A 55325-nucleotide genomic window follows, 5' to 3' on the forward strand; every position below is an offset into this window, starting at 1 on the left:
TCTGGCGGGAACGACGAAGGCGCTGCTCTTTTTTGGTCAACATGGTGCAGCTCCTTATTTCTTCTTGGTTTCTTTGATCGTGATCTTCTCATCCGCATAACGGATGCCCTTGCCCTTGTAGGGCTCAGGAGGACGAACCGCGCGAACTTCGGCGGCGATCTGGCCGACGCGCTGGCGATCAGCGCCCTTGATCACTATCTCGGTCGGCGTAGGTGTTGCCACCTGGATGCCAGCCGGCATATCCATCACCACCGGGTGCGAATAACCAACCGTCAGGTTCAGCTTGGCACCTTGCGCCTGGGCCTTGTAACCCACGCCGATCAGGCTCAACTTTTTCTCGAAGCCTTTGGTGACACCGGTAACCATGTTGTTGACCAGCTGACGCATGGTTCCGCTCATGGCATTGGCTTCACGCGAATCATTGGCCGGCACAAAAGTCAGCTGGCCCGCATCGTTCTTGATGGTTACCAGGGCATTTTGGGTCAGTGCCAGAGCGCCAAGGGTACCCTTGACATTGATCTGGTCGTCTTTCATCGCCACGTCTACACCCTGAGGCACGACGACTGGCATTTTTCCTACACGAGACATTTCAGTTACTCCTCAATGCCGCCGTTAAGCCACATAGCAAAGCACTTCACCACCGATGCCGGTAGCGCGCGCTTTACGATCAGTCATGACACCCTGAGGGGTGGTGACAATGGCGACGCCCAAGCCGTTCATGACTTGGGGAATGGCGCCGTGGCCTTTGTAGACGCGAAGGCCGGGGCGGCTGACGCGCTCAATGCGCTCAATCACCGGGCGTCCTGCGTAATACTTCAGGGCGATTTCCAACTGGGGCTTGCCATCATCGGTCTTGACGGAGAAGCCATCGATGTAGCCCTCGTCCTTCAACACCTGCGCGATAGCGACTTTGACTTTTGAAGACGGCACCAGCACAACAGCTTTTTCAACCATTTGTGCATTACGGATGCGCGTCAGCATATCGGCAATAGGATCACTCATGCTCATTTGTAGTTCTCCTATGCTTACCAGCTTGCCTTGGTGATACCAGGGATATCACCAGCAAAAGCCAACTCACGAATCTTGGCACGAGCCAAACCGAATTGACGGAATGTGCCACGCGGACGACCCGTGATCGCACAGCGGTTGCGCTGGCGTGTGGGGTTCGCATTGCGGGGCAACTTTTGCAGCTCCAGACGGGCCAGGGCGCGCTCTTCATCGGAGCGCTTGGCGTCGTTGGACGTTGCCTTGAGTTCAGCGTGTTTCTTGGCGAACTTGGCCACGAGTTTGTCGCGCTTCAGTTCACGTTGCAATAAAGCCTGTTTTGCCATGTCCGCCTCAGTTCTTGAACGGAAAACGGAAGCCAGCGAGGAGAGCCTTGCACTCTTCGTCGGTCTTAGCCGTAGTGGTGATGCTGATATTGAGACCGCGCAAGGCGTCAACCTTGTCGTACTCAATCTCAGGGAAAATAATCTGCTCTTTCACGCCGATGTTGTAGTTACCACGGCCGTCGAAAGCCCGACCGGAAATACCACGAAAGTCGCGAACACGGGGCAGCGCCACCGTCACAAAACGATCAAGGAATTCGTACATCTGGACGCCACGCAGCGTGACCATGCAGCCAATTGGCAGATCTTCGCGGATTTTGAACCCGGCAATAGCCTTCTTGGCCTTGGTCACCACCGGTTTTTGACCGGCGATCTTGGTCATGTCGCTGACAGCATGCTCCATGACCTTCTTGTCGGCCACAGCCTCACTCACACCCATGTTGAGCGTGATCTTGGTGATGCGCGGGACCTGCATTGGCGATTTGTAGCCAAATTTCTCCATCAGGGCCGGCGCGATTTTTTCGCGGAACTGAGCCTGCAGGCGAGCCTGAGCAGGAGCAGCGTGTACAGGTGCGGTCTTTGCCATGTTTATGCAGCCTTGATTTCGTCGCCGCTGGACTTGAAGACGCGCACTTTTTTGCCGTCCGCCAACAACTTGATACCCACCCGATCCGCCTTACCCGTTGCGGCATTGAAAATGGCCACATTGGATTGGTGAATCGGCATGCTTTTTTCAACGATGCCACCCGTGGTGCCCTTGAGCGGATTGGGCTTGGTGTGTTTTTTCACCAGGTTGATCCCATCCACCAGCACGTAGCTATCGTCCTTGCGCAGCGAAATCTTGCCGCGCTTACCCTTGTCACGACCTGCGATCACAATGATCTCGTCGCCTTTGCGAATCTTGTTCATGGCGCGTCCTTACAGAACTTCAGGAGCCAGGGACACGATCTTCATGAACTTCTCAGTGCGCAGCTCGCGCGTCACTGGTCCGAAGATGCGGGTGCCGATAGGCTCCAGCTTGGCGTTAAGCAACACAGCTGCGTTGCCATCGAATTTGACGAGCGAGCCATCGCCGCGGCGGATGCCCTTGGCAGTACGAACCACCACAGCACTGTAAACCTCGCCTTTTTTGACGCGGCCACGCGGAGCGGCTTCTTTGATACTGACCTTGATGACATCACCGACGCTGGCATAGCGGCGCTTGGACCCGCCCAGCACCTTGATGCACATCACAGATTTGGCACCCGTGTTGTCAGCAACATCGAGTTTGGATTGCGTTTGAATCATTTAAATTAGTCCCAACTTGCACCAGCGCGTTTCTCTGGGGTTTCCCACCAGAAAGACTTGCCAGTCAGTCTTGGGCCCGTCGTCCACATCGCAAACCACTTGCAATGCTTCCGTTAGGCAGAATTCTCAGCTTTTTAAAGCGAAGCCCACGATTATTAACAAATTTGCGCTCTCTGTCAACACTTGCTGCAGCAAATTATTCGTCGTGCGCACCGGTCGCCGGGGATGATGATCGAAAACGGGGTTTTGCCCTTTGGCGGCGGGCGCAGACAGCTATCAAATTAAGAGCGCCCAGATGCCGGCCACGCCGCCCCTGCAGGAAGACATATTCAGGCCGGCAGAACCAGGTACTGATCGGCAAGGACCAGGAATTCGGCCAGTCGGGGGTTCACCCCGGTTTCCTGCTCCAGCAGTTCGGCCACTTCCCCTGCCAGGGCCTTGGCAAGTGCGGCGTCCAGGAACAGGAGGCGGGAGCGGCGCGCCAGCACATCTTCGACCGTCCTGGCGTACTCATAGCGTGCGGCAAACCGCACCATCGCCTCCGTCAACCCTCCGCCAAGAATCCGGTCCGCCCCCGGCAAGGCCAAAACGTCCCGCGCTTCACTGCCGTAAAGATGCACGCCCGGCGGGCCACTGATCCTGTGGCCCGCCTCTTGAGCGCCCACCAGACGGAGGTTCGCCGTCACGCCACCGGACCGTTTTGCAAGCAAGCCGGCTGCAAAACAGTTGTCCAGCACATCTTCGGCCATGGCGCGGTAAGTGGTCCATTTGCCACCGGTCACGGTCACCAGGCCACTTTTACTCACCAGCACGGTGTGTTCACGCGATAGGGCCTGGGTACTGTCGCCATCCTCTTCGGGTGGTTTGACCAGTGGCCGCAACCCAACCCAGATGCTTTTGATATCAGCTGGCTGCGGCGCCTTGCTCAGGTACCTGGCCGACTCGCCAAGGATGAAATCCACCTCCTCGCGGAAGGCCAGCGGTTCGCGCGCGAGATCGTTGCGCGGGGTATCGGTCGTCCCCAGAATCGTTTTACCCAGCCACGGCACGGCAAACAACACCCGCCCATCAGCGGTTTTGGGAACCAGCAAAGCGTGGTCCGTCGGCAGAAATGACCGGTCAACCACGATGTGGACGCCCTGGCTGGGCGCAACCATGGGTTTTACCTCGCGGCCTATGGCCTGGCCATCAAGCAGGCGCAGCTGATCGACCCACACACCGGCTGCATTCACAATGCATTTGGCATTAAGCGTAAGTGCCTGCCCACTTTCCTGGTCGGCAACATGCAAGCCCACCAGTTTTTCACCCTCATGAACAAGGCCAGTGGCAGCACAGTAATTGACCAGCAAGGCACCGGCCCGCGCGGCGCTGCGGGCCAGCGCGAGAGCCAGCCGGGCATCATCAAACTGACCGTCCCAGTATTTGACACCACCCTTGAGTCCGGCCTGTCGGGCGGTGGGCTGGAGCCGGAGAGTCTCTTCCCGGTTGAGAAATTCAGTGGCGCCCAGCCCGGCCTTGCCGGCCAGCGCGTCGTACATCTTGAGACCGACGCCGTAAAAAGGAGCCTCCCAAAACTTGTAGGAGGGCATGACAAAAGGCAACGGCTGCGCCAGATGCGGCGCATTGGCCAGCAGGCGCGTGCGCTCCTGCAAGGCTTCGCGAACCAGGGAAATATTGCCCTGCGCCAGATAACGAACCCCACCATGGACCAACTTGGTCGCCCGCGAAGACGTCCCCTTCGCAAAGTCATGCGATTCAACGAGAACAACGGAAAATCCGCGCACCGCGGCATCCAGCGCAACGCCAAGCCCGGTTGCCCCGCCGCCGATGATCGCGATGTCATATATATGGGGTGCCTGGAGGCGGTCTATCAGGTCTGCACGTTGCGTCCGCAACAGCGGGGATTCAAAAGTCATGGGCTCCATTGTCCGTCTCCGCAGAACCCCATACGGGCAGGCTCCGCTTTCGCCTTCCTGGCTTTTCTCTCGGCAAAGGCGTGCGGACCACCATGGTCCGCACGCGCTTTTCGTCCTTCAATGGTCAAGCAACATGCGGGCCGCCACCCCGCATGACTCCACGGATTAACGAACCTTGCCGTCCTTCCATGCCTGCAACAGCTTGTCGTAGTTGATGGTTTCACCCTTGGGCTTTTCGTTGGCCAGCTTTTTCCATGGCGCACCGGTGTCGCTCAGGTATTTGGCCGGATCACCCTTGGGATTGAGTTTGGGTGCACATTTCTCCATGCCCGCACGCTCCAGCCGTCCCATGACCTGGTCCATCTCCTCGGCCAGCGTGTCCATCGCGCCCTGCGGCGTTTTTTCCCCGGTCACGGCCTGAGCCACATTTTTCCACCAGAGCTGGGCCAGCTTCGGATAGTCAGGCACATTGGTACCGGTCGGTGTCCAGGCAACACGCGCCGGGCTGCGGTAGAACTCCACCAGACCGCCCAGTTTGGGCGCCATGTCGGTCATGGCTTTGGAGCGGATGTCCGATTCGCGGATAGGCGTCAGGCCGACGATGGTCTTCTTCAGCGACGTGGTTTTGGCCGTCACGAACTGCGCATAGAGCCAGGCAGCGGCAGTGCGGTTTTCATCATGCGCCGTGAAGAAAGTCCAGGATCCGACGTCCTGGTAGCCGTTTTGCATGCCTTGCTTCCAGTACGGGCCATTCGGGCCGGGGGCCATGCGCCATTTGGGCGTGCCGTCCGCGTTCACCACGGGGAGGCCCTTTTTCGTCATGTCGGCTGTGAAAGCCGTGTACCAGAAGATCTGCTGGGCGATTTGGCCCTGTGCGGGCACCGGGCCGGCTTCGCCAAAGGTCATGCCGGTGGCTTCCTTGGGCGCGTACTTCTTCATCCAGTCCACATACTTGGTCAGCGCGTACACGGCAGCGGGCGAGTTGGTAGCACCGCCGCGGGAGACAGAGGCGCCCACAGGTGTGCACTTGTCAGCCCCTACGCGAATGCCCCATTCGTCAACCGGTTGGCCGTTGGGAATGCCCTTGTCGGCGGTACCCGCCATCGACAGCCAGGCGTCGGTGAAGCGCCAGCCGAGCGACGGGTCTTTCTTGCCGTAATCCATATGGCCGTAAATCGGCTTGCCATCGATGGTCTTGACGTCTTCGCTGAAGAAGGCCGCGATATCCTCGTAGGCGCTCCAGTTCAAAGGCACGCCCAGTTCGTAGCCGTATTTGGCCTTGAACTTGTCCTGCAGGTCCTTGCGTGCAAATAGGTCGGCGCGGAACCAGTACAGATTGGCGAATTGCTGGTCGGGCAACTGGTACAGCTTGCCGTCCGGTGCGGTGGTGAAACTGGTGCCGATGAAATCTTTCAGGTCCAGCCCCGGGTTGGTCCATTCCTTGCCCTTCCCGGCCATATAGTCGGTCAGATTCATGACCTTGCCATAACGGTAGTGAGTACCGATCAGGTCCGAGTCCGAAATCCAGCCGTCGTAGATGGACTTGCCGGACTGCATGGAGGTCTGCAGCTTCTCGACCACGTCGCCTTCCTGGATCAGGTCATGCTTGACCTTGATGCCCGTGATCTCCTCGAAGGCCTTGGCCAGGGTCTTGGATTCATATTCGTGGGTGGTGATGGTTTCCGACACCACGGAAATTTCCTTCACGCCTTTGGCCTGCAGTTTTTTCGCCGCCTCGATGAACCATTTCATCTCTGCCATCTGCTGGTCTTTGGTCAGCGTCGATGGCTGGAATTCGCTGTCTATCCATTTCTTCGCCTCGGCATCGCCGGCGCTGGCGTTCTGCATGACCATCAGGGCCGCTGCAAGAGCCAGTGCTGTGTAGCGCATCTTCATGACTTGTCTCCTCAATTGATTACCTCCCCCAGTGTTTCCACGACTCGCCCGGCTCCGGGGAAGCAATGAGCCGAATCCGTACTACCTCCGCTAACCTTTGCGCATGACAAGCGCAAGCCATCCCATGGAAATGAAAAAACTGATCCAGATCGACGGATCAACCTGCAGGCCCAGGGCAGCACCCAGTTTGCCGCTGAGACCCACAAAAATCAGGTTGATATAGGCAGCGCCCAGCAGGCCGATAAACAACCTGTCGCCGCGTGTTGTTTCGAGCGGCAAAAAGCCGCGACGCATCGCTGTCGGAGACTTGATCTCCCAGACCGTCATGCCAATCAGCATCAACACAATGCAGCTGAAAAATACCGCCACCGGCAGCGTCCACGCCATCCACTCAAACATGCTTGTTTCTCCTTGTGTTCGGCTTCATACCCTGCCCATCGCAAAACCTTTGGCGATGTAATGCCGCACGAACCAGATCACGATCGCGCCAGGGACGATGGTCAGTACACCCGCCGCCGCCAGCGTCGCCCAGTCCATACCGGAAGCTGAAACAGTGCGCGTCATCGTGGCCACGATAGGCTTGGCGTTGACGCTGGTCAGCGTACGGGCCAGCAGCAGCTCGACCCAGCTGAACATGAAGCAGAAGAAAGCCGCCACGCCGACCCCGGCCTTGATCAGGGGCAGGAAGATACGAACGAAAAAGCGCGGGAAGGAATAACCGTCGATGTACGCCGTCTCGTCAATCTCGCGCGGAATGCCACTCATGAACCCCTCCAGGATCCAGACCGCCAGCGGCACATTGAACAGCAAGTGCGCCAGGGCCACGGCGATATGGGTATCCATCAGCCCCACCGTGGTGTACAGCTGGAAGAACGGCAGCAAAAACACGGCCGGCGGCGTCATGCGGTTGGTTAGCAGCCAGAAAAACACATGTTTGTCGCCGATGAAGCTGTAGCGCGAGAACGCATACGCCGCAGGCAGGGCCACCGTGATCGAAATCACCGTGTTGATGGCCACATAAATCAGGGAGTTGATGTAGCCCGAATACCAGGACGGGTCGGTGAAGATGGTCCGGTAGTTGGCCCAGGTGAACTCCTGCGGGAAAAACGAGAAACTCGACAGGATTTCGCCATTGGTCTTGAAGCTCATGTTGACCATCCAGTAGATGGGCAACAGCGCAAAAACAATGTAGGCAATGAGGAACAGCGACCTGGCCTGGAAACGGGGCTTATTCACCGGTGTTCTCCTTGGTCGCCGTGCCGACCCGCTGCATCCAGTTGTAGAGGATGAAACACAGCAACAGGATGATCAGGAAATAAATCAGCGAGAAGGCAGCCGCCGGCCCCAGATCGAACTGGCCCACTGCTTTCTGCGTGAGGTATTGCGAGAGGAAAGTGGTCGCGTTGCCTGGCCCGCCGCCTGTCAACACAAAGGGCTCGGTATAGATCATGAAGCTGTCCATGAAGCGCAAGAGCACGGCAATCATCAGCACGCCGCGCATCTTGGGCAGCTGGATGTAGCGGAACACCGCAAATTTGCTCGCCCCGTCGATGCGCGCGGCCTGGTAGTAGGCGTCCGGAATGGAGCGCAGGCCGGCGTAGCAAAGCAGCGCCACCAGCGGTGTCCAGTGCCAGACGTCCATGATCAGAACGGTGATCCAGGCATGCAACGCATTTCCGGTGTAGCTGTAGTCGAATCCCATTTCCTGCAGCATTCGGCCAAGCAGGCCGATGTCGGCACGACCGTAGATCTGCCAGATGGTCCCGACCACATTCCACGGGATCAGCAATGACAGCGCCACCAGCACCAGCACGGCAGAAGCTTTCCAGCCCTGGGCCGGCATCGAGAGCGCCAGCATGATACCCAGCGGAATCTCAACAGCCAGCACGGCAAATGAAAACGTCAGTTGGCGCCAGAGCGCGGCATGGAGGTCCTCGTCGCGCATGACGGCGGCAAACCATTCGGTGCCGACAAACACGCGCCTCTCCGGCGAGATGATGTCCTGCACCGAATAATTGACCACCGTCATCAGGGGCAGGATGGCTGAAAAGGCCACACAGATGATGACCGGCAACACCAGCAGCCATGCTTTCTGGTTGACGGGTTTCGTGGTGGTACTCATGGCGTTCCCACGCTTTCCGGTCTGGAACGATTTCGCGCTGCGCTCATGCGATCAGCTCCTCATTTTTGTAGAAACAGGTATGGGCTCCGAGCAACTGCAGCCAGGCGGTGTCGCCGGCCTGCGGTGCCGTCACTCCGGAATGCAGGCGAACTTTCACAGCACCCTCACCAACAGTCGCCGTCAGCATCAAATGGGTGCCGATGTCCTGCACGCGCACAACGCTCGCGGGCACGGCGCCCGCAGCGCCGGCCGCCGCCAGGGTGACGTATTCAGGTCGTATGCCGAGCTTGTAATCGCCGGCAGGCAGCTCCCGCCCGGCGGGCATGGCCAGCGTGTGGCCCGCAATGTCGAGGGCATCGCCGGTAGCCCGGGCGGACAGGAAGTTCATGCCGGGTGAACCGATGAAATGACCCACAAACGTGTGTTGCGGCCGCTCGAACAATGCATCGGCCGACCCGATCTGCACCGCGCGGCCGCGGGTCATCACCACCACCTGCTGGGCGAAGGTCAGCGCCTCCACCTGGTCATGCGTGACATAAATCAGTGTGAGCTTGAGCTCGTGGTGAATCTGCTTGAGCTTGCGGCGCAGCTGCCACTTCAGGTGCGGGTCAATGACGGTCAGCGGTTCATCAAAAAGAACCGCTGAGACATCGGGCCGCACCAGGCCGCGGCCCAGTGAAATCTTCTGTTTCGCGTCAGCCGCGAGGCCGGCCGCGCGCTGGTTCAGCTGGCCACTCATCTCCAGCATCTCGGCGATCTGCCCGACACGTTTTTTGATCTGATCTTCCGGCATTTTCCGGTTGCGCAGCGGGAAGGCGAGGTTTTCGGCCACCGTCATCGTGTCGTAGATGACAGGGAACTGGAACACCTGCGCGATGTTGCGCTCCTGCGGCGTGGCATGCGTCATGTCCCGGCCATCAAATTTCACCGTGCCCTGCGACGGCGCCAGCAGGCCGGAGATCACATTGAGCATGGTGGTCTTGCCGCAGCCCGAGGGGCCCAGCAGCGCGTAAGCACCGCCGTCCTCGAAAGTCATTTGCAAGGGCAGCAGGGCATAGTCGGCATCCTCGCGCGGATTCGGTTTGTAGGAGTGAGCGAGCTCCAGGTCGATGCGGGCCATGTCAGTACCCTCCCTTGCGCGGAGGACCGACCAGCAATGCGCCACCGGCATCAAACACGTAAGCCTGCGAAGGATGGAGATATAGCGTGATCGCAGCACCAAGATCGAAGTAATGCACACCCGTGAGCTGGGCCACAAGCTCGCCAACACCCGTACTCACGTGCACAAAAGTGTCGGAGCCGGAAATCTCTGCCAGTTCGACCTTGCCGGCCAGCGTGATGTCGCCATCGCGCCGGGTTTCGCGCAAGGCGCTGGCACGCACGCCAACGGTCAATGCAGGCGACGCATTTGGAGTCAGCGCGATAGCCAGTTCGGGACCGCCCACCAGCTGTACACCCTGCCCGCTGGCCGTGGCAGCCAGCAGGTTCATGGGCGGGTCGCTGAAAGCGCGGGCGACACGCAGCGACTTCGGCGCATGAAACACCTCCGCCGTCGGGCCGTATTGGAGCAACTCCCCGCCATCCAGAACCGCCGTGTAGCCGCCCAGCAGCAAGGCCTCCCCCGGCTCGGTGGTCGCGTAAATCACCGTTGAATCCCCGACTGCAAACAGCTGCGTCAGCTCCTCTCGCAATTCTTCGCGCAACTTGTAGTCCAGGTTGACCAGCGGTTCGTCAAGCAGCATCAGGGGCGCGCCTTTCGCCAGTGCGCGCGCCAGCGCAACGCGTTGCTGCTGCCCACCCGACAATTCGGCCGGGTAGCGGTCCAGGAACATGTCGATGTGCAGGCGCTCGGCAATCTCGTGCACCCGCTGGGTTATGTTTTTTTCGCCGCGCAGCTTGAGCGGCGAGGCGATGTTGTCGGCCACCTTGAGCGAGGGGTAGTTGATGAACTGCTGGTAGACCATGGCCACATTGCGCTCGCGCACCGCCATGCCGGTGACATCGGCGCCGTCCACCCGGACATGGCCCGCGCTGGGCACGTCGAGACCGGCCATGATGCGCATGAGGCTGGTCTTGCCGGCCTGCGTGGCCCCCAGCAGCACAGTGACTTCGCCCGCGCGCGGAGCCAGGCTCATTTCATACAGCCAGGTTTCGGGGCCCACTTTTTTGCTGACCGCGTCAAGTGAAAGTTGCATCACAAACCTTTACGGGCGTCGGTGCGCAAATGAATCGGGGAAGGGCTGCTGTGCATGCAAGATTCGTGTACCTTAGTTCGTATCTTTTCTATTTTTCTTCCTTTTTGCGCGTTTTGAATAGATGCTTTCCCTGATTTGTTTCTTTTTGTTTCGATATACAGTCGAATGACTTACAAAGCCCAAGCACACGTGAACTCCAATCCCCGGCAACTCAAACTCCTCGACGTCGTCCGCGCCCGCGGGTCGGTCACTGTTGAACAACTCGCCGACACACTGGAGGTCACCTTGCAGACCGTGCGCCGCGACGTGCAACGCCTGGCCGAAGCCGGTCTGCTGACACGTTTTCACGGCGGCGTGCGTGTTCCCAGCTCGACCATTGAAAACCTGGCGCACCGCCAGCGCGAAAGCCTCAACGCCGATGGCAAGGCGCGTATTGCGCTGGCCGTCGCGGCAGAAGTGCCGGACAACTGCTCGCTGATCCTCAACATCGGCACCACCACCGAAGCCATTGCCCGGGCGTTGATGCATCACAAGGGTTTGCGCGTCATCACCAACAACCTCAACGTCGCGGCCATCCTGAGCGGTAACCCGGACTGCGAGGTCATCGTGGCCGGCGGCGTCGTGCGCGCGCGTGACCGCGGCATCGTCGGTGAAGCAGCCGTTGACTTCATCCGCCAGTTCCGGGTGGACATCGCGCTGATCGGCATTTCGGGCATTGAAGGCGATGGCTCGTTGCGCGACTTCGACTACCGCGAGGTCAAGGTGGCGCAAACCATCATTGAGCATGCGCGCGAAGTGTGGCTCGCCGCCGACAGCAGCAAGTTCAACCGGCCCGCCATGGTCGAACTCGCCACCTTGTCGCAAATCGACCGGCTGTTCACCGACCAGCCGCCGCCCGAGCCCTTTCCCGCACTGCTGGCAGAAGCCGGGGTAAGCTGCGACGTGGCCCACCCCTGAGCTTCACTCCCCAACCAGATTTCGACGCCCATGACTTACCTGCTCGCCCTGGACCAGGGCACCTCCAGCTCCCGCAGCATTGTGTTTGACGAAAACGGTCACATCGTGGCCCTGGCGCAGCAGGAGCTACCTCAGATTTATCCCAAGCCGGGCTGGGTCGAACATGACCCCATGGAGATCTGGCGCACCCAGCTGGCCACCGCGCGCGAAGCCCTGGCCAAGGCGAAGCTCAAGGCCGGCGACATTCGCGCGCTGGGCATCACCAACCAGCGCGAAACCACGGTTGTCTGGAACCGCAAGACGGGCCAGCCCATCCACCACGCCATCGTCTGGCAGGACAGGCGCGCCGAAGCCACCTGCGCGCAGCTACGCGAAGGCGGCAAGGCAGACCTGATCCAGGCCAAAACCGGGTTGCTGGTCGATGCCTATTTCTCCGGCACCAAACTCAAGTGGCTGCTCGACAACGTACCGCAAGCGCGCCAGCAGGCGGCACGTGGCGAGCTTGCTTTCGGCACCATCGACAGCTGGCTCATGTGGCAGCTCACCGGCGGCACCCTGCATGCCACCGACGTGACCAATGCCTCGCGCACCATGCTGTTCAACGTGCACACCAACAGCTGGGATGCCGACCTGCTGGCCCTGCTGGACATTCCCGAGAAACTGATGCCTCAAGTGCTACCGTCCAGCACGCATTACGGCGACGTACGGCCGGAGTTACTGGGCGCCGCCATACCGATAGGCGGCGTGGCGGGCGACCAGCAAAGCGCGCTGTTCGGCCAGGCCTGCTTCAAGGAGGGCATGGCCAAAAACACCTATGGCACAGGCTGCTTTTTGCTGATGCACACGGGCAACAAGTTCCAGACTTCACACAACGGCCTGCTCACCACCAGCGCCGCGCAAGTTACGCAGCGGACCGAATATGCCTTTGAAGGCAGCGTGTTTGTCGGCGGTGCCGTCGTGCAGTGGCTGCGCGATGGCCTGCATGCCATCCAGGGCAGCGGCGAAGTACAGGCGCTGGCACAAAGCGTTCCCGATTCGGGCGGCGTCATGATGGTGCCGGCCTTCACCGGCCTGGGCGCCCCCTACTGGAAACCCGATGCACGCGGCACCATCACCGGCCTGACGCGCGGCACCACGGTGGCCCACATTGCGCGGGCTGCGCTGGAAAGCATTGCCTACCAGAGCGCGGCCCTGCTGCAGGCCATGAGCCGCGACGCGGTGGCCGCCGGCGCGGCACCGGTGGCGGAACTCCGGGTGGACGGCGGCGCCTGCATCAACGACCTTTTGATGCAGTTCCAGGCCGACCTGCTGGGCATTCCCGTCGTGAGGCCGGCCGTCACTGAAACCACGGCACTCGGCGCAGCCTACCTGGCCGGCCTGTCCAGCGGCGTCTATGCCAGCACCAGCGAACTCTCGGACATGTGGCGCGCCGAACGCAGGTTTTTGCCCACCTTGAGCGCCGACCGCGCAGCCGGCTTGATGGCGCAATGGGAACACGCGGTGCGGCAGACCGTGGCGCTGTAAGCCAGCAGCAGCGGACGACCGTTTCCGCCCCCCCTGTCACAACCCCTACCGCCCGGCGAGCCTAAACTCGCTTCATGCCCTGCCCGCCCCAGCTCGCCAAGACCGCGTTTGAACTGACACGGCGGCAAGTGCTGCGCTACGGCGCTGCCGCAACGCTGGGCCTCGCAGGTTTCGCACCCACCAAACCGGCTCAGGCCTTCGTGGCACCGCCCCGCACCCGCTTGCGGCTCATCGGCGAGGCGCGGTTGCCTCACAGGCTCCAGTTTCAGGGCACCACCGTCGGCGGCTTGTCTGGCATCGACTATGACGAGGCCAGCGGCCTGTATTACCTGCTCAGCGACGATGGCTCGAACATCAACCCCGCGCGGTTTTACACGGCACGTCTTCCGTTCGAGACGGATCGGCTGGGTGAGCTCACCCTGACCGGCATGACCGCCCTGCGTCAGGCCGATGGCAGCACCTATCCGGCAGCGTTGCGCGGCATCCAGGTTCCCGACCCGGAGGCAATCCGTTGGCGCGGAGCCAGCCAGACATTGCTCTGGACCAGCGAAGGGCATGCCCTCACGGGAGCGGCTCCGGCGCTGCGTGAAAGCCGCGCTGACGGCACGCTGGTTCGCGAATTTGCGCTGCCGGCCATGTTTGACTTTCACCTTACCCAGGGGCCGCGCATCAATCTGGCGCTGGAAGGCCTGGCCTTGAGCCCGGACGGCAGCCGGGCCTGGATCGCCATGGAGGGCCCACTGCGCCAGGACGGCCAGCCACCAACCGTGCAGGCAGCCGGCGGGCCATGCCGTTTCACCCAGCTGGACCTGGCCAGCGGGCAGGTCGTGCGGCAAATAGCCTATGTGCCCGACGCCATTCCGCACGCACCGGTCGCGCCGGCCACCCATGCCAACAACGGCGTCAGCGAAATCCTGATGCTCGATGCCGACCGCATGCTGGTGCTGGAGCGGGCCTACATCGCGGGGCATGATGCCCTCACGGGCAATTCGCTGCGCCTTTACCTGATCGACACCCGCGAGGGGACGGACACGCTGAATATCCCGGCGCTGCAGCCTGGTGCCTACCAGCCTGCGGCCAAGCTGCTGCTGGCCGATTTTTCGACCTTCACCGGCCCCGGCCCCGGCTCCAGGCTGGCCCACCTCGACAATACCGAGGGCATGAGCTGGGGCCCGCGGCTTCCCAACGGCAACCGCAGCCTCCACTTCATTAGCGACGACAATTTCAATCCGCGGCAAATCACCCAATGGCTGGCTTTTGAATTTTTTGACTGAACATTCATGACTTCTCCCCTTCCCACAGACACAAGCGCCATTGCCTTCATCGGCGGCGGCAACATGGCCAGCGCCATCATTGGCGGCCTGCTCAAGCGCGGCCAGCCCGCCAGCCAGATCCAGGTGGTGGAGCCCTGGAAGGAACAGCGGGCCAGGCTCAGGAAACAGTTTGGCGTGCAGGTGAACGAAAACCCCGGTGAATCACTGGCCAGCGCGACATTGGTGGTCTGGGCCGTCAAGCCGCAAACCTTCAAGGACGCGGCCCTGCTCACCCGCTTTCATACCAAAACCGCCTTGCACCTGAGCGTCGCGGCCGGCATCCGCTCGGACAGCATCGCGCACTGGCTGGACACCCAGCGTGTGGTGCGCTCGATGCCAAACACGCCGGCGCTGATCGGAAAAGGCATCACAGCCCTGTTCGCGCGACCCGCCGTCAGCCCCGATGACCGCCTGGCCGTGGAGCGCGTGATCCAGACCACCGGCGACTTTGTCTGGCTGGACGATGAAAAACACCTCGATGCCGTGACCGCCCTTTCGGGGTCCGGCCCGGCCTATGTGTTCTATTTCATTGAAGCCATGGTGCAGGCCGGTGTGGACATGGGGCTCAGCCGCGATCAGGCCCACAAGCTGGCGGTGGGCACTTTTGTCGGCGCGGCAGAACTGGCACGCTCGTCGGACGAGCCGCCGGAAATCCTGCGCGCCCGGGTCACGTCAAAGGGCGGCACGACCTACGCCGCATTGACTTCCATGGAGCAGGACGACATCAAGCTGCAGTTCATGCGCGCCATGCACGCCGCCCGGCGGCGCGCCGCGGAACTCGGCGACGAGTTTGGTGCAGCCTGAGTTATTTGAGTCAAATCAGTCCCCAGCCCCTATTGCATGGGCGTCACCAGCTACTATTTTGATAGCTAATTGCCGGCAGACGTTTACGCACCAGCCAGCGCGTAAGACAGCGCAATGCCCGCGAACACGGCGAAACCCAGCCAGTGGTTCAGGCGGAAAGCCTTGAAGCAGTTGTCACGCCCGCGCTTGCGGATCAGCCAGCCATGCCACACGGCCTGCGCCAGCGCCACGCCAATAGCTACGAAATAAATAGCGGGCTGTGGAGTCGCCACAAGGGCCCAGGCCCAAATCGACAAGTAAACCAGGTAACTGGCCATGACGGCAGCCACGTCGAAACGGCCCAGCGTGATGGCCGAGGTTTTCATGCCGATCCTGAGGTCATCGTCGCGGTCCACCATGGCGTACTCGGTGTCGTAGGCAATCACCCAGAACAGATTGCCCAGCAGCAGCAGCCAGGCCAGCGACGGCACACGCGACTGCACGGCCGCAAAAGCCATGGGAATGCCAAAGCTGAAGGCCACGCCCAGCACCGCCTGCGGCATGGACACAAAGCGCTTGGCATACGGGTAGATCAAGGCGACGGCCAGTGCAGCAAATGACCACAGAGTGGCGGCGGTGTTGGTGGTGAGCACCAGGCCGAAAGCCAGCAACGCCAGCACCGCACCCAGGATCAGCGCCTCCTTGACGGACACCGCGCCGCTCGTTACCGGCCGCTGGGCGGTGCGTTTGACATGGCGATCGAACTCGCGGTCGGCCACGTCGTTGAAACAGCAACCGGCGCTGCGCATCAGGATGGTGCCCAGCGTGAAGACCGTGAGTAAATGCCAACCAGGGAAACCGTGTGAAGCAATCCAGAGCGCTGACAGCGTGGGCCAGAGCAGCAGCAACCAGCCCGCGGGGCGGTCCCACCGGATCAGTTGCAGGTAAAGGTTTAATTTATTTGTCACGCAGCGATGTTAATGGCTGCGCGGACTCACTCTTCCAGCAGCGAACGCAGCATCCAGGCGGTCTGTTCGTGCACCGTCAGGCGCTGGGTCAGCAAATCGGCGGTTGGCTGGTCATCGGCCTTGTCGGCCACCGGAAACAGCTCACGCGCCGTGCGTGCAACGGCTTCATGGCCTTTCACCAGGATGCGCACCATTTCCAGCGCCTTGGGCGGCGTCGTGGGCACATCGGGCACCGAAGCCAGCTTGCCGAACTGGGCGTAAGAGCCCGGCGCCGGATGGCCCAGCGAGCGGATGCGCTCGGCCACCGGGTCGACGGCAGCCCACAGCTCGGTGTACTGCGTCATGAACATGGCATGCAGCGTGTTGAACATCGGCCCTGTCACGTTCCAGTGGAAGTTGTGCGTGGTCAGGTAAAGCGTGTAGGTGTCTGCCAGCAGGCGGCTCAGGCCCTGGGCAATGGCGGCACGGTCTTTTTCGCCGATGCCGATGTTGATGGGCGGAACGCCCGTGCGGCCGGCGGAAGCCTTGGTGGGTGTTTTGGCCATGGTGTGTCCTTTATTCAAAGTGTTTTGAACTTCACTCTAAGCAATCGGAACACCCAAGGCAACAGCCAAACTGTATCGCCTTGATAGGCATCATGAAACGCCGAGGAAACCGCCGATCAGGAGAGGCGTGTCACGCCCGGCAACTCGCAGGCGTAAATCGCATTGCGCAAGGCGGCGATGGCTTCATACCGCGTGAAGCTGCGGCGCCAGGCCAGCACCACGCGCCGCGTCGGCACATGGCCTTCGAAGGGCAGGTAGGTGATGTAGGACGCCAGCTCGGCCGCCTCTTTTCCTTTAGCCCTGGCCTTGACGGGCTTCGGCCCCAGCGCGTCCTTGGGCACGCTCAAGCGCGGCACCAGCGTCACGCCCATGCCGGCCGCCACCATGTGTTTGATGGTCTCCAGCGACGATCCTTCAAAGCTCTTGCGTATGCCCTCGGCATTGCTTGAAAACCGCGCGAACTCGGGGCACACCTCCAACACATGGTCGCGAAAGCAGTGCCCGGTGCCGAGCAGAAGCATGGTTTCTTTTTTCAGCTCTTCGGCGGTGATGTTGCTGCGCGCCGCCAGCGGATGGGTGCTGGGCACCGCCGCCATGAAGGGCTCGTCGTACAGCGGCGCAATCGCCAGGTTGGTGTCGGGAAAGGGCTCCGCCAGGATGGCACAGTCGATTTCGCCGGTACGCAGCTCTTCCAGCAGCTTGACGGTGAAGTTTTCCTGCAGCATCAGCGGCATCTGCGGCGTGTGCGCGATCGCCTGGCGCACCAGGTCCGGCAGCAAATAAGGGCCAATGGTGTAGATGACACCGAGACGCAGCGCCCCGGCCAGCGGGTCCTTGCCGCGCTTGGCAATCTCGCGAATGCTGTCGGCCTGCTCCAGCACGCTTTGCGCCTGGCGCACGATTTCTTCGCCCAGCGGCGTTACCGTGATCTCGTTGGCGTTGCGCTCGAACAGCTTGACCTGCAGCTCTTCTTCCAGCTTCTTGATCGCCACGCTCAGGGTGGGCTGCGACACATGGCAGGCTTCGGCGCCCTTGCCGAAGTGCTTTTCCCGGGCGACGGCTACGATGTATTTAAGTTCAGTCAGCGTCATGGGCTTATTGTGCTGCTTTTCCACCGAACCCTCTATGACAACCCGCTGGCCAGCAATAGGCCGCCGCACCATCGTCATGTCAAAATCGGCTGCGAAAAGCAATTTCGCTTTGGCCTGAACCTTATCCGGGGTACCCATGAACCGATCCATCGCCTTTTCTTTTAGCCTCGCCTTGGTCGCGCTGCTAAGTGGCTGCGCCGGGCAGCCGAAGCCCCTTCTCCCCTTCCCCGCCTACTCCATGGAAGTCAATACGGCTGGAGAAACGCGAATCGCTGAATTCGCGGGTCTCGGCCCGAAAGTAGCAGCTGAAATGGTCGAGCAACGGACCAAGCGCCGGTTCACCAATTGCAGCGACCTGGGTTTTCGGGTCCGGAGCCTGGGCGCGTTCAACCTGGAAAAACTCTCGGAGCAAGGAATGCGAGTCAACGGCGAAAGCTGCTAAGTGACTGAGCCGCCTTGGGACTGCATCAACCTGATTTTCCGCTTCACGCCTTCAGGAATTCGGCCTTCCCACCCAGCCATCGCAGAATATGCCGATGCGCCAGGTCGGGGTATTTGTCCAGCATCACGGGCGCCAGCGCCCGCGCCCAGGCCAGCAGCTCCGTATCGGTTGCCAGGTCGGCAAAACGCAACAGCGGCGCGCCGGACTGGCGTGCGCCCAGGAACTCGCCCGGGCCCCGAATTTCCAGGTCGCGGCGGGCAATCTCGAAGCCGTCCTGCGTCTCGACCATGGCCTTGAGCCGGGCCCGCGCGGTTTCACCAAGGCGCGGCGCATCCCCGGTCGAATAAAGCAGCACACAAGCCGAAGCTGCCGCGCCGCGTCCGACCCGGCCGCGCAGCTGGTGCAGCTGGCTCAGGCCGAAACGCTCGGCGTGCTCGATCACCATCAACGACGCATTGGGCACGTCCACACCGACCTCGATCACCGTGGTGCTGACCAGCACACCAAGCTGGCCGCTGGTGAACAAGGCCATCACTGCCTTTTTTTCAGCCGGCGGCATGCGCGAGTGCAGCAGGCCGACCTTCGTGCCTGACAGCGCGGCTGTCAGGGCTTCGTGCGTCTGGGTTGCATTGATCAAGTCGACCGATTCACTCTCTTCAATCAGCGGACAGACCCAATAGACCTGCCGGCCTTCTGCGAGCTGGCTGCGGATGCGTTCCACCACCTCGTCGCGCCGCGCCTCGCTGACCACCTTGGTGACGATGGGTGTGCGGCCGGGCGGCAGCTCGTCGATCGTCGAAACATCGAGGTCGGCGTAATAACTCATGGCCAGCGTGCGCGGGATCGGTGTCGCCGTCATCATCAGCAAGTGCGGCTCTTCCCCGCCCTCGCTCATCTTGCTGCGCAGGGCCAGCCGCTGGGCAACGCCAAAACGATGCTGTTCGTCAATGATGGCGAGCGCCAGGTTCTTGAAGATCACCTTGTCCTGGATCACCGCGTGGGTGCCCACCACCAGGCCGGCGGCGCCGCTTTCGATCATGGCCAAGGCCTCGCGCCGCTCCTTCGCCTTCTGGCTGCCCGTCAGCCAGGCGGTCTGGATACCCAGCGGTTCGAGCCAGCCGATCAGCTTGCGAAAGTGCTGCTCGGCCAGGATTTCGGTGGGCGCCATCAAAGCGCACTGCCAACCGGCGTCCATGCAGCGCGCCGCGGCCAGCGCCGCCACCACGGTCTTGCCGGAGCCGACATCGCCCTGCAACAGGCGGTGCATGGGCAGGCTTTTCTGCAAATCGGCCGCGATCTCTGCACCAACCCGCTGCTGCGCCGCCGTCAGACGAAAAGGCAGGCGCTCCAGCAACTGCTCCTGCAGCGTGCATTGAGGCCCGTGCACAGGCGCCCTCAGCGCGGGCGCGCGCATGGCGGCTCGCACCCGGCGCGCCTGCAGCTGCGAGAGCTGCTGGGCCAGCAATTCTTCCGCCTTCAGCCGCTGCCAAGCCGGGTGGCTGCGGTCTTCCAGCGTGGCGAGCGCCACATCCGGCGTCGGGTTATGCAAAAACTGTAGCGCCTCGCGCAGGCTGGATAAGGGCTGGGGCAGGTTTTTGCTTAAAAATTCCTTGGGAATGGTTTCCGCAAGGTCAGCCCGACCCAAGCCGCCGAGCACGGCCTTGCGCAGGTAAGCCTGCGGCAAGCCGGCCACCGTGGGGTAAACCGGCGTCAGCGCGGTCGCAAGCTCGCCGCCGGCGGCGCGGAAACTGGGGTGCACCATTTCACGGCTGACAAAGCCACCGCGGATTTCGCCGCGCACCCGCACGCGTGCCCCCACACTCAGGGTTTTCTGGTGCGCCGGGTAAAAATTGATGAAGCGCAGCACGCAGGTGCCGCTGCCATCGTCCACCATCACACGCAATTGCCGGCGCGGACGGAAGGCCACCTCGCTGTGCGTGACCTGCGCTTCAATTTGCACCATGTCGCCATCACGCGCATCGGCCAGCCGGGTGATGCGGGTTTCGTCCTCGTAACGCAGCGGCAAGTGCAGCGCCAGGTCGATGTCGCGCCGCAGGCCCAGTTTCTCAAGCGCCTTCTGCGGCAGCGATTTGGCCACCGTGGCGCTTCCAGCGCCAGCCGGCAGCGCCTTGAGTGGAGAAGCAGCTGGGGGCGACATGGGACAATTGTGCCTTCATGAAGACGCATTTCAGCCTCAGTGATTTTGATTTCACGCTCCCCGACGAATTGATCGCCCAGCACCCGACCGCCGAGCGCAGCGCCTCGCGTCTGCTGGACGGCCGCGGCGCCGCCCCTGTGGATCGGCGGTTTACGGAGTTGCCGGATCTGCTCCAGCCGGGCGACCTGCTGGTGCTCAACGACACCAAAGTCGTCAAGGCCCGTCTGTTCGGGCAGAAAAGCAGCGGCGGGCGGCTGGAGCTGCTGATCGAGCGGGTGCTCTCGCTTTCGCCGGATGCCGGCCATGAGGTGGCCGCGCACATGAAGGTCAGCAAGAAGCCGCTGCCCGGCGCCGTGATGCAGATGGACGGCGGCTTCACAGCTACGCTGCTGGGCCGCTGGCCTAACGAAGACGGGCCGCTTTACCGCTTTGCCCTGAGCAGCGACCCCTACACCCTGATGGAAAGCCATGGCCATGTGCCGTTGCCGCCTTACATCACCCACAGCGATTCCGCCGACGATGAGCGCCGCTACCAGACCGTGTTTGCCAAAAACCCCGGTGCAGTGGCCGCGCCGACGGCTGCGCTGCATTTCGATAACGCGGTGCTGGCCCAGCTCGAAGCACGCGGCATCCGGCGCGCCAGCGTGACCCTGCACGTCGGTGCCGGAACCTTCCAGCCGGTTAAAGCCGAGAACATCGCCGATCACGTCATGCATTTCGAACGTTTTGAAGTGCCGGAAACCACGCTGCAGGCGATCAGGGATTGCAAGGCGCGCGGCGGCCGCGTCGTCGCTGTCGGTACCACCAGCGTGCGCGCGCTTGAATCGGCGGCAAAGTTCGGCCCCGCCTGCCGCGACACCAACATTTTCATCACACCGGGCTTCGAGTTCCAGGTGGTGGACCTGCTGCTGACCAATTTCCATCTGCCCAAAAGCACTCTGATGATGCTGGTCAGCGCCTTTGCCGGCTACGAGCACATCATGGCGCTGTACCGCCACGCCATCACCCAGCGTTACCGCTTTTTCAGCTACGGCGACGCCATGCTGCTGCAACGAACCACGCCCTGAGACAATTGCTCCATGCTGAATTTTGAAGTCCTGAAAACCGACCCCGCCGAAGGCGCCTACCTGGGCTCCTTCGCCCGCCGCGGCACCCTCACCCTGAACCACGGTGTGGTGCAGACCCCCATCTTCATGCCTGTGGGTACCTACGGCACGGTCAAGGGCGTGATGCCGCAATCGCTGCACGACATGGGTGCCCAGATCATTCTGGGCAACACCTTCCACCTGTGGATGCGTCCGGGGCTGGACGTGATGCAGCAGTTCGGCGGCCTGCACAAGTTTGAAAGCTGGAACAAGCCCATCCTCACCGACAGCGGCGGCTTCCAGGTCTGGTCGCTCGGCGAGATGCGCAAGATTTCGGAAGAAGGCGTGAAGTTCGCGTCGCCCGTCAACGGCGACAAGCTGTTCCTGACGCCGGAAATCTCGATGCAGATCCAGACCGTGCTGAACAGCGACATCGTCATGCAGTTCGACGAATGCACGCCTTACGACACCAAAGGTCACATCACCACCGAGGCCGAGGCGCGCTTTTCCATGGAGCTGAGCCGGCGCTGGGCCGAACGCTGCGAAAAAGAATTCACCCGGCTGGAAAATCCCAACGCGTTGTTCGGCATCGTGCAGGGCGGCATGTTTGAAAACCTGCGACAAGAATCGCTCGACGCGCTGGTCGAGATGAACTTTCCCGGTTACGCCGTTGGCGGCGTCAGCGTCGGTGAGCCCAAGGAGGAAATGCAACGCATCATGGCGCACACGCCGCACCGCCTGCCGGCGAACAAGCCGCGTTACCTGATGGGTGTGGGCACGCCGGAAGACCTGGTTGAAGGCGTGAGCGCAGGCGTCGACATGTTCGACTGCGTCATGCCGACGCGCAATGCGCGCAATGGCCACATGTTCACGCGTTTTGGCGACCTCAAGATCCGCAACGCGCGCTACAAGACCGACGACCAACCGGTCGATGCGACCTGCAGCTGCTACACCTGCAAAAATTTCTCCCGGGCCTACATGCACCACCTGGACCGCTGCGGCGAGATGCTGGGCCCCATGCTCAGCAGCATCCATAACCTGCATTACTACCTGAACCTGATGCAGGAAGTGCGCGATGCGCTGGATGCCGGGCGATTTGGAGAGTTCGCCGTCAGGTTTCGCACTGACCGCCAGCGCGGAATCTGAACGATCAATGCAAGGTCAAGGCTGTTTATGCGCGAGAATGTCGCGCAATGCCATCAACTCTGTGACAGGAAAGTTATGAATCGGTTGTTCCTGCGCGGATTCATTCTTGCAGCCCTGGCGACGTTGGGGATCATCGCCCTGCCGGGATGTGCGACAGACCTGAAGCCTCACGAGACCGGTGGCCTGCCCTCCTTGAGTTTTCAGAACAAGGCGCTCAACCCTCGCAATGGCGGACAACTGGTAGAGGCAGACTCCCTGCGACCGGGCGACATCATTCTCACGGCAGAAAACGGCCTGAACTCGGTGGGCATCCGGCTGGCCACGTTCTCGCCTGTCAGCCACGCCGCGGTCTATATGGGAAATGAACAGGTTGCAGAGGCCGTAGGTGCAGGCATTCGTCGCCGTAGCATCGCCGCGTTGATGAAAGAGGAAGCCACCATTGTTGCGTTTCGGCATCCAGATATCACGCTGGAGCAGGCGGACAGAATCAACCAGTTTGCGGCACGCCATGACGGTAGAAAGTACAACTACCTGGGCGTTATGCTGCAAGCCCCCTTTGCATTGGAGCGGCGCATGTGCGAGCTTCCATTGATGCCTTCGCTGGTGCGCGACTTTTGCATTCGCGGTATTGCGGCCGTACAGCTCGGGCTTGGACGCAATGACCAGTTTTTCTGTTCGCAATTTGTGCTGGAGGCCTACCGCAGCGCAGGTTTGCCGCTCACCGACGCTGATCCGCGCCTGATCAACCCCGGTGACCTGCTCCATATGCGGGAGGGCGATGTGCCCTCCGTCAGGATTCACAAACCGCTGCAATATGTGGGGCACCTCAAGTCAGCCCCCGAAATTGTGGCTGCGGATCAAATGCAGCGGTAAGCTGGGAATCAACTGCCCACGTGCATGGTGAACAAGGCACCATTGGACAGCTTGCACTGCCCTGTACCCAAGGTGGCAGAGTTCATCTGGTATCTGCAGTTGATGTAGCTCCCGCGGTTACCCGCACCGTTGGCCACGCCTTCGCGCGAAGACGACGTAGCCAAACGCGTGGCCTCGCCCGTGAAACTTTCACCATTGATGGTGGTACTGAAGGTGCCGCGCCCGTTCAGGTCATTGGTCACCACGGCATTAACCATGCCATAGGCAGAAGCCAAGTCATTCGCGGGATAAAGCCGCGCTGCAAAGGTCATGCTTGCCGGAGGTGCTGGCGTTACATAAACCGTTGATGCAGGAGAGTGCGAACCAGCCGGATGCACCGGCACCACATAACAACCTGTCAACGCCACTGCACCAACCACAACGCTGGCAAAAGCCAGGCCGCGCTTCGCACGGGAGAAAGAAAACATCGACCGATATGAACTCATAAATTACCCAGAGGCCCAAGCAAATGCTTGTGAGGAGAATGTGCCCGCCCGGATTTCGAAAGTCGCTCAGAATGATGCAGGTACTTTATTTATGAACCAACAGTATTAAATTTCGGTACTTCATACCTTCTCCTCAACAAGCAGCAACACTTGGGCTTTGGTACGCTCGATCAGCAGCCACCCGTTATTCACCCTAAGGAAAGCAAGATGCACTACCGCCGCCTGGGAAACAGCAATCTCAAGGTCTCTACCCTGTGCCTGGGCACCATGATGTTTGGCCAGCAGACGCCTGACAAAGAAGCGGCACGCATCGTTGCGTCAGCGAAAGAACATGGCATCAACTTCATCGACACCGCCGACGTCTACAACGAAGGCGCATCGGAAACACTGCTGGGCAAACTGCTGGCGGGTCAGCGTTCGCACTGGGTGCTGGCCAGCAAGCTCGGCAACAAGGCGGGTGAAGGTATCAACGACGGCCACTACTCCCGGCGCTGGATCATGCAGCAGACCGACGCCATCCTCGCGCGGCTGGACACCGACTACCTGGACATCCTCTACCTGCACCGCGACTTCCATGACGAAAATCTCGACGAAGCAATTCGCGCTGTAGGCGACCTGATTCGTGCAGGCAAGATCCGGAGTTTCGGCCTATCGAACTTCCGCGGCTGGCGCATCGCGGAGATCGTGCGCCTGTGCGAGAAGGCCGGCGTTCCACAGCCGGTGGTGTGCCAGCCTTATTACAACCTGCTCAACCGCGGCCCGGAGGTAGAAATTCTCCCTGCCTGCAGCCACTACGGCTTAGGTGTGGTGCCTTACAGCCCGCTAGCGCGCGGCGTGCTCACCGGCAAGTACCCGCCCGGCCAGCCGCCGGCCGAGGGCACACGTGCCGGCAGCGGCGACAAGCGCATCCTGGAAACAGAATTTCGCGAAGAGTCGCTGGTGATTGCACAGAAGATCAAGGCGCGCTGTGAAGCCAAGGGCTGGGTGCCTGGGCAGTTTGCCGCCGCGTGGGTGCTGGCCAATCCACTGGTCAGCTCGGTCATCGCGGGGCCACGCCTGCTATCGCACCTGGAAGACGTTTACGGCGCAACCGACCTGGTACTTAACAGCGATGACGAAGCCTTCGTCAACGAGCTGGTTGTGCCAGGCCATGCATCGAGTCACGGTTACAACGATCCGAGCTATCTTTTTTTTGGCCGTCCGGTGACCTAAGCCATGCCGTTCTCTCCGGCTGGTCTGGCTGCTGCCGTGTCGGGCAGCAGCCTCGGCCGCTTTCCATCGGCACCGCAGGCGTGGCAGAACTTGGCAAACGCACTCTTGCGTTTGGTGCATTGCTGGCAATGGTCAAACAGGCCGATGCCGCAATGCGGGCAAAAGTCGATCTCCGTGTTTTTCAGATCCACCGCTCGTTCGCAGCCGGGGCATACGCCCTTTGACAGGCGCGTGAGCGCCGTATCGTAGCTGAGCTCTTCGCGGCGCTGTGCATCTGGCAACTGCTCGACCAGTTTCTGCTTTTCCAGGTAACGGTTCAGCGAAACAATGGCCTGCCGCCCGACCAGCACTGTGATAAGAATGCCGACGATGTAGCGTACATAACCACCGTAACTGGGCAAGTAGGGCACCAGCTCGACGAAAAATGCGAACAGCGCGAAGAAGACAAACCCCCAGACAAACGGCCAATAGGTACTTTTGCGCTTTTTGGCAAACAGCCAGCCGGCCGCCGCCAGCAGCGGCAGGGTCAGGGCCAGGCGGTACAGAAACACGCGCAACTCCTGGGCCCGCCTTGCGCTTTGCCATTTGTCCTGTGCATCGCGCTGGAGCTCATTGAGCCGGTCGCGGGTGCGGGTGGCACCCTGGCTGGCGTCAAGTGCTTTTTGCTGCTCGGCTTCCATGCTGGCCAGTGCCTGCCGCTCGGCCGCCTTCAGGCTGTCCAGCGCGCGGGTGCGCTCGACCAGCTCGGGGTCCTGTTCGGCCCGCTCGGTCGCCCGCCGCGTTGCCAGCCAGTTGTTGAAAGTCTCGCTCGCCGAACGAGAATTAGCCTGCGCCACCCGCTGCTTGAGCTTGGCCTGCTCCAGCGCTTCCTGCGCATCGCGGCCCTGGCGTTCTGCAAGCTTGAGCTTCTCGCGCAGCTGGGTCGCAGCAGGCTGCTCGATGAAGTCATCGAGGGTGAGGCTTCTTTCGACTTGCGGCAGATCACCCACAACCGTACTGCCAAGGCCAATGAGGAAACCTGCAAACACAAACGCGACCAGCCACAGGCCGCGCTGGAACCATTTTTCAGACAGGCGAAGGGATTTGCTCATAAGGTCCTCCTAAGATTGGCACAGGCGACTAAGGATTCAATCTCGACACTTTCAGGCCATCAACAAAGTCTATACCCGCGCCCGCAAAGCATCGGACGGTATCTGCGCCGACGGAATGTCCCCCCGCTCAGGCCAGCCCGGTTTAGCAAGCCGCGCGACCCGATAATCACCGCGTTATCGACGCGCACTCTGTCCATGCTTAAGCACTTCAGCGATACGCTCGTTGAACAGGGTCACATCCTCGATCTGGGGGATATGGCCGACACCAGGCAATATCACCAATTTAGGGTGCTGCAGGAGGTGGCCCAGCATCTGTGCTTGAGACAACGGCGTGATTGTGTCCTCAGCACCCCACAGCAAGGTAACCGGCATGCCGAGCTTTCTGAAACCTTCGGGATGCTCGCTCAACGAAGCACCGCTCTCACCTGCAAACTCCACGGCCCAGTCACCCAAGCCGGCCGTGAAGCCGTCCAGCACAAAAGGCTTGCGATAGATTGCCGTCCGCGAAGAAGTGACCACTTCCTTGCGCGCTACAAATTTCCGCAGCCAGAATTCACTGAACAAGGGCTGAGTCCCGACGGTAGCGATCAACGCCGTACGCAGGGGACGGATACCGATCAGGCCGGCCACCGCGCCACCTCGCTCCATCGCCTCTGTGGACTCCCTCAGCCCGATCGCCGCGTCGACCAGAATAAGGTGGCCCACGAGGTCCGGTCGCATCATGGCGGCTTCAGCGGCTGGTCCGCCGCCATAGGAATGACCGAGCAGCGTAACTGGACCGCGCTTCAGCGCCTCGATAAGTCCAATAATACGGCGCGCTTGCCCACTTCGACTGTAGTCACGCATAGCCGGCCGTGTGCTAAAGCCAAAAGGCGGCAAATCGACGGCAATGACGCGGTACCCGGCCTTGGCCATCGCTTGCACGTTCTGGTCCCAGGTGCCGCTCCAGGCGCCGGTTCCATGTGTCAGGATCAGTAGCGGCGCGGCAGGATCACCGAACTCCTGCACGTAAAGATCCACGTCGTGCGCGCGCACCCACCGCCCCTGGGTCGGCGCAGCCTGACTCGGGCTTCGGTCCTCGACCCACAACATGCGAACCCAGGACAGCATTACGACCAGTAGCACGCCCAGCAAAGTGATGCCGAGAATACGCAAGGCCACAATCGACCATGGGCGCACTCGTCGCCCTGCTTTTGAATCAGTAGTCAAAGATGTGCTCCACCTGCAGTTTTTCCTCGGCCCACTGACGCAGCGCGTCGGCGAGCCGGCTCACAGGCACCATCATCACAACACGCTGAATACCTGGCTGCGTGAGAATGGGCTGCACCAACAAGGGCTCGGCCGGACCTTGAGGTTTCCAGCTGCGAGGCGCAAGCACGCTAACCAGGATGAACGAGTCGTTGCCCGCAATCTCACTGAAATTGATGCCCTGACCGGCTAATGATTGGGCATAGGTCATGAAAGCTTCGTAGCGCGGGATGGTAATCAGCGCAGCGCTATCTTGCAGTGTCGACAGCACCTTCAATTCTGGCAAGCCCCTGTTCGCGCCAGGCTGCGGCCGAACGACAACAGCTGTCACAGGCAGCGGCGCATCGTAAATTGATTTGGTGCCAAGTTTGATGAGCTTGGCATAGCCCATCTTGACTATATATTCGGTCGTCAAGGCAAACCGGCGCTCCCATTTGCGGACCATGTCGGGGCCGGTCGCAGGAAGGCGTCGCCAGAGGTCCGACAGAGCATTGCCAAAATCGTACTCGTACCAAGGCTGCACGCGGATAAAACGCACATAGTCCTGCGCCACGGCAGCGGCATGCCTGTCTTCCGGCGTTGACCGATCGGCCGTCGACTCGGCAAGGCGCCCGACCAGGGTTTCATACGCAGACTTTATGGCGTATTCCACCGTCGTGCTGGTGCCAATCACCATGATCATGAGGTGGTAGCCAGGATTAAGGTCCAAGCCACGCCGTCGCGTCTCGTCGAACACTGCCCTGTAGCTTTCCCAGAATTGGCCGACGTGACCATAGTACGGAAAACGACTTGGCGCACTCACACCGATAAATTCACCGTACTCGTACGGACTGAACACCAGGAACCATTCAGGGTAAGTCAGCAGCGTCTGTTCCACGCCGCGCACATGCTCGGGGCCCGCCACGGACTTGGCAGTTGCGGAAACGACAGCGGTAGCAAGGCCAATCCCTACGACCAGTGCACTGATGGCGCCGAGCGTTCGGATACACCGCATCATGCCGCCTCCCCCGCAAGGGTCTTGGTGAATGCAAGCAACACGTTGTCAGAAGGGTCATGCGCTTGCAGTTCGCGCTGTCCTTTGTCCAGCAACCCACGCGCACCCAGATACGCGACCCATTCCGCGATAGGCCGAAAATGGCGCAACTCGCGCTGATTGGTTTCCCAGTCTTCGTTCAGACCAGCATTGAAGACGGTGTGCACGAGCGACACAAAGGTGTGCATAGCCGGTGTCGTTACATCATGGTCGCGCAGGATGAACATGCCGCCCGGTTTGAGCACCCTCACGATCGAGGCGACAAAGCTGTCCAGCTTGTCCAGCGGACAGTGATGCAGGCCGATGTAGCAGGTCACCAACTCCACGCTGGCATCGGGCAACGAGGCAGGCAAGGGGTTGTAATCGTTCAACGGCATAAAACTGCCGATTTTCAGAAAACCGCCGCGTTCCGCAATATCGACCGGGGAGTTTGTCGGCGCAAATTCATTAATCAAGGTGATAGGCCCGGCCACTTCCACGCGTTTACGTAACTCGCTGATGTAGCGGCCCGTCGATCCAATCTCGATATAACCTTCAATGCGCGTCTTCTCTCCAATCAGGCGCAGGGTCTGGTCGGCCATTTCCTTCTTCTGTTTAAAGAGCGAAGGCAGGGCATGTGTCAGTTCAGCCAGCCAAGGTTTTATCTTTGAAAGTTCACGCTGGAGCCTGCGGTAGATGGCCTCGTCGTTGTCCAGTTCGGCCGACGTGGTTTTGATCAGGGTATGGAAACGGTCTTCGGGATAAAGCCGATAAATATTCTGCAGGAATTTGTAAAAGCCATCATGCCAACGAACGTCGGAAAAAACAGCCTTGAATTCGGAGTGAGGTTTGGCGTTGTTCATGGCATCAGTCCGGGGTAGTCAAAGTATTTGAGGCCGGGGCATAGTACTTGTCCCACAGCACGTTACGGAATCTAAAGTTTGGGTCAAGGCGCCGCTTGATGGCGAACAGTTCCCTGGCCTTGGGATATGCCGCATGGAATTGCTCCACCGTGGCATGCGGCTGATACGGCAGGTAATAGCTGCCCCCTACGCTGATTGCTGCATCGATCAGTTCGCGGGTCCAAACGGACACACGGTTGATTGCGCTATCGCGCGTGCGCTGCTTGTAGTACAGAACGAAGGCAAAGGTCTCGCCCCTGGCCCACGCCAGAATAGTGCCGGGGTCTTGCTGCGCATGGCGTACCGACACGTTCAAGGCATTGACCTTGTGACGCTGCAGAACCTCCGCCATTTTGAGTACAAAATCGTCAAACCGTTCTACCGGGATGAAGTACTCCTGCAGCACATAAGTGGTGTGTTTGCGCGACGCGGGCTCCAGCTCGGCCACGTCATAACCGGCCTCGAAGTTGCGCCAGTGGACTTTGCGAAACATGTATAGCAGCGGGTCAATCAGATACTCGCGACGCCACTTTCCCAGAGGCGTCTCTGTCACCGCCCAGACAAAATAGCGATTTAGGGAATAACTTTGCCCCCCTTGCTGCAGACGCCGTGGCTCAGTCGTCGCCTCGTCGGTACGCGCCCAGGTAACCGAGCGCACCTTGCGATAGTGAGGCGGGTAGAGGTCCGCATTGTGAAAAACTGCGTCCTGGAAATACCTTACCTTGGCCTTGAAATGACTGATGTACTCCTCCGTGCTCATCTTGCGTGCCAGACGCTTGACCTTGACGTTGTCGGCCAAGCTTAACTCGGCCTCGACAATCACCGCTACACCCCCGTAACCGCCTATTACCGCGTAAAACAGCTCGGCATTGACCGAAGGTGAAGCTTCTTGCACGCTGCCGTCGGCCATCACCACTTTGATTGCACAAACAGACAAAACGACCGGTCCCAAGCCCATGTAGCGGCCATGGCAGTTCACACTGAGCGCACCCCCGACAGTAAAGTTGGCGTAGGTCTGCATTATTTTGACCGCCAACCCGTGCGGATCAATAAAGCGCTGAATGTCGCACCAGCGAATGCCCGCCTGCACACGGATAACCTTTTCCTGAGGAAAAAAAGCGATCACCTGATTCATGTCTCGCATGTCCAGATGCAGGCTATCTGCACTGGCAGTTTGGCCGCCCATGCTGAAGTGCCCGCCGCCGACAGACACCGGGCCATCGGTTCGGTGGATCGCGTCAACCACATCCTCCACAGTTCTTGGCTTGCTAATGGCCCATACCGCCACGGGATTCAATCCTGTGACGTCGTTGACAATCAAAGTAGTTTTCTGCATTCGTCGCTCCTGCTCATCGAACCACGAGGTAATCTGCGCGAGACTGCAACGGGTCTACACCCCATCGGTTGTCCTGAGCTACCCCACGCCGCACAGCCGTCTGCCAAAACAGCCAAAGAGCGCCAGCTACCGGAACGACAACCAGCAGCAACCACCATCCCGAATAGTTCCGGTCATGCAGCCGCCGGATGCAAAGCAAACCCAGCGCAGCCAGCGCAGGAACATTGATCAGCCATACCGCTGCCCCCGCTGCAGGGTTCCCAAGCACACTCCACGCGAGATAGAACACCACCCAGACGACGAGGCCATGAAGCCAAAAACCTGCCCGGGACAAACGTCCCGCTGCATTGAAGAACTGAAACGATTTCATGTGTTTCCCTGTTGGAGAAGTTGCCTCACTTTTACCTGCAAATCTGCAGGCGCTACTTTTTCGGGTTCCACAAGGGCACCCACATTCAACCCCACCCGGTTGAATACTCCGCGCCGGAACGGTCGCACCATTGCACCGCCCCGCTCAACGCGACTGAAGAAGGACCCCCAAAGGTTAGTCAGAGCCATGGGGATCACCGGTACGCTCAAACCGTCCCGCTTGGCGTTCTCCAGAATTTTCATGATGCCGCCCTTGAACTCCTGCAACGTGCCATCTTTTGTAATGCTGCCTTCCGGAAAGATCGCCAGCAGGTCTCCGTTGCGCAGCACTTGGGCTGCAGCCTCGAACGCCGCGTCATATGCCGCCGGATCTTCGGTCCGCGGTGCGACCGGAATCGCCTTGGCCAGACGAAAAAGCCATCCGAGCACCGGCATTTTGAAGATGCGGTGATCCATCACGAAATAAATTGGCCGTGGACTGGCCGCCATCAGCAACACCGGGTCCACAAAACTCACATGATTGCAGGTCAACACGGCCGCGCCTTGCACCGGAATATGCTCGTCGCCGGTGACCTTGAAACGGTAGATACAGCGCGACGCGACCAGCGCGATAAAGCGCAGCAGGTACTCGGGCACCAGCATGAAGATGTAAAACGCCACCACGGCATTGGCCAGGCCCACCAGCAGGAAAATTTGCGGAATCGTCATACCGCTGCCCAGCAAAATGCCAGCAATGACCGAACTCGCGATCATAAACAGCGCATTGAGGATGTTGTTGGCTGCGATGATGCGGGCGCGATGGGTTACCTGTGCGCGCAACTGGATCAGCGCGTACATGGGCACGCTGTAGAGCCCGGCAAAAAGGCTCAGCAGCGCCAGGTCGGCCATCACACGCCAGTGCGCGGGCTGCGCCACAAAACTTGCCAGGCTCATGACCGGCGCCGGCGGCAGGCCGCGCGATGCGAAGTACAGGTCAATCGCAAATACGCTCATGCCGATGGCACCCACCGGAACGAGCCCGATTTCGACATGTCGCCGGCTCAACACTTCGCATAACAGCGAGCCCGTACCGATGCCAACCGAAAAAACCACCAGCAACAGCGAAGCGACCTGTTCGTTGCCATGGAGCACTTCCTTCGCAAAACTCGGGAACTGGCTCAGAAACACCGCGCCGAAAAACCACATCCAGCTGATCCCCAGCAGCGAGCGGAAAACCACGAGGTTGCCATGCGCAAGCTTGAGGTTGCGAACCGTCTCGGTGAAAGGGTTCCAGTTGATCTTGAGGCCTGGATCGGTTGCCGGCGACGCCGGAATGTAATGCGCAACCACCCGGCCCAAGAGAGCCACGCCGACACAGCTGAAGCCCACATGGTGCGCGCCGATTTCCGGCACTGCAATGATGAGCCCGCCGGCCACATTACCCATCAAAATGGCGACAAAAGTCCCCATCTCCACCATGCCGTTGCCGCCCATGAGCTCGCGCTCGTTCAGATGATGCGGCAGATAGGCGAACTTGACCGGCCCGAAAAGTGTGGAATGCAGGCCCATCAGGAAAGTGCAGCCCAGCAGGATGGGGATGTTGGCACTGAAGAAACCCCATGCCGCCAGCGCCATGATGAACATTTCCAGCCGCTTCACAAAAATAATCAGCGTGCGTTTGTCGTACTTGTCGGCCAGTTGCCCGCTGGTGGCAGAGAACAACAAAAAAGGCAGGATAAACAAGGCGCCTATCACCAGCCCCGCCATCGCCGGCTGGAGCCAGCTGATCTGCAGCTGGTAAGTCACCATCACGGTGAACGCAAACTTGAACAGGTTGTCGTTGGCGGCCCCTGAAAACTGGGTCCAGAAGAATGGGGCAAACCGGCGCTGGCGAAGCAACGCAAACTGGTTGGGGTGCTCGTGCGCGGAGGGCGCAGGCGCCTGAACGGCCGTTTCTACACTCATGATGACTCCTCTTTTTTGTTTGTTATGCAGCATGCACTATGGCTGCCTGCTGGACCCGCGGGGGTGAACCGGATTCTGCCCTGCTTTTCACCACATCTTTCAACGCAGCGACAACCGGCCAGGCGGCACAACTCGCCACGATGTGTTTAAGGCTGTGGCCCGAAATGAAATGGCCGGTCCACTCGAACACAAGGTGGTCGCCCAGCTCAAGTACCTTGGCCAGCGCATACAACGCAATCACCAGTGACCAGCGGATGGGCAAACCTCGATGAATTCGACCGGCCTCCAGTGACAGCGTTGGGAGGCAGGCCAGCCCGACAATCAATGCCATGCCGCCAAATTGAAGCACTCCCCAAGGCAGCAAGTTGCCTGACATCGACCACACCTGAACAGACACAGGCCCCAGTACCAAGACAATCGCCGCCAACGCCCAAGCGGCACGGCTGCTGACGCGTTGCCACGCAGCCAGACCAAGCAACCCCGCAAAAGCCAGCACCATGCCGGTACGGTCCCAGACCAGGCCCTCGTTGTCCGGTTGCCAGTGGTACATCGCAGAAACAGCGGTGGTCACCAGCAGCCCGGCGAAAAACAGGGCTGCCAGCCCGCCCGCGGTCCTGTCCACTTCACGCAGACGATAAGCTTGAACCAACGCACCTGCGCCTGCCAACCCCCACAGGGCAAAAGGCAGGTTGCTGAGCACGTCCATCGCATGAGGCAAAACGCCCCATGCATGCTGATCCGCGAAGTCGTGGTAATTCGCTGGCTGGAGCACAACGGGCCCTGTCAGTGCCAGCAGGGCAAACAGCAAGACAACGAGCAGCAGCACTCGCTCGCGAAGCGCCCCGGAAGGGAAAGCCCGTGCCTGCTGCGGCAGACGGATAAGGGTTGGCATACGCATGGGTCCTTGAAGTGAAAGAGCCTTCAATGTGCGCTCCGCCCCGCACCAAAAGCATCTCTTTTTGCTCCAGTCTCTCCATTCAGAACGAAAAGTACTGATAATCGATACCCATGAGCACCACAGCAGACCTTGTGACCATCCTGAAAAAGGAACTCAAATCGGCCCGCATGACTTATGCCGACCTGGCCGGCAAGCTGGGATTGGCGGAGTCCAGTGTCAAGCGCATGCTGGCCCGCGGCGACATGCCGCTCTCGCGCATTGACGCCATTTGCCGTGCATTGAAACTGGACTTCGCTGAATTGGCCAGGCAGGTGGCCGACCGGCAGCCTCTGCTGGCAGAACTCACGGAGTCGCAGGAGAAGGCTGTCGTCGCCGATAAAAAGCTGCTGCTGGTTGCCATCTGCGTACTCTCGCAATGGACACTGGAACAAATCTCCAGCAGCTACCGCCTGACACTGGCCGAAGGGATCAAGTACCTGGCGCAGCTTGATCGTATTGGCATCATTGAACTCAAGGCGCTGAACCGCTACCGGCTCAAGCTCGCCAAGACTTTCCGCTGGCGGCCGCACGGGCCAGTGATGGACTATTTCCGGGACAACGCCCTGCTGGACTATTTTTCAGGAGGCTTTGACGGTGCTGGCGAAGGCCTGCTGCTGGTGCATGGCTCCATCAGCCGGAGCCTGGCTCCTTCATTTCTGGAACGCATGCAGCGTGTGGCGCAGGACTTTGCACAGCAGCACCAGACCGATCAAAAACTTTCCGAGAAAGACCGCGAGGGTTACACCCTGCTGCTGGCCATGCGCAGCTGGGAATTCGAGGCGTTTTCGGCCTTGCGGCGGTGATGTTGATCACCCCTGTTGCCGCTCACTGCGTGTAGCGGCCTCTCCCCTTGCAGGGGACGGCGCCTGCAGCCCGGCGAAGCCGGATCTGCGGCCAAAGATCTTGCTCACCCCTGTTGCCGCTCACTTCGTGTAGCGGCCTCTCCCCTTGCAGGGGACGGCGCCTGCAGCCCGGCGAAGCCGGATCTGCGGCCCCTGCTTGGAGGGACTCTTTCACCTCGACTTCAGTCGGCGCGTGTCATTCCTGGGTGGTGAAGACAGTCAGCACACCGGTATAGCCGTAGAGGTGGTGGCGCGCTATTTCGCCGCCGGCAAAAAAACCGACCAGCGGAACATCCCCCAACGCCCTGCGCACGATTTGCAGCTCTGCGCTGGGCGCGCCGAAGTGGGGACCACCGCGTCCCGCGCAACTAACGTATATCGCACCGGCAATACGCCGGGCCGGATGCGGTGCGGACTCGGCCTCCGATGCGCTCAGCGCATTGGCGACTTCGAGCGTCACTTCCTCGGGCTCCAGCTCTTCGCGGATTTCGGCACACACCCGAACCAGATCGGCGCGGGCGGCCTCGGCATTGCGTTCGCAAAAAGCCAGCTTCATGCCCACCTGAGGAACATCAGCGATCGCGATGCCGCTGCGCGCGGGGTCCAGCCCAATGATGTGACGCACCACAACGTCGGCGCCGAACTGGCCGGGGCGCCGGATGCGGCCGTCCTGAAGCCCGTCGCCGCTGCGCAAACCAACCAGCGTCGTACGCACTTTCTCCAGCGCCTCGCGCGGTACATCCAGCGACACGCCAAGATCGGCCATCATCACCTCGAGCGCACTCTGCCCGTCCAGCTCCGTCACAACATTGTTGTCACAGGCGGTGATCTCGTGCTCGCGCGACACAGGCTGACAGCCCTGCGTGACACGTGACATCAAAGCCGCGCCCTGAGCGAAGGCCACGCCGCTCAAACCACCGCGAAATACGCCACTGGCCGCACCCTGCCCCTTGACGTTGCCGTTGCCGCTCAGCGCAAACTGCACAGCGCCGTTGCGGCTCGACGCAAGTCCGCCAAACACATAACCACTGCCGGTACGCTGGGCCATCTCGTCGATCAACTCGGCTACATCGGGTGTGCTCGCATCGGCATGCACCAAAGCAGTATGAGCCTGGAAGTGACTGGCTCCCACGGGAGGCAGGGGCGACACGCCGGAAAAGACACGGTATTGATCGCTGGGCAACTCGCACAGCATCACGGCGAGCGCGGGCTCGTCGAAATACTCGACATTGTTTGAGGCAATGCCCACACCGACCGTACCTGCCCAGTCAGTGATCTCCGGCAGTTCAGCACCCAGAAAATCAAGAATGTCCTGCGCTTGCGCGGTGTAGTGGTCGGTGATGTAGAGCAGGCCCAGGGAAGGCGCGCTGGCATAACCGTGAAGTGCCATCTGCGCACGCAGCTGGGCCAATGCCAGCCCGGCAGCCATCTGCCATTGCGGGTGGGTGGCGTGGCCGTAGGGGAAGAGTTTCATGATGTCACCATGGTAGCTTGCTGACGCGGCGGTCACCTCACCACTTCGGCAGCAATCGCTCTCCAGGAAGTACATCGTAAGGCGAAGCCCAACCCGGAAGCAGGCGCAGGCGCGCAAGCCACGTTTCAATGTGGGGGTATCGGCCGGCGACCTCGTAGCCGCTTTCTTCCACCGGATAAAACAGGTACGCACTGAGCGAGAAATCGGCAATGGTGGGCGCCATGCCCACCATCCACTCCCGCGAAGCGAGGTGCTTGTCGACGATGCCGAAGGCAGCGTCGATGCGCGCGCGCAACCAGACCATCACTGCCGGATCCGGTGCCGCAGGACCAAAGGCTTTCATGAAGCGGTAGGTGGCGAAATAACTGGTGAATTTGTGATTGTCGAAAAACAGCCAGCGCAACACTTCCAGCCTGTCGTCTTCGGTTGCCCCTTCAAACGCGTCATGTTTCTTCGCGAGGTAACCCAGGATGACGCCGGACTGCGTGAGGCGGTGCGTGCCGTCCTCCAGCACCGGCGCCTCGCCCATCTCGTTGGTCTGGTCGCGCCAGGATTCCGTGCGCGTTACACCGTTCATGTAGTCCACAAAGACTGCCTCCCAGGGCTGGCCCAGGGCGCGAAGCAAAAACGCCACTTTGAAGGTGTTGCCCGATTGGCAAAATCCATGAAGACGGTACATGCTCTCTCTTTTTTTTTGTAGCTATGCGATCAACGCGCCGTTTTACGCGCGGCCTTGCGCGCCGGTGTCTTGGGTTTTGGTTTCGCCCGTGCAGTTGTGGTTTTGGCCGCGGCCGGGGTGGGCCAGGCCTGGCTGCTGCGCAATGCCGTGTTCATCGCGGAACGGGCTGTGTTGGCTACCGTTTTTCCGGCGGAGCCAGCCATTCCCTTGGCCATGCCGGTGGCGGTTTTCATGGCATCCTTGGCCAGGCCCGTGGCCATGTTCTTTGTGGCGCTCATGGCGGTTTTCTTGGCCGCATCCTGCATGGCGGTGGTGGCGATGTTCTGGAACTGCTGCGTCAGCGCGCCCCACCATTGCATCGGGTCCACCACGCCCGTCGCGGGTGCGCCAGCTGTTGCTGCCTTGGGTTTGGTTTTGGGTTTGGCGGCCGTCTCACTTTCCTGGTACGCCGTTGCGGGTATTTCCAGCCCCGAGAAAGTCTTGGCCTTGTCCGCAACTTTCTGCACGCCCCCGGCAACGGTGTCTGCAACCTTGAGCTTGAAGGCGTTGGCGACATCGCCCATGTTGAAGTTCATGCCCTTGAGTGTGGCCAGCGTCATCTTCTGGACCTCCAGGGCCTGGATGGTGGCCTTGAGCGCCATGGCGTTCTGGTCCAGCCAGAACTGCACGGCCTTGAGCTCTTCAATGCGCTTGTCAAGTTCCTCGACGTTGAGCGTCGGAGCAATCCAGTTGCCCAGGTTGGGCAGTTGGGGAATGGTTTGTGCCGCACTGCCGGCCGCCTGCTTGGCCAGGTTCTGCAAAAAATCAAATCCGGGCACCAGCTTGCCGAAGCCGGCTGAAGAAGAGTTGTCTGCGTCGCTCATGGTGTCTCCTGATGTTGTTGTCGGAAGTGCCGAGGGGATACGCTTGCAGCACATGCTGGTTTCATTGTGCAGGGTAGCAGCGGCGCGTCAATACGTTTTTGTAAAAGCGTTGTGCAACACAGCCGTTGACGCCCGATTTTCCCTTCTCACAGGCTTGCGCCTCGAAATTTTAAAGCAAATAAGCTCTCAGCCCTTATCTTACGGGCGCTAACAGCTATATATTTAATAGCAAAATACATCGATCAGGGTCGGGGGCTGTAGCTGGGCGGACGACGCTCACGCAGGCTGGACACACCCTCGCGCACATCAGGTCCGGCAAAACCCATGAACTCCAGCGCAAGTGACGCGTCGAAGGCCGGCCCCGCCTGGCGCAGCCAGTTGTTGAGCGCATATTTGGTCCAGCTGATGGCGGTTGGCGAGCCCGCCGCCAGGCGGTCGGCCACCTCGTACGCCTTGGGCAGCAACTGCTCATCGTCCACCGCCAGCGAGACCAGGCCAATGCGCTCGGCCTCCTCACCGCTGATCGGTTCGCAAAGCATCAGGTAGTACTTGGCTTTGGCCATGCCACACAGCAAGGGCCAGACAATAGCTGCATGGTCGCCGGCCGCCACACCCAGACGGGTGTGGCCATCAACAATCTTCGCGCTTTTTGCTGCAATCGAAATGTCAGCCAGCAAACCCGCCACCAGCCCGGCGCCCACCGCCGGGCCATGCAGCGCGCTGACGATGGGCTTGTCGCAATTGATCACGTTGTAGACCAGGTCGCGCGCCTCCTTCCAGACCCGGGTGCGGACGGCAAAGTCTTCGGCCATGTCCTGCACCAGCGCCAGGTCGCCACCGCCGGAAAAGCCCAGGCCTTCGCCGCGCAGCACGGCGCAACGCACCGAGTCGTCGGCGCCTACGTCGCGCCAGATCTGTGCGAGCTCGCGGTGGCCATCGTGGCCTGCTGTTGGCAGCTTTCCGTTGAGGGCTTTCATCTGGATATCCAGCACCGCGCAGTTCGCGCCCCGCCGCGTGATGTGCAAGGTCTGGTAAGCGCTGTAGTCAACCGGCTGGGAAGTCATGGTGTCTCCTTCAGGTATGGAAAAGGGAATCCATGAATTGTGCCTCGCACCCCGCCGACGGCCATTCACTTGACCTTCATCAACAGGGACTGGCAACGCACGACGCATGATGAAAACATATCACCTGAAGGAGCCCTCCGAATGAATTCCCAACAAGCTGCGCCCTACCGCCAGCAGTTGCTGGCCCAGCGCACTGCCTTGCTTGCACAAATTGCGGCACAGCGCGGAGGTGTCGTCAGCCGCGCGGATGCCGCTGCCGAACACTTCGGCCAGCCGGAAGACTCACGCGCCCAAGTGGCAACCGAACGCGAGATCGAGTTTGCCCTGGGTGAACGCGAAACGGCCGAGCTCGCTGCAATTGACGCAGCACTGGCCCGCATCGAAGCCGGAAGCTACGGGCAGTGCACCGACTGCGGCGTCAGCATTCCCGCCGCCAGACTGCAAGCCAGCCCCGAAGCGCAGCGCTGCATCCCCTGCCAGGAAAAGGCCGAGCAAACCCGCCCTGCCTGACTCCCTCGTCTTTTCTTCTTCTTTCGACAAAGGATTTCATGAGCACCTTTCACGCCATTGTCTGGATCGACCAATCCGAAGCCCATGTGCTGATGTTTGACCGCGAACACATGCAGGCCCAGCGCATCAAATCACGCACGCATCACAAACACCAGGGCAAAGCCGAGGACAGCGCCGCCTTCTTTGCCGACGTTGCCCGGGCACTGGCCGGCACGCATGAAGTGCTGCTGACCGGCCCCGGTCTGGTGCGCAACCAGTTCCGCGACTGGTGCAGCAGCCACCTGCCGTCCGTGGCCGACAGCGTGGTGGACTCGGTGGCCGCCGATCATCCGAGCGATGGCCAGCTGGTCGCGCTGGCCCGCCAGTATTTCAAGAAATTCGACAACATGACGGCCGATCCTTCGACGGCCTGATCCGGAGGTTTTCTCAGGGACGCTCCGTCCCCGCCATGGCAGGCTGCTATCCTTCACCGGATGCGCAGCCTGTTTCATTTCGCCTTCAACGTCACCGATCTGGATGAAGCCCGGCGCTTCTATGGCAGTGTGCTCGGCTGCACCGAAGGCCGCAGTGCCGACACCTGGGTCGACTTCGATTTCATGGGTCACCAGCTTTCGCTGCACCTGGGCCAGCCTTTCAAGACCGAGCGCACCGGGCATGTGGGAGACACCCTTGTGCCCATGCCGCATTTCGGCCTGGTGCTGGCACTGCCCGACTGGCAGGCCATGGCCCAGCGCCTGCAGGATGCGGGCACCGACTTCCTGTTTGCGCCGCAGGTGCGTTTCGAAGGCCAGCCCGGAGAGCAGTGGACCATGTTCTTCTGCGACCCCTTCGGCAACCCGCTGGAGATCAAGGGCTTCCGCGACCTTCAGGCAATTTACGCGTCATGAAGATGGACGGGTGGGAGCTCTTCAATCAAGCAGGGGCCGCGGATCTGGCTTTGCCAGTCCGCAGGCGCAGCGGCCCCCTCGGGGGGCAGGGAACTACACGAAGTGAGCGACCGTGGGGCCCCAGTGAATTACACCTTTGCATCAGCCACCATCCTGCTCCTGCTGATCACTGATCCGCTGGGCAACATCCCGATTTTTGCCAATGCCCTGCGCAACGTGGCTCCGGAGCGTCGGGCGTTTGTGATCCTGCGCGAGGTGCTGATTGCCTTCCTGCTCCTGCAGGCCTTCATGTTTGTGGGTGACAGTTTCCTGCGCGTGATGAACCTCAGCGAACTCTCGCTGCAAATTGCCGGTGCGGTCATCCTGTTCCTGATCGCCTTGCGGATGATCTTTCCGGTAGCGCCCGCTGAGGCGGAGCCATTGCAGGGTGAGCCCTTGATTGTGCCGCTGGCCATTCCGGCGCTCGCCACGGTGCTGCTCCTGGTGTCGCAGGCGCCGGCCCGGCGACTCGAATGGGTGGCAGCGCTTTGCGTGACCATGGCGGTCTGCGCCGTGGTCCTGGTGCTGGCCGAACGCATCCAGCGGATAGTGGGCGACCGGTTGCTGGTGGCTTTCGAGCGGCTCATGGGTTTGATCCTCGTGGCCATTTCGGTGGAAATGCTGCTGCGCGGCATCAAGGCCTTTGCCGGCCAGCTGTACTAGCAAGCAGCCCGATTTATTTAGCGGCGGCCAGCAAGCGGCTCAGCTCAGGAGACATCGGCAGGTTCAGCGCCTTGTTCGCTGGCGGCGCCGGTTTGGTGAACCATTTCTCATAGGTCTGGTTGAATTTTCCGCTGCGCATGGACTCGACGATGCTCAGATCCACCAGCTTTTGCAACGCCGGATCTCCGCTTCTGTAAACAATGGCAATCGGCTCGGAGGAGAGGCGTTCGGGCAGCAGTGCAAAGTCAGCCGGATTTTTGGCGGTCAATGCAGCATTGATCAGGAGAACGTCGTCGCGCGCGTAACCATCGGCCTGCCGAAGGCTTAACTGGCTCATGGCCGCATCGTGCTCCAGCACATTGGCTATTTTCCATTTCAGGCCATTGCCTGCCGCATGCATCTCCAGGGCATTCCTGGCGGTGGTGCCTCCCAGCACCACCAGGTTTTTGCCCGCGAGCTGGTTTACCGAGGTGAGCTTGTCGCCGCTACGCACCATCACCCGCACTGCCGCATAAAAGATGGGGGGAGAAAAGGAAACCAGCTTGCGTCGGGCTTCGGTGTCGCTGGTGTTGGCGCACACCAGGTCAATTGCTCCGCTTCTGAGCAGGCTGACCACACGTTCCTGTTCAACAGCCTGGTAAACCACGCGCAGGTTTTTTGCAGAAGACTCCCGGCCAATGCGCTCGATGATCGGCGTGCAGAGGTCGAGGCTATAACCGGATGCGCCCTTTCCGTCAGAGAAAGAGAATGGGAAAGCGTTCTCGCGGTAACCCACCACAAGCAGGCTGCGGCTTCTGACTTTTTCGAGGGTGGATTGCGCCCATGCGGGAGGCACAGCCATTAAAACCAGCAGCAGCGGCACCATCCAGTGCCGGGTCGAATGCATCCTGATAGTCATAGAGCCTCCCCTGCGGTACGCAGTAGTCGGCTTTCATTATTGGGTAAAAGCCGCGCTACTGCAAACCACCGGGTCGGCTCAACCGTATTGGACGATTTTCTGGTCTATCGCGCCAAATACCAGCTCGCCGTCCTTGCCCTTCATTTCGATGCGGATGGTGTCGCCGAATTTCATGAATTCGGTCGAAGGCTTGCCGTCCTGAATGGTTTCAATCGCACGCTTTTCGGCAATGCAGCTGTAGCCCTTGGGCCAATCCGTTTTGCCCTTGACCTCGACGCCCTTGTTGCTCACAGTGCCCGAGCCGACGATGGAGCCTGCGCGCACATTGCGCGTCTTGCAGATGTGCGCAATCAACTGGCCGAAGTGAAAAGTCATCTCGGGGCCGGCATCGCACATGCCCACCTTGCGGCCGTTCCAGGTGCTCTGCATGGTGAGGTTGACGCGGCCCTTGTCCCAGGCGTCTCCCAGTTCATCGGGCGTGACTGCGACCGGGCTGAAGGCGGTGGCGGGCTTGCTCTGGAAAAACCCGAAGCCTTTGGCGAGTTCGTTGGGAATGAGGTTGCGCAGGCTCACGTCGTTGGCCAGCATGATCAGGCGAATGCCTTCAAGCGCCTGCTCGGATGTGCTCGTCATGGGCACGTCGCCGGTAATGACGGCCACTTCCGCCTCGAAATCGATGCCGTACTCTTCGCTCGGGCAGAGCACATCGTCACAGGGTCCGATGAAGTCGTCGCTGCCGCCCTGGTACATCAGCGGGTCTTTGTAGAAGCTGTCGGGCACCTCGGACTCGCGGGCCTTGCGCACCAGTTCGACGTGGTTGATGTAGGCCGAGCCGTCGGCCCACTGGTAGGCGCGCGGCAATGGCGCCATGCAGCGTACCGGTTCGAACGGGAATGCGTGGCGGGCCTTGCCGTTGTTCAGGGTTTCATAAAGATCCTGCAACTGCGGCGCCAGGAAGTTCCAGTCGTCGAGCACCTGCTGCAATTTGCCGGCAATGCCCGTCGCATAATGAGCCATCGACAAATCGCGCGAGACAACCACGAGCTGGCCATCACGTGAGCCGTCTTTGTAGGTAGCAAGTTTCATCAGTTTCCTCTGTTCTTGGGGGCGGATGGGTGAAGTTGATTACACACTGCGTACACCTTGCGCTAAAGTTACGATAAGTGAAATCAATTTACCTAAATGTAATTTTCAATTTTAGTCGAATTCCATGAAAGAGCGCAAAACACCCCCTGCGGCCTTGCCAGGCAGCCTGCCCACCCAGCGTGCCGGCATCCAGTCTGTGGAAGTAGGCTTCAGCCTGCTGCAGGTGCTGGGCGCATCGCCGGGCGCACTGATGCTGCGCGATCTGGCTGCAGCGGCCGGCATGAGTGCGGCCAAGGCACACCGCTACCTGGTGAGTTTCCAGCGGCTCGAACTCGTCACTCAGGACTCGGGCAGCACACGGTACGACCTTGGCCCCGCGGCGCTCAAGCTGGGCCTGGCTTCGCTCTCGCGCCTGGACAGCGTCAAGGTCGCACGCCAGCGTCTGGGGCCGCTGATGGAGCAAATCGGCCAGACCCTGGCCCTGGCCGTGTGGGGCAACCAGGGGCCCACCATCGTGCACTGGGAAGAATCGCCACAGGCCATCACTGTCAATTTGCGCCTCGGCGATGTGATGCCCCTGCTGTCGTCAGCCACCGGCCTGTGTTTTTGCGCCTTCATGGCGCAAGCATCCGCCGGCCGGCGGCACCCAAACGACCATCTGGCACCGCTGCTCAAAAACGAGCTGGCGCGCATGCAGAAACTCGCCCGCAAGGATGTGCCCCGCACCATGACCGAGGTCACGGCGGTGCTGGAAGAAGTTCGCGCACGCGGCGTGGCCCGCGTGATAGACACCCTGCTGCCCGGCGTGGGTGGGTTCTGCGCGCCGGTGTTTGATGCCGACGGCCACCTGGCGCTTGGCATGGTGGCACTCGGGTCCCTTGCCAACTTCGATCCCGAATGGGACGGCGCGGTGGCACGGCCGCTGGTAGCAGCGGCCACGCAACTTTCCAGTGATCTGGGATTCACAGGGGCATGAACACCCTTTCTGCCGGCCAGCCCCCAGCGCTGCCGGCAAAACCGCTGATCGTTTTGACATCACTCGTGGGACTGGCCCATGTGCTGTTGTTACAGGCTGCACCGCTGGAATGGGGCGCGGTGCCTGCGCCGCAGGTGACGCCACGGGCATTCATCACGCGTACGCTGGAGATCAAGCCGGCAGCCGTCACCACGCCCTCAACGCCTCCGCCCGCAACACCCACCGTCCGGCGCGCGCCCGCCAAAACCAGGGCGCCAGCCCCGCCAGCGCAACAAAATACGGCCCCAGCCCTTGTTCCGCCTACGCCAATAGCTCCTGAATTAATAGCAAACGCCACACCCGACACTATCCCGGTAGCTGACACACCGTCCACCACGCCGTCAATACCCGCAGCTCAGCCTGAGTCTCCACTGGCAGGAGCCAGCACCGCGCTGACCATTCCCGGTTCTGTACGGCTCAAATACGCGATGACGGGCCGCTCAAAAAACATGGACTACAGCGCCTTTGCCGAACTGAGCTGGCTGCAGGATGGCCAGAGCTATGACGCCAAAATGAGCGCCAGCGCGTTTCTGATTGGCTCGCGCAGCATGAGCAGTAGCGGCCGCATCACTGCCGATGGCCTGGCCCCGACGCGTTTTCTGGACAAGTACCGAAGCGAACGTGCAGCGCATTTCGAAGCCGACAAAGGCAAGATCAGCTTCAGCGCCAACACACCCGACGCACCCTGGCTGCGCGGCGCCCAGGATCGGCTGAGCGTTTTCCTGCAACTGGGCAGCCTGCTGGCCGGCGACCCGGCCAGCTATCCGGTGGGCAGCAAAGTGTCGCTTTACACGGCAGGTCCTCGCGAAGCCGACACCTGGACTTTTACCGTCGAGGCAGAAGAAACGCTCAGCCTGCCTGCCGGAGAAGTTGCCGCCGTCAAGCTGACGCGCAAGCCGCAGCGCGACTACGACCAGACTGTGGAAATCTGGTTTGCACCTTCGATGGAGTACCTGCCGGTGCGCAGCCGCATCACCCAGCAAAACGGTGACTTCATCGACCAGCAGTTGCGCGCGACCGAAAAACCCTGAGTCCACCACAGACCCGCAACAGACGAAGGGCTCCAGCGTGATTTTTTTGGCATTTCAGGGAATAACCCTGTGGCCCTTGAACTCGGCCTATTCGTTGTTATCTTAAGTGTTAATAACATCACCCATACAGGAAGGACACGCCATGCAAATGCTTTACGACTCTGAATCCTTTGTGGTGGTGCAGATTCACGCAAACGCGCTGGAAGAGTCTGCACCGCAGCCCTCCGTGCCGCAGCTTGCGCGCCATGGCTTTGAAATTGTCGACAAACGCTCCGGCAAAGAGGTTTACCTCGACGGTTCCTGGGCAGAACTGTTCCAGGAGCGGCTGAACGTCTGGCAAAAAAATACGCCGACGCAGGAAGAAGTCGAAGACACCCTTGAAGGTTACGCCGAGCTGGCGCACACCCCCATCGGGCTGCACTGAAGCTGGCCCAGGAGGGCCGGCCCCTCAGTTCGCCTGGTTCCGCGTTCCGTACAAGCACTGATAGATCGGCGCCACCAAGCGACAAACCTGAAACGCCGTGACCACGGGCACACCGAGCTGAAGCACCTTCGCGGTGATCGCCATTTCGGCATTGCCGCCCGGTGAGGTTCCCAGCGCTACCGGCTTGAGGGGCATCAACAAAAGGCGGTGGGAAATTGACAGGCAGACAGCCGCCGCATTTCACATGGGGCTAGTATTGCTTTGTGCACTTCACCATGAACCTGACCCCTACCGCCTCGCGCCACGCCCGGGCCGTCGCCGCTCTGGCGCCGCTGCTCCTCGTGTTTTTGCTTTCCGCCTGCGCCAGCGTGCCTGAGCCCCGGCTGTTTCCCCACACCGCCACGGACATCACCACCCGGACCGATGCATTGCTGCCTGCCGACGTGATCCTGCTTGGCGAGCAGCATGATGCGGCAGAACACCAGGACATTCACCGGCAGGTCATCGAACATCTCGCGGTGCGCGGCCAACTCGCCGCCGTGGTGCTGGAGATGGCCGAGGCAGGCAGCAGCACCGCCACCCTCAAATCCAACAGCACACAGCTGCAGGTGCAGGCTGCGCTCCACTGGAACAACAAGAGCTGGCCCTGGGTGGCCTATTGGCCTGCCGTGATGGCGGCCGTGAAAGCCGGTGTACCCGTCCTCGGCGGCAACCTGCCTGTCGTCCAGATGCGCGAAGCCATGGCTGACGCCCAGCTGGACCAGCGACTCCCGGGTCCCGCGTTGAAGGCACAACAGCAACTGATACGCCAGGGCCACTGCGGACTGCTGCCGGAAACGCAGATCACTCCCATGACACGCGTCCAGATCGCCCGCGACGTCAGCATCGCACGCACTGTGGCTGGCACCGTGCTGCCCGGCAAGACCGTGGTGGTGCTGGCCGGCAGCGGCCACGTCAACCGGACACTGGGTGTTCCGCAACATCTGCCGCCAGGGATGAAACTCAAGGCCGTGCAATTGCGCGCCGGCCCGGCGCCTGCCGAAACAAATGCGCGACAGCAGGCCGAAACGAAAGCGGCCTATGACGCGGTCTGGTCTACGCCGGCCTTGCCGGAGCAGGACTACTGCGAGGGCCTGCAGGAAAAACTGAAGGCAAAATAGCTTTCACCGTTGATCCTGCCCCCTGCCCCTAGGCGTTCTTTTTGATAGAGTCCGCCACCACGCTGACGATGCGCTCGATGTGCTCTTTCTCCACGATGTACGGTGGGCAGATCACGATGTTGTCAGCCGCCGGCCGCACCAGCACACCGTGCTTGAAACAGTCCATGAAGATGTCGTAGGCGCGTTTTCCCGGCGCACCGGCAATGGGCGACAGCTCCACCGCCCCGGCCAAGCCCAGGCTGCGGATGCTGATCACGTTGGGCAGTCCCTTGAAGCTGCCGTGCAAGGCGTCGCCCAGCACCTTGCCCATCTGCCCCGCGCGTTCGAACAGCTTTTCTTCCTTGAAAAGGTTTAATGTGGCAATTGCCGCGGCGCACGCCACCGGGTGCCCCGAGTAGGTGTAACCGTGAAAAAACTCCACCGCATGGGCCGGGCTGTCGGCGTTGGCTTCCATCATGGTGTTGTAAATGCGATCGGTGCAGATCACGCCGCCCAGGGGAATCACGCCGTTGGTGACGCACTTGGCAAAGTTCAGCATGTCGGGCACCACACCGTAATAGTCAGCGCCGAAGTTCACACCCAGGCGGCCGAAACCGGTGATCACCTCGTCGAAGATCAACAGGATGCCGTGTTTGTCGCAGATTTCGCGCAGGCGCTTGAGGTAACCCTTGGGCGGCAAATACCACCCGGCGCTGCCAGCCACCGGTTCAACGATGACAGCTGCGACGTTGCTGGGATCATGCAAGGGCAAAATCCGCTGCTCGAGTTCGAGCAGGATGTCTTCTTTCCACTCGGGCTCGGTCCCGTTGATATACGCATGGTTGACCGGGTCATGGATGAAACGCATGTGGTCCACCCGCGGCAACAGGGCCGCGCCGTAGACCTTGCGGTTGGCCGGAATGCCGCCCACACTCATGCCGCCAAACCCAACACCGTGGTAACCCTTTTCGCGGCCGATGAAGACATTGCGATGCCCCTCGCCGCGTGCCCGGTGGTAGGCCAGTGCCACCTTGAGCGAGGTATCGGCCGCCTCTGAACCGGAGTTGCAGAACAGCACCTGGTTCAGGTCACCCGGGGCCATGGCGGCCAGCATCTCGGCGGCCTTGAAGGCCTGGTCGTTGCTGGCCTGAAAGGCGGTGGCGTAGTCCAGCGTGTCAAGTTGCTTCTTGATCGCGTCATTGATCGGCTTGCGGTTGTGGCCGGCGCCCACGCACCACAGGCTGGAAATGCCGTCGAGCACCTGCTTGCCGTCGTAGGTGGTGAAAAGCATGCCGTCGGCCGCCACAAAAACCCGGGGGTCCTTCTTGAAGCTGCGGTTCGGCGTGAACGGCAGCCACTGGTGGTCCATGTTGAAATTCTGATAGGCCATTCGTCAATCTCCTGCGTGAAAATGGGCAGCCAGATTTGGCCGTCTGATGCATTCTGGCACTCCCGGTGACAATGTACATTCCCGCACGGCCACCCGGGCGGCCACCTGCGACAATTCATCTTCCATGAGCCCTACTTATATTCTTACCCTGTCCTGCCCGGACCGCCCGGGCATTGTTCATGCTGTTTCCGGCTTTCTGTTTGAACGCGGCGGCAACATTCTGGAGGCAGCGCAGTTCAGCGACGACAAACGCGACGACACCGACTCCGACGCCACAGGGCTGTTTTTCATGCGGGTCAGTTTCGCCTGCAACCAGCTGTCCTTCGAAGAACTGAAAGAACAGGTCGGCGTGCTGGGCCTGCTGTTTGACATGCGCTGGGGCCTGCACCAGGCCACCCAACCCATGCGTACCGTGCTCATGGTCAGCAAGGAGGGCCATTGCCTCAACGATTTGCTGTTTCGCTGGAAGTCAGGCCTGCTGCCGCTGGACATCCGCGCCATCGTTTCCAATCACCGCGATTTTTATCAACTCGCGGCCAGCTACAACGTTCCCTTTCACCACATACCGGTCACCGCAGCCACCAAAGACAAGGCTGAAAAGAAGCAGTACGACGTCATCGAGGCAGAAGGGGCCGAGCTGGTGGTGCTGGCGCGTTACATGCAGATCCTCAGCAACGACCTGTGCAAGAAGCTGGCCGGGCGGGCCATCAACATTCACCACTCCTTTCTTCCCAGTTTCAAAGGCGCCAAGCCCTACTACCAGGCACACGCCCGCGGCGTGAAGCTGATAGGCGCCACGGCGCACTATGTGACCGCCGACCTCGACGAAGGCCCGATCATCGAGCAGGATGTCGCCCGTGCCGACCACAGCAAAACCGTGGAGGCGCTGACCGCCATGGGCCGCGACACCGAGAGCCAGGTGCTGGCCCGCGCGGTGTTGTGGCACAGCGAGCACCGTGTCTTGTTGAACGGACACAAGACGGTGATATTCAAATAGATATGGCCCCCACGCTTGTCACTGCGTGTACTGCGCTGCCCCCCGAGGGGGCCGCTGCGCCTGCGGACCGGCAAAGCCGGACCCGCGGCCCCTGCTGGTAAAGACAGGGCCCAATGACCGCCGCCCGCATCCCGCCCATCCAGTGTCTTCTGACCTTTGAGGCGCTGGCGCGTTTGCGCAGCGTCACCCAGACTGCGGAGGAGCTGAATGTGACGCCAAGTGCAGTGAGCCACCGCGTCAAGCAGCTTGAGCAGATTATTGGCACCAAGCTGTTCGGCCGGGCCGATTTCTCACTGACCACTGAAGGCAGCGAGTACCTGGCACATGTGCGCGAAGGGCTGGCAACCCTCCAGAAATTTCCCGGGACAGCGGGCCAGAGCGGCACACCGGGCAAGCGCAAGCTGCGGCTGGCTGTGACGCCCACTTTTTCCCGCTCCATCCTGATTCCGCGCCTGCGCCAGTTCACCGAGGCGTATCCCGAAATTGACCTTACGCTGCAGGTGTCCATCCCCCTGCTCGACGTGGTGGCAGAAGACGCCGATCTGATGGTGCGTTTTGGCACCGGCCGTTATGCCGACGTCGAGCATGTCTGCCTGATGAAGGACGAGGTGACGCCCCTGGCCTCACCCGCTTATGTGCGCGAACACGGGCCCTTTGAAGCCCCGGAAGACCTCGAGGGCGAAGCGTTTCTGCGCTCGCCGCTGGAGCCGTGGCGCACCTGGTTTGCCGCGCACGGCCTGGACTGGCCCGAGCCGGTGGAAGGCTCCCAGTTCAACGACATCGGCCTGATGTGCGACGCAGCCGCAGCCGGCATGGGCGTGGCGCTGGTCCGCCTCAAGCTGGGCGCCCCGTGGCTGGAACACGGCTCGCTGGTGCGTTTGTACGAGCGTAATGTGCCCAGCCCGCACGCCCACTACCTGTGCTGGCGCACCGGCATGATGGACCGCTGGGAGTGCGCGGCCTTTGCGGAGTGGCTGAAAAAATCGGTCAGCTAACCGTTTTCGACCTGGCCATCAAGCCTTTTATGCATCCAGCCCTTTGTTTTCGGGCGTGAGCAGCTATCTAATCAATAGCAAATTCGTTTTCACAAAACACCTTCATTTTCTTCACGCCACCCGTCGCGGCTTTGCATTAAAGTGCCTTCATCACCGGCGAGAACCGGTTTCATCCCCGAAGGCCACCCCCATGAACGCACCCGCTGAAGCCTGGCAACAACACCCGCTTGAACGCCGCGAACGTCAAGCCCAAGTGGTCGGTGCGCTGCAAGCCGTGCTGCCGGCGCACGCGCTGCTCTGGAACAGCGAAGACACCACCCCCTACGAGTGCGACGGCCTGACCGCCTACCGCCAGCGGCCGCTGGTGGTGGCCCTGCCCGAAACCTATGAACAGGTGCAGGCCGTCCTCAAAACTTGCCACGCGCTGGAGGTGCCCGTGGTGGCACGCGGCGCCGGCACCGGCCTGTCCGGCGGCGCCATGCCGCACAAGCTGGGCGTCACCTTGTCGCTGGCCAAGTTCAACAAGATTTTGAAGATGGACGCGGCCAGCCGCACCGCCGTGGTCCAGGGCGGCGTGCGCAACCTGGCCATCAGCGAAGCTGCCGCGCCGCTGGGGCTGTATTACGCGCCCGACCCGTCGAGCCAGATCGCCTGCACCATAGGCGGCAATGTGGCCGAAAACTCGGGCGGCGTGCATTGCCTCAAATACGGGCTGACCTTGCACAACGTGCTCAAGGTCCGGGGATTCACGGTTGAAGGCGAGGAAGTGGAGTTCGGCAGCGACGCGCTGGACTGCACCGGTTACGACCTGCTGTCGGTTGTGATCGGCAGCGAAGGCATGCTGGCCGTCACCACCGAAGTCACGGTCAAGCTGGTTCCCAAGCCGGTGATTGCGCGCTGCATCATGGCCAGCTTTGACGACCTGCGCAAGGCGGGTGACGCGGTGGCGGCTGTGATTGCCGCCGGCATCATCCCGGCCGGGCTGGAGATGATGGACAAACCCATGACCGCTGCGGTCGAGGACTTTGTACACGCCGGTTACGACCTCAGCGCCGAAGCGATATTGCTGTGCGAAAGCGACGGCACGCTGGAAGAAGTCGAAGAGGAAATCGGCCGCATGAGCGCCGTGCTGCGCAGTTGCGGCGCCACCGCGATTGCCGTGAGCCAGAACGAGGCCGAGCGCCTGCGCTTCTGGAGCGGCCGAAAAAATGCTTTTCCGGCTTCGGGCCGTATCAGCCCCGACTACATGTGCATGGACTCGACCATTCCGCGCAAACGCCTGGCCGACATCCTGCTCGCCATCCAGCAGATGGAGATCAAGTACGGCCTGCGCTGCGCCAACGTCTTTCACGCCGGCGACGGCAACCTGCACCCACTGATCCTGTTCGACGCCAACGATGCGGATCAGCTGCATCGCTGCGAACTCTTCGGCGCCGACATTCTGGAGACCAGCGTGGCCATGGGAGGCACAGTCACCGGGGAGCATGGCGTGGGTGTGGAAAAGCTCAACTCCATGTGCGTGCAGTTCTCGGCAACGGAGAACGAGCAGATGTTCGGCGTCAAGCGCGCGTTCGATCCGCTGGGTTTGCTCAACCCCGGCAAGGTGATCCCGACACTACAGCGTTGTGCCGAGTACGGAAAAATGCTGGTCCGGGGCGGGCAGATCAAGCACCCGGATCTTCCGAGGTTCTAAGCATGCAAGGCCTGCGTGGCCCGGTGCAACCGATTCCTCTTCCTGGGTGCCTGTGCGCCTGACTACCAGCTGTCGATGAAACCGGCACCGTCGGCAGGCCGCTGGTGCATCGATTGCAATCCCCGCACCAGCCAGTCACGCGTCTGCGACGGATCAATCACCGCGTCGATCTCCAGCGTGGTGGCCATGTTGATGGCACTGCCGCTGTCATACTGCCGGGCCACCAGCTGTTCGTAAAGGGCATCGCGTTGTGGCCCTTCTGGCTGCGCCTCCAGCTCCTTGCGGTAGCCGAGCCTGACAGCCCCTTCCAGGCCCATGGCGCCAAACTCCCCGGTCGGCCAGGCCACAGTGAACGCTGGCGCATGAAAACTGCCCGCAGTCATGGCCATGGCGCCCAGGCCGTAGCCCTTACGCAGCACGATGCTGAAAAACGGCACTCGTAAATGAGCGGCGGCAATGAACATGCGGCTCACGTGGCGCACCTGCGCCTGGGACTCGGTCTCGGGCCCCACCATGAAGCCTGGCGTATCGACCAGGCTGACAAGTGCCAGGCCATGCGCGTTGCAAAGTTGCATGAAACGCGCGGCCTTGTCGGCAGCATCGGCGTCTATGGCACCACCCAGATGCTGCGGATTGTTGGCCAGCACCCCTACAGCCCTGCCCGCGACACGGACCAGCGCGGTGTGAATGCCTTTTCCAAAACCGGTGCGCAACAAAAACACGCTACCGGGGTCGGCCATGCCATTGATCGCAGCCAGCGTGTCGTAAACGCGCAGGCGGTTTTCGGGAACCACATCGCGCAACGCCAGCGTATCGGGCTTCGTGAAATCCTTGAGCGGGCCCTGAAAGAAAGACAGGTATTGACGTGCCGCCACAACCGCCTGGGCCTCGTCGTCCACCAGCACGTCAATCACGCCGTTGCCGTGCTGCACACTGGCCGGCCCAATCTGCTCCGGCTTGAACACCCCCAGGCCACCGCCCTCCACCATCGCCGGGCCGCCCATGCCGATGTTGCTGCCGCGCGTAGCAATGATGACATCGCAGCAACCCAGCAGCGCCGCGTTGCCTGCAAAACAGCGACCCGCAGCAATGCCGACGACCGGCACCACGCCATTGAGCCGGGCAAAACTGGCAAAGGTGCCCACATGCAACCCCGCCACAATCGGCATGTCCGTGTCGCCGGGACGACCGCCCCCGCCCTCGGCAAACAGCACCACCGGCAATTTGTTTTGCAACGCGATGCCGAGCATGCGGTCGGTTTTCTGGTGGTTGCGCATGCCCTGCGTGCCGGCGAGCACTGTCGCGTCATAGGCCATCACCACTGCCCGGCTTGCTTCCGGGCCGAACGATGCAGCATTGATGCTGCCAATGCCGGTGACCATGCCGTCAGCCGGCGTGTTGGCCACCAGGTCTTCCTCGCTGCGCCGGCTGCGCTGTGCGGCAACGGCCAGCGCGCCGTATTCCGTGAACGAGCCGTCATCGCAAAGGTCGGCGATGTTTTCGCGCGCGGTCCGCAAACCCAGGGCATGCCGCTTGGCCACGGCTCCGCTGCGATTCTGGTCCAGCGTGTGCGCCTGACGATCCAGCACGCGCTGCAGGTCAGGGCGAAAACCCCCGGCAGGCAATGATGGTGGAGTCGTTATGGCGGCAGTGTCAGCCAGGGCGGCAGTTGCGGGCACTGCTTCCATCTGCGCCAGCAAGGCACCTGCCTCGACCATGTCACCGGGTTCAAAAAACACTTCGCCCAGGCGTCCGGCAAAAGCTGCACGTACTTCATGCTCCATCTTCATGGCTTCAAGAACCACGAGCAGGTCGCCCGCCTGCACCAAGGCCCCAGGCGCAACCTGCCAATGAACGACTAGCGCCTGGAGAGGGGAGTGGACGGCAGGCATGCGCGCATTTTGCGCCCGCCCCAAGCGCGCTCTTCGTCAACTGGGTGACAGCCGGTGCAACGCTCCTTCCGGCGCGCTGCGTCGCAGCGCGCCGAAAACATCGTCAACGCCTACGGACTGCAGGCCCGACCTTGAGGGGCGCACCCGCTGACCGCTGGACGGGGCTCAGGCGACCTGCAGGCCGCCGGGCTTGCCGATCAGCGCGGCTTTTGTATTGGCCACGGCGCCGAACAGAATCTCGCCGGCCAGCTGGCCGCCTTCTTCAATCACCAGCTTGCCGTAGCGAATTTTTCCGGTGACTTTGCCGGTGGCGTAAATCACAAGCTTCTGGCGCACCGTCAGGTTGCCATCAAACTCGCCGTGGATTTCCGCGATATCGATTTCTGCCGAGCCACGGAAGGCGCCGTGCTCAGAAATCTGAATCACGCGCGAGTCCATGGTGGCTTCGACCAGGCCTTCGACCACCAGGGTGTCGCAGTCGGTGATCTCAACGCCCTTGAGCTTGATATTGGGTCCCACCGTCAGCTTGCTGCCGCCTGCTTCACGCGGTGCGGCGCTGGAAGCACTGGCAGACTGCTGCGCGGCAACAGTGGCCACGCTCGCGGTGTTTGCCGCTGCAGGCGTGTTGGCATAAGGGTTGGGATTCGGGCTGCCATGACGCAGGCCTGTGGGTTCGTTGTCGCGCTTGCCAAAGAACGGAGATTGCAGTGCCATCTGGATTTCCTTCAAAAGGAACCGATGGTACGAATCCTGTTTTGAAAAGTCTCCACTGCTAATGCAAGATGAGTAACGAAATAACCTGATACAGATTCAACGGAAGTGATTCAACGGAAGTGCAATTCGTCTTTGCATTTCATCGCAAGGGGGGTGAAGCACCCATTCCTTGGGTATCCACTAGCATTGCATCCGATGAACAAGACCTTCCTGCCAGAACGCATCGTTTTCGCCTATATCGAGGAACCCCCGTTCGCCTGGACGACCAGCGAGGGCGATGCCGAGGGCTGCGACGTCGATTTGGCTCGCACAGTTCTGCACACCCTGGGCGCACGCGAGGTCGTGTTGCAACCGACCACTTTCGAGCAGCTGCTGCCCGGTGTGGCCGCTGGCCGATGGCACGTCAACACGCCCCTGTTTGTGACTCCTCAAAGGGGTCAGCAAGTGGCATTCAGCCAGCCGGTGTGGGCCCTGCACGATGGCTTCATTGTGCGGGCGGGGAACCCGCTATGCCTTGACAGCTATCGCACCATTGCCAGAGTTGGGGCACGCCTGGGCGTGGTGACCGGCCAGGTTCAGCATGACGCGGCACGGCTCGCGCAAGTTTCCGCGCAGCGCATTCAGTGCTTTGCCACGCAGGCCGAGGCCGTGCAAGCACTGCGCAATGACCGTATCGACGCCTATGCCAGCACGGCCGTGGGCAACCGCATCTTCGTTGCCGGACTGGGGGACGCCACCATCGAGGCCATCGAGGCGCATGCCCCGGCGGGTCCGCCACCGGTGGGCGCGTTCTCATTTGCGCTCGAGGCGGCGACATTGCGCCAACGGTTCGATGCGGCGCTGTCGGTCTACCTGGGCAGTGCCG

The 55325-nt window shown here is 61.0% G+C and carries 57 protein-coding genes and 2 pseudogenes (2 of these 59 only partly in view); 22 read left to right on the forward strand and 37 right to left on the reverse strand.

What is annotated here, in order from left to right; translation table 11 throughout:
* From rplR to B0B52_RS04885, 14 genes are all read right to left on the reverse strand, one after another.
* Window positions 1–43 carry the 5' portion of a 50S ribosomal protein L18 gene (gene rplR, locus B0B52_RS04820; RefSeq protein ID WP_077592481.1) on the reverse strand. 323 nt of this gene lie to the left of the window's left edge, so the window shows 43 of its 366 coding nt (coding positions 1–43); it begins with the start codon at window positions 41–43; its stop codon lies off the left edge, out of view.
* Window positions 44–54: 11 nt separating this feature from the next.
* Window positions 55–588 carry a 50S ribosomal protein L6 gene (gene rplF, locus B0B52_RS04825; RefSeq protein WP_077592482.1) on the reverse strand — a complete coding sequence of 178 codons (534 nt, stop codon included), beginning with the start codon at window positions 586–588 and terminating at the stop codon, window positions 55–57.
* Window positions 589–612: 24 nt separating this feature from the next.
* The gene (rpsH, locus tag B0B52_RS04830) at window positions 613–1008 is read right to left on the reverse strand and encodes a 30S ribosomal protein S8 (protein WP_077592483.1); all 396 of its coding nucleotides are present in this window, start codon (window positions 1006–1008) and stop codon (window positions 613–615) included.
* A 17-nt stretch (window positions 1009–1025) separates the two neighbouring features.
* A complete protein-coding gene (rpsN, locus tag B0B52_RS04835; protein ID WP_077592484.1) occupies window positions 1026–1331 on the reverse strand; it encodes a 30S ribosomal protein S14 in 306 nt (101 codons plus the stop codon).
* A gap of 7 nt (window positions 1332–1338) precedes the next feature.
* A complete protein-coding gene (rplE, locus tag B0B52_RS04840) occupies window positions 1339–1914 on the reverse strand; it encodes a 50S ribosomal protein L5 (RefSeq protein WP_077592485.1) in 576 nt (191 codons plus the stop codon).
* A gap of 2 nt (window positions 1915–1916) precedes the next feature.
* Window positions 1917–2237, reverse strand: coding sequence for a 50S ribosomal protein L24 (gene rplX, locus B0B52_RS04845; protein WP_077592486.1), 321 nt, complete (start codon window positions 2235–2237; stop codon window positions 1917–1919).
* 9 nt (window positions 2238–2246) lie between these two features.
* The gene (gene rplN / locus B0B52_RS04850; protein WP_007869247.1) at window positions 2247–2615 is read right to left on the reverse strand and encodes a 50S ribosomal protein L14; all 369 of its coding nucleotides are present in this window, start codon (window positions 2613–2615) and stop codon (window positions 2247–2249) included.
* A gap of 329 nt (window positions 2616–2944) precedes the next feature.
* Window positions 2945–4531: a glycerol-3-phosphate dehydrogenase/oxidase gene (locus B0B52_RS04855; RefSeq protein WP_077592592.1), complete on the reverse strand. Its 1587-nt coding sequence runs from the start codon at window positions 4529–4531 to the stop codon at window positions 2945–2947.
* Window positions 4532–4696: 165 nt separating this feature from the next.
* The gene (locus B0B52_RS04860) at window positions 4697–6427 is read right to left on the reverse strand and encodes an ABC transporter substrate-binding protein (RefSeq protein ID WP_077592487.1); all 1731 of its coding nucleotides are present in this window, start codon (window positions 6425–6427) and stop codon (window positions 4697–4699) included.
* A gap of 90 nt (window positions 6428–6517) precedes the next feature.
* On the reverse strand, window positions 6518–6826 hold the full coding sequence (locus B0B52_RS04865) for a DUF2160 domain-containing protein (RefSeq protein ID WP_077592488.1): 309 nt from the start codon (window positions 6824–6826) through the stop codon (window positions 6518–6520).
* Between the two features lie 24 nt (window positions 6827–6850).
* The gene (locus B0B52_RS04870) at window positions 6851–7663 is read right to left on the reverse strand and encodes a carbohydrate ABC transporter permease (RefSeq protein ID WP_077592489.1); all 813 of its coding nucleotides are present in this window, start codon (window positions 7661–7663) and stop codon (window positions 6851–6853) included.
* Window positions 7656–8549 (reverse strand): carbohydrate ABC transporter permease, encoded by an 894-nt coding sequence (locus B0B52_RS04875; protein ID WP_077592490.1) that lies wholly within the window; start codon window positions 8547–8549, stop codon window positions 7656–7658. Before B0B52_RS04875 ends, B0B52_RS04870 begins: the two co-directional genes overlap by 8 nt.
* A gap of 43 nt (window positions 8550–8592) precedes the next feature.
* Window positions 8593–9669 carry an ABC transporter ATP-binding protein gene (locus tag B0B52_RS04880; RefSeq protein ID WP_077592491.1) on the reverse strand — a complete coding sequence of 359 codons (1077 nt, stop codon included), beginning with the start codon at window positions 9667–9669 and terminating at the stop codon, window positions 8593–8595.
* 1 nt (window position 9670) lies between these two features.
* Window positions 9671–10744 (reverse strand): ABC transporter ATP-binding protein, encoded by a 1074-nt coding sequence (locus B0B52_RS04885; RefSeq protein ID WP_077592492.1) that lies wholly within the window; start codon window positions 10742–10744, stop codon window positions 9671–9673.
* A 189-nt stretch (window positions 10745–10933) separates the two neighbouring features.
* Between B0B52_RS04885 and B0B52_RS04890 the strand changes: the two genes are divergently transcribed.
* The 4 genes from B0B52_RS04890 (at window position 10934) to proC (ending at window position 15342) form a co-directional block, all read left to right on the forward strand.
* Entirely contained in the window at window positions 10934–11701 is a 768-nt protein-coding gene (locus B0B52_RS04890) for a DeoR/GlpR family DNA-binding transcription regulator (RefSeq protein WP_077592593.1), read from the forward strand.
* A 30-nt stretch (window positions 11702–11731) separates the two neighbouring features.
* Window positions 11732–13225, forward strand: a complete 1494-nt coding sequence (gene glpK, locus B0B52_RS04895) for a glycerol kinase GlpK (RefSeq protein WP_077592493.1) — start codon at window positions 11732–11734, stop codon at window positions 13223–13225.
* A 74-nt stretch (window positions 13226–13299) separates the two neighbouring features.
* A complete protein-coding gene (locus B0B52_RS04900) occupies window positions 13300–14499 on the forward strand; it encodes an esterase-like activity of phytase family protein (RefSeq protein ID WP_077592494.1) in 1200 nt (399 codons plus the stop codon).
* A 6-nt stretch (window positions 14500–14505) separates the two neighbouring features.
* Entirely contained in the window at window positions 14506–15342 is an 837-nt protein-coding gene (proC, locus tag B0B52_RS04905; RefSeq protein WP_077592495.1) for a pyrroline-5-carboxylate reductase, read from the forward strand.
* A gap of 83 nt (window positions 15343–15425) precedes the next feature.
* Here proC and ubiA read toward each other — a convergent pair whose 3' ends face one another.
* From ubiA to B0B52_RS04920, 3 genes are all read right to left on the reverse strand, one after another.
* Window positions 15426–16289: a 4-hydroxybenzoate octaprenyltransferase gene (ubiA, locus tag B0B52_RS04910; RefSeq protein WP_077592496.1), complete on the reverse strand. Its 864-nt coding sequence runs from the start codon at window positions 16287–16289 to the stop codon at window positions 15426–15428.
* Window positions 16290–16315: 26 nt separating this feature from the next.
* Entirely contained in the window at window positions 16316–16834 is a 519-nt protein-coding gene (locus B0B52_RS04915) for a Dps family protein (protein WP_077592497.1), read from the reverse strand.
* A gap of 116 nt (window positions 16835–16950) precedes the next feature.
* Entirely contained in the window at window positions 16951–17925 is a 975-nt protein-coding gene (locus tag B0B52_RS04920; protein WP_077592594.1) for a hydrogen peroxide-inducible genes activator, read from the reverse strand.
* A gap of 136 nt (window positions 17926–18061) precedes the next feature.
* Between B0B52_RS04920 and B0B52_RS04925 the strand changes: the two genes are divergently transcribed.
* Window positions 18062–18367, forward strand: coding sequence for a helix-hairpin-helix domain-containing protein (locus B0B52_RS04925; protein WP_077592498.1), 306 nt, complete (start codon window positions 18062–18064; stop codon window positions 18365–18367).
* A 43-nt stretch (window positions 18368–18410) separates the two neighbouring features.
* Here the strand turns inward: B0B52_RS04925 and recG are convergent, their stop codons facing one another.
* On the reverse strand, window positions 18411–20525 hold the full coding sequence (gene recG / locus B0B52_RS04930) for an ATP-dependent DNA helicase RecG (protein ID WP_077592499.1): 2115 nt from the start codon (window positions 20523–20525) through the stop codon (window positions 18411–18413).
* A gap of 17 nt (window positions 20526–20542) precedes the next feature.
* Here recG and queA point away from each other — a divergent pair, with 17 nt between their 5' ends.
* The 3 genes from queA to B0B52_RS04945 all read left to right on the forward strand — a co-directional run bounded on the left by queA (window position 20543) and on the right by B0B52_RS04945 (window position 23629).
* Window positions 20543–21592: a tRNA preQ1(34) S-adenosylmethionine ribosyltransferase-isomerase QueA gene (gene queA / locus B0B52_RS04935; RefSeq protein ID WP_077592500.1), complete on the forward strand. Its 1050-nt coding sequence runs from the start codon at window positions 20543–20545 to the stop codon at window positions 21590–21592.
* Window positions 21593–21604: 12 nt separating this feature from the next.
* The gene (tgt, locus tag B0B52_RS04940) at window positions 21605–22756 is read left to right on the forward strand and encodes a tRNA guanosine(34) transglycosylase Tgt (protein ID WP_077592501.1); all 1152 of its coding nucleotides are present in this window, start codon (window positions 21605–21607) and stop codon (window positions 22754–22756) included.
* Between the two features lie 75 nt (window positions 22757–22831).
* Complete coding sequence (locus tag B0B52_RS04945; protein ID WP_077592502.1) at window positions 22832–23629, forward strand: distant relative of cell wall-associated hydrolase; 798 nt, start codon at window positions 22832–22834, stop codon at window positions 23627–23629.
* Window positions 23630–23637: 8 nt separating this feature from the next.
* Here B0B52_RS04945 and B0B52_RS04950 read toward each other — a convergent pair whose 3' ends face one another.
* Entirely contained in the window at window positions 23638–24096 is a 459-nt protein-coding gene (locus B0B52_RS04950) for a hypothetical protein (protein ID WP_254425642.1), read from the reverse strand.
* Window positions 24097–24321: 225 nt separating this feature from the next.
* On the opposite strand from B0B52_RS04950, the gene B0B52_RS04955 reads away from it, so the two are divergent.
* Complete coding sequence (locus tag B0B52_RS04955; RefSeq protein WP_077592504.1) at window positions 24322–25326, forward strand: aldo/keto reductase; 1005 nt, start codon at window positions 24322–24324, stop codon at window positions 25324–25326.
* Here the strand turns inward: B0B52_RS04955 and B0B52_RS04960 are convergent.
* The 8 genes from B0B52_RS04960 to B0B52_RS04990 form a co-directional block, all read right to left on the reverse strand.
* Window positions 25323–26417 (reverse strand): zinc ribbon domain-containing protein, encoded by a 1095-nt coding sequence (locus tag B0B52_RS04960; protein WP_077592505.1) that lies wholly within the window; start codon window positions 26415–26417, stop codon window positions 25323–25325. The genes B0B52_RS04955 and B0B52_RS04960 overlap by 4 nt on opposite strands.
* 174 nt (window positions 26418–26591) lie before the next feature.
* A complete protein-coding gene (locus B0B52_RS04965; RefSeq protein ID WP_139351815.1) occupies window positions 26592–27626 on the reverse strand; it encodes an alpha/beta fold hydrolase in 1035 nt (344 codons plus the stop codon).
* On the reverse strand, window positions 27616–28542 hold the full coding sequence (locus tag B0B52_RS04970) for a hypothetical protein (protein ID WP_139351816.1): 927 nt from the start codon (window positions 28540–28542) through the stop codon (window positions 27616–27618). The genes B0B52_RS04965 and B0B52_RS04970 overlap by 11 nt, the downstream gene beginning before the upstream one ends.
* Before the next feature lie 116 nt (window positions 28543–28658).
* Entirely contained in the window at window positions 28659–29540 is an 882-nt protein-coding gene (locus tag B0B52_RS22660) for a class I SAM-dependent methyltransferase (protein ID WP_254425643.1), read from the reverse strand.
* 4 nt (window positions 29541–29544) lie between these two features.
* Complete coding sequence (locus B0B52_RS22665; protein WP_254425644.1) at window positions 29545–30915, reverse strand: FAD-binding oxidoreductase; 1371 nt, start codon at window positions 30913–30915, stop codon at window positions 29545–29547.
* Between the two features lie 13 nt (window positions 30916–30928).
* Entirely contained in the window at window positions 30929–31285 is a 357-nt protein-coding gene (locus B0B52_RS04980; protein ID WP_077592508.1) for a DUF805 domain-containing protein, read from the reverse strand.
* Complete coding sequence (locus tag B0B52_RS04985; protein WP_077592509.1) at window positions 31282–33228, reverse strand: MFS transporter; 1947 nt, start codon at window positions 33226–33228, stop codon at window positions 31282–31284. Before B0B52_RS04985 ends, B0B52_RS04980 begins: the two co-directional genes overlap by 4 nt.
* Before the next feature lie 22 nt (window positions 33229–33250).
* A complete protein-coding gene (locus B0B52_RS04990) occupies window positions 33251–34120 on the reverse strand; it encodes a hypothetical protein (protein WP_077592510.1) in 870 nt (289 codons plus the stop codon).
* A 116-nt stretch (window positions 34121–34236) separates the two neighbouring features.
* On the opposite strand from B0B52_RS04990, the gene B0B52_RS04995 reads away from it, so the two are divergent.
* A complete protein-coding gene (locus B0B52_RS04995) occupies window positions 34237–34968 on the forward strand; it encodes a helix-turn-helix transcriptional regulator (protein ID WP_077592511.1) in 732 nt (243 codons plus the stop codon).
* Between the two features lie 235 nt (window positions 34969–35203).
* Here B0B52_RS04995 and B0B52_RS05000 read toward each other — a convergent pair whose 3' ends face one another.
* From B0B52_RS05000 to B0B52_RS05015, 4 genes are all read right to left on the reverse strand, one after another.
* Window positions 35204–36481, reverse strand: coding sequence for an FIST N-terminal domain-containing protein (locus tag B0B52_RS05000; RefSeq protein WP_077592595.1), 1278 nt, complete (start codon window positions 36479–36481; stop codon window positions 35204–35206).
* 37 nt (window positions 36482–36518) lie between these two features.
* Entirely contained in the window at window positions 36519–37160 is a 642-nt protein-coding gene (locus B0B52_RS05005) for a glutathione S-transferase family protein (RefSeq protein ID WP_077592512.1), read from the reverse strand.
* Between the two features lie 29 nt (window positions 37161–37189).
* Window positions 37190–38023, reverse strand: coding sequence for a PhaM family polyhydroxyalkanoate granule multifunctional regulatory protein (locus B0B52_RS05010; RefSeq protein ID WP_077592513.1), 834 nt, complete (start codon window positions 38021–38023; stop codon window positions 37190–37192).
* 242 nt (window positions 38024–38265) lie between these two features.
* Entirely contained in the window at window positions 38266–39087 is an 822-nt protein-coding gene (locus tag B0B52_RS05015; protein WP_077592514.1) for an enoyl-CoA hydratase/isomerase family protein, read from the reverse strand.
* Between the two features lie 141 nt (window positions 39088–39228).
* Between B0B52_RS05015 and B0B52_RS05020 the strand changes: the two genes are divergently transcribed.
* The 4 genes from B0B52_RS05020 to B0B52_RS05035 all read left to right on the forward strand — a co-directional run bounded on the left by B0B52_RS05020 (window position 39229) and on the right by B0B52_RS05035 (window position 41186).
* Window positions 39229–39597 carry a TraR/DksA family transcriptional regulator gene (locus B0B52_RS05020; RefSeq protein WP_077592515.1) on the forward strand — a complete coding sequence of 123 codons (369 nt, stop codon included), beginning with the start codon at window positions 39229–39231 and terminating at the stop codon, window positions 39595–39597.
* Window positions 39598–39635: 38 nt separating this feature from the next.
* A complete protein-coding gene (locus B0B52_RS05025; protein WP_077592516.1) occupies window positions 39636–40010 on the forward strand; it encodes a hypothetical protein in 375 nt (124 codons plus the stop codon).
* Window positions 40011–40070: 60 nt separating this feature from the next.
* Window positions 40071–40484, forward strand: coding sequence for a VOC family protein (locus B0B52_RS05030; protein ID WP_077592517.1), 414 nt, complete (start codon window positions 40071–40073; stop codon window positions 40482–40484).
* A gap of 123 nt (window positions 40485–40607) precedes the next feature.
* Entirely contained in the window at window positions 40608–41186 is a 579-nt protein-coding gene (locus B0B52_RS05035) for a MarC family protein (RefSeq protein WP_077592518.1), read from the forward strand.
* 13 nt (window positions 41187–41199) lie between these two features.
* Here the strand turns inward: B0B52_RS05035 and B0B52_RS05040 are convergent, their stop codons facing one another.
* The gene (locus B0B52_RS05040; protein WP_077592519.1) at window positions 41200–42084 is read right to left on the reverse strand and encodes an amino acid ABC transporter substrate-binding protein; all 885 of its coding nucleotides are present in this window, start codon (window positions 42082–42084) and stop codon (window positions 41200–41202) included.
* 78 nt (window positions 42085–42162) lie between these two features.
* Window positions 42163–43170 (reverse strand): fumarylacetoacetate hydrolase family protein, encoded by a 1008-nt coding sequence (locus B0B52_RS05045; RefSeq protein WP_077592520.1) that lies wholly within the window; start codon window positions 43168–43170, stop codon window positions 42163–42165.
* Between the two features lie 166 nt (window positions 43171–43336).
* Between B0B52_RS05045 and B0B52_RS05050 the strand changes: the two genes are divergently transcribed.
* From B0B52_RS05050 to B0B52_RS05060, 3 genes are all read left to right on the forward strand, one after another.
* Complete coding sequence (locus tag B0B52_RS05050) at window positions 43337–44146, forward strand: IclR family transcriptional regulator (protein ID WP_139351819.1); 810 nt, start codon at window positions 43337–43339, stop codon at window positions 44144–44146.
* Window positions 44143–45216, forward strand: coding sequence for a DUF3108 domain-containing protein (locus B0B52_RS05055; protein ID WP_077592522.1), 1074 nt, complete (start codon window positions 44143–44145; stop codon window positions 45214–45216). The genes B0B52_RS05050 and B0B52_RS05055 overlap by 4 nt, the downstream gene beginning before the upstream one ends.
* A gap of 142 nt (window positions 45217–45358) precedes the next feature.
* Window positions 45359–45640, forward strand: a complete 282-nt coding sequence (locus tag B0B52_RS05060; protein WP_077592523.1) for a DUF3567 domain-containing protein — start codon at window positions 45359–45361, stop codon at window positions 45638–45640.
* 24 nt (window positions 45641–45664) lie between these two features.
* Here B0B52_RS05060 and B0B52_RS05065 read toward each other — a convergent pair.
* A pseudogene (locus B0B52_RS05065) lies at window positions 45665–45871 on the reverse strand (AbrB family transcriptional regulator); the annotation flags it as partial.
* 44 nt (window positions 45872–45915) lie between these two features.
* Here B0B52_RS05065 and B0B52_RS05070 point away from each other — a divergent pair.
* A complete protein-coding gene (locus B0B52_RS05070) occupies window positions 45916–46800 on the forward strand; it encodes a ChaN family lipoprotein (RefSeq protein WP_077592524.1) in 885 nt (294 codons plus the stop codon).
* Between the two features lie 28 nt (window positions 46801–46828).
* Here B0B52_RS05070 and B0B52_RS05075 read toward each other — a convergent pair whose 3' ends face one another.
* Window positions 46829–48169, reverse strand: a complete 1341-nt coding sequence (locus B0B52_RS05075) for an aminotransferase class III-fold pyridoxal phosphate-dependent enzyme (protein WP_077592525.1) — start codon at window positions 48167–48169, stop codon at window positions 46829–46831.
* Window positions 48170–48293: 124 nt separating this feature from the next.
* Between B0B52_RS05075 and purU the strand changes: the two genes are divergently transcribed.
* The 3 genes from purU to B0B52_RS05090 all read left to right on the forward strand — a co-directional run bounded on the left by purU (window position 48294) and on the right by B0B52_RS05090 (window position 51854).
* Window positions 48294–49166, forward strand: coding sequence for a formyltetrahydrofolate deformylase (gene purU, locus B0B52_RS05080; protein ID WP_077592596.1), 873 nt, complete (start codon window positions 48294–48296; stop codon window positions 49164–49166).
* A gap of 113 nt (window positions 49167–49279) precedes the next feature.
* Complete coding sequence (locus tag B0B52_RS05085; protein WP_077592526.1) at window positions 49280–50161, forward strand: LysR substrate-binding domain-containing protein; 882 nt, start codon at window positions 49280–49282, stop codon at window positions 50159–50161.
* Window positions 50162–50351: 190 nt separating this feature from the next.
* Complete coding sequence (locus tag B0B52_RS05090; RefSeq protein ID WP_077592527.1) at window positions 50352–51854, forward strand: FAD-linked oxidase C-terminal domain-containing protein; 1503 nt, start codon at window positions 50352–50354, stop codon at window positions 51852–51854.
* A gap of 62 nt (window positions 51855–51916) precedes the next feature.
* Here B0B52_RS05090 and B0B52_RS05095 read toward each other — a convergent pair.
* Together B0B52_RS05095 and B0B52_RS05100 are read right to left on the reverse strand one after the other, a co-directional pair.
* Window positions 51917–53746 (reverse strand): annotated as a pseudogene (locus B0B52_RS05095) (carboxyl transferase domain-containing protein); the annotation flags it as partial.
* 165 nt (window positions 53747–53911) lie between these two features.
* On the reverse strand, window positions 53912–54460 hold the full coding sequence (locus B0B52_RS05100; RefSeq protein WP_077592529.1) for a polymer-forming cytoskeletal protein: 549 nt from the start codon (window positions 54458–54460) through the stop codon (window positions 53912–53914).
* Between the two features lie 195 nt (window positions 54461–54655).
* Here B0B52_RS05100 and B0B52_RS05105 point away from each other — a divergent pair, with 195 nt between their 5' ends.
* Window positions 54656–55325: the 5' portion of a transporter substrate-binding domain-containing protein gene (locus B0B52_RS05105; RefSeq protein WP_077592530.1), read on the forward strand. 74 nt of this gene lie beyond the right edge of the window; only the first 670 of its 744 coding nucleotides appear in the window; its start codon is at window positions 54656–54658; its stop codon lies off the right edge, out of view.

It is taken from the genome of Polaromonas sp. A23 (assembly GCF_002001015.1).
In the GTDB taxonomy this organism is placed as follows: domain Bacteria; phylum Pseudomonadota; class Gammaproteobacteria; order Burkholderiales; family Burkholderiaceae_C; genus Polaromonas.

Excerpts from the sequence above, each read along its gene's own strand:
- B0B52_RS04960 (WP_077592505.1), bottom strand. The coding sequence starts at position 26,417 with ATGAGCAAATCCCTTCGCCTGTCTGAAAAATGGTTCCAGCGCGGCCTG.
- glpK (WP_077592493.1), top strand. The coding sequence starts at position 11,732 with ATGACTTACCTGCTCGCCCTGGACCAGGGCACCTCCAGCTCCCGCAGC.
- B0B52_RS05045 (WP_077592520.1), bottom strand. The coding sequence starts at position 43,170 with ATGAAACTTGCTACCTACAAAGACGGCTCACGTGATGGCCAGCTCGTG.
- B0B52_RS05075 (WP_077592525.1), bottom strand. The coding sequence starts at position 48,169 with ATGGCCTATCAGAATTTCAACATGGACCACCAGTGGCTGCCGTTCACG.
- rpsH (WP_077592483.1), bottom strand. The coding sequence starts at position 1,008 with ATGAGCATGAGTGATCCTATTGCCGATATGCTGACGCGCATCCGTAAT.
- B0B52_RS22660 (WP_254425643.1), bottom strand. The coding sequence starts at position 29,540 with ATGAACAACGCCAAACCTCACTCCGAATTCAAGGCTGTTTTTTCCGAC.
- B0B52_RS05090 (WP_077592527.1), top strand. The coding sequence starts at position 50,352 with ATGAACGCACCCGCTGAAGCCTGGCAACAACACCCGCTTGAACGCCGC.
- B0B52_RS22665 (WP_254425644.1), bottom strand. The coding sequence starts at position 30,915 with ATGCAGAAAACTACTTTGATTGTCAACGACGTCACAGGATTGAATCCC.
- B0B52_RS04865 (WP_077592488.1), bottom strand. The coding sequence starts at position 6,826 with ATGTTTGAGTGGATGGCGTGGACGCTGCCGGTGGCGGTATTTTTCAGC.
- B0B52_RS04955 (WP_077592504.1), top strand. The coding sequence starts at position 24,322 with ATGCACTACCGCCGCCTGGGAAACAGCAATCTCAAGGTCTCTACCCTG.
- B0B52_RS04945 (WP_077592502.1), top strand. The coding sequence starts at position 22,832 with ATGAATCGGTTGTTCCTGCGCGGATTCATTCTTGCAGCCCTGGCGACG.
- queA (WP_077592500.1), top strand. The coding sequence starts at position 20,543 with ATGAAGACGCATTTCAGCCTCAGTGATTTTGATTTCACGCTCCCCGAC.
- B0B52_RS05060 (WP_077592523.1), top strand. The coding sequence starts at position 45,359 with ATGCAAATGCTTTACGACTCTGAATCCTTTGTGGTGGTGCAGATTCAC.
- B0B52_RS04855 (WP_077592592.1), bottom strand. The coding sequence starts at position 4,531 with ATGACTTTTGAATCCCCGCTGTTGCGGACGCAACGTGCAGACCTGATA.
- tgt (WP_077592501.1), top strand. The coding sequence starts at position 21,605 with ATGCTGAATTTTGAAGTCCTGAAAACCGACCCCGCCGAAGGCGCCTAC.
- purU (WP_077592596.1), top strand. The coding sequence starts at position 48,294 with ATGAGCCCTACTTATATTCTTACCCTGTCCTGCCCGGACCGCCCGGGC.
- B0B52_RS05020 (WP_077592515.1), top strand. The coding sequence starts at position 39,229 with ATGAATTCCCAACAAGCTGCGCCCTACCGCCAGCAGTTGCTGGCCCAG.
- rplN (WP_007869247.1), bottom strand. The coding sequence starts at position 2,615 with ATGATTCAAACGCAATCCAAACTCGATGTTGCTGACAACACGGGTGCC.
- B0B52_RS04950 (WP_254425642.1), bottom strand. The coding sequence starts at position 24,096 with ATGTTTTCTTTCTCCCGTGCGAAGCGCGGCCTGGCTTTTGCCAGCGTT.
- proC (WP_077592495.1), top strand. The coding sequence starts at position 14,506 with ATGACTTCTCCCCTTCCCACAGACACAAGCGCCATTGCCTTCATCGGC.
- B0B52_RS04995 (WP_077592511.1), top strand. The coding sequence starts at position 34,237 with ATGAGCACCACAGCAGACCTTGTGACCATCCTGAAAAAGGAACTCAAA.
- B0B52_RS05100 (WP_077592529.1), bottom strand. The coding sequence starts at position 54,460 with ATGGCACTGCAATCTCCGTTCTTTGGCAAGCGCGACAACGAACCCACA.
- B0B52_RS04920 (WP_077592594.1), bottom strand. The coding sequence starts at position 17,925 with ATGACGCTGACTGAACTTAAATACATCGTAGCCGTCGCCCGGGAAAAG.
- rplF (WP_077592482.1), bottom strand. The coding sequence starts at position 588 with ATGTCTCGTGTAGGAAAAATGCCAGTCGTCGTGCCTCAGGGTGTAGAC.
- B0B52_RS05030 (WP_077592517.1), top strand. The coding sequence starts at position 40,071 with ATGCGCAGCCTGTTTCATTTCGCCTTCAACGTCACCGATCTGGATGAA.
- B0B52_RS05010 (WP_077592513.1), bottom strand. The coding sequence starts at position 38,023 with ATGAGCGACGCAGACAACTCTTCTTCAGCCGGCTTCGGCAAGCTGGTG.
- B0B52_RS04885 (WP_077592492.1), bottom strand. The coding sequence starts at position 10,744 with ATGCAACTTTCACTTGACGCGGTCAGCAAAAAAGTGGGCCCCGAAACC.
- B0B52_RS05015 (WP_077592514.1), bottom strand. The coding sequence starts at position 39,087 with ATGACTTCCCAGCCGGTTGACTACAGCGCTTACCAGACCTTGCACATC.
- B0B52_RS05005 (WP_077592512.1), bottom strand. The coding sequence starts at position 37,160 with ATGTACCGTCTTCATGGATTTTGCCAATCGGGCAACACCTTCAAAGTG.
- B0B52_RS05070 (WP_077592524.1), top strand. The coding sequence starts at position 45,916 with ATGAACCTGACCCCTACCGCCTCGCGCCACGCCCGGGCCGTCGCCGCT.
- B0B52_RS04860 (WP_077592487.1), bottom strand. The coding sequence starts at position 6,427 with ATGAAGATGCGCTACACAGCACTGGCTCTTGCAGCGGCCCTGATGGTC.
- B0B52_RS04900 (WP_077592494.1), top strand. The coding sequence starts at position 13,300 with ATGCCCTGCCCGCCCCAGCTCGCCAAGACCGCGTTTGAACTGACACGG.
- B0B52_RS04880 (WP_077592491.1), bottom strand. The coding sequence starts at position 9,669 with ATGGCCCGCATCGACCTGGAGCTCGCTCACTCCTACAAACCGAATCCG.
- B0B52_RS04980 (WP_077592508.1), bottom strand. The coding sequence starts at position 31,285 with ATGAAATCGTTTCAGTTCTTCAATGCAGCGGGACGTTTGTCCCGGGCA.
- rplE (WP_077592485.1), bottom strand. The coding sequence starts at position 1,914 with ATGGCAAAGACCGCACCTGTACACGCTGCTCCTGCTCAGGCTCGCCTG.
- B0B52_RS05040 (WP_077592519.1), bottom strand. The coding sequence starts at position 42,084 with ATGACTATCAGGATGCATTCGACCCGGCACTGGATGGTGCCGCTGCTG.
- rpsN (WP_077592484.1), bottom strand. The coding sequence starts at position 1,331 with ATGGCAAAACAGGCTTTATTGCAACGTGAACTGAAGCGCGACAAACTC.
- rplX (WP_077592486.1), bottom strand. The coding sequence starts at position 2,237 with ATGAACAAGATTCGCAAAGGCGACGAGATCATTGTGATCGCAGGTCGT.
- B0B52_RS04875 (WP_077592490.1), bottom strand. The coding sequence starts at position 8,549 with ATGAGTACCACCACGAAACCCGTCAACCAGAAAGCATGGCTGCTGGTG.
- B0B52_RS05085 (WP_077592526.1), top strand. The coding sequence starts at position 49,280 with ATGACCGCCGCCCGCATCCCGCCCATCCAGTGTCTTCTGACCTTTGAG.
- B0B52_RS05000 (WP_077592595.1), bottom strand. The coding sequence starts at position 36,481 with ATGAAACTCTTCCCCTACGGCCACGCCACCCACCCGCAATGGCAGATG.
- B0B52_RS04915 (WP_077592497.1), bottom strand. The coding sequence starts at position 16,834 with ATGGCCAAAACACCCACCAAGGCTTCCGCCGGCCGCACGGGCGTTCCG.
- B0B52_RS05055 (WP_077592522.1), top strand. The coding sequence starts at position 44,143 with ATGAACACCCTTTCTGCCGGCCAGCCCCCAGCGCTGCCGGCAAAACCG.
- B0B52_RS04990 (WP_077592510.1), bottom strand. The coding sequence starts at position 34,120 with ATGCCAACCCTTATCCGTCTGCCGCAGCAGGCACGGGCTTTCCCTTCC.
- B0B52_RS05025 (WP_077592516.1), top strand. The coding sequence starts at position 39,636 with ATGAGCACCTTTCACGCCATTGTCTGGATCGACCAATCCGAAGCCCAT.
- recG (WP_077592499.1), bottom strand. The coding sequence starts at position 20,525 with ATGTCGCCCCCAGCTGCTTCTCCACTCAAGGCGCTGCCGGCTGGCGCT.
- B0B52_RS04985 (WP_077592509.1), bottom strand. The coding sequence starts at position 33,228 with ATGAGTGTAGAAACGGCCGTTCAGGCGCCTGCGCCCTCCGCGCACGAG.
- B0B52_RS04925 (WP_077592498.1), top strand. The coding sequence starts at position 18,062 with ATGAACCGATCCATCGCCTTTTCTTTTAGCCTCGCCTTGGTCGCGCTG.